This window comes from Nocardia shimofusensis NBRC 100134 (assembly GCF_001613125.1).
Classification (GTDB): Bacteria; Actinomycetota; Actinomycetes; order Mycobacteriales; family Mycobacteriaceae; genus Nocardia; species Nocardia shimofusensis.
Window position 1 is genome coordinate 1 of record NZ_BDBT01000037.1, and the last position, 42,404, is coordinate 42,404.

Genomic DNA, 42,404 nt, shown 5'->3' on the forward strand with positions numbered 1-42,404 from the left:
AAGCTCGAGTGCGCTCGAGGTCAACGCCGTCGCCGTCGGCGGGACAGTGACACCAGCTAAGGCCACCACATCGGGTGGTCGGGCGGAGATCACGACGCCGATCACGAGCCACGACCGAGAGGGCGTGGCGGCAACTGGTCAGGAATCGAGAAGCACCGGGTATCGACCGGCGCATAACGTCATCGGTATGAACATCATCGCAGATCAGGCCACTGTCGAGTCCGTCATTCTGGAGGTCGGCGACCCCGCCGCCGCGCGGGCCTTCTACGACGCCGCGTTCGGTCTGGGCGACAAGGTGCGTGTGCGCGCCACCGACGCGCCGACGACCGGCTTCCGGGGTTTCGTCCTCTCCTTGGTGGTGTCGCAGCCGAGCACCGTAGACAGTCTCGTCGGCACCGCCGTCTCGGCGGGCGCGACGACGCTCAAGCCCGCCAAGAAGAGTTTCTGGGGTTACAGCGCCGTCGTCCAGGCTCCCGACGGCGCCGTCTGGAAGATCGCGACATCGGAGAAGAAGGACACCGGTCCGGCGACGCGCGAGGTCGACAACTTCGTCGTGCTGCTCGGCGTCGACAATGTGAAGGCGACCAAGCAGTTCTACGTCGAGCACGGACTGACGGTGGCGAAGAGCTTCGGCAGCAAGTACGTCGAGTTCGCCTCCGCGCCGTCGTCGATCACGCTCGCGCTCTACGGACGGCGCGCGGCGGCCAAGGAGGCCGGGCTGTCGCCGGAGGGCACCGGATCGCATCGGTTGGTTTTCGGTGGCACCGTGGGATCCTTCACCGATCCGGACGGCTACGCGTGGGAGGACGTCCGGTCGTGAGCAGAACGCCCGCACCCGGACCGCGGGCGATCGTAGACTCGCGTCGCGGCAGTCGCGGCAGTCGCTGCAGTCGCGGCAGTCGCTGCAGTCGCGGCAGTCGCGGCAGTCGCGGCAGTCGCGGCAGTCGCGGCAGTCGCGGTTCGGCGCGTGAGGTCAGCGGCCGCGCCAGACCGGCGAACGCCTCTCCAGGAACGCCCGCGTGCCTTCGCTCGCGTCCGTGCTTGTGAAGACCGCACGCTGCCAATACTCCAGCCGCCCAAGCGCTTTCACCGAGTCGGTGACCGCCAGGCGCACCAGTTCTTTACAGGCCGCCAGTCCGAGCGGGGCGTTTTCTGCGATGCGCAGCGCGTAGTCCAGCGCCGTGTCGAACACCTTCTCGGCAGGCGCCACGGCGTTGACCAGTCCCAGTTCGTAGCCGCGCGTGGCGGTGATCGGCGAGCCGGTGAGCGTCAACTCGAGGGCGATGTTCATCGGGATGCGGGTGCCGAGGGCGGTGCCGCTCCCGCCGGGGAACAGTCCGCGACGGACCTCCGGGAATGCGAAGGTGGCAGTGTCGGCGGCGACGAGGATGTCACCGCCGAGCAGCAGTTCGAAGCCGCCGCCGAGAGCGGGTCCGTTGGCCGCGGCGACGACGGGGATCCGGAGTTCCCCGCGGGACAGGCGCAGGTAGGCGGCGGCCGCCGGGTGGTCTTCGTCGAAGGGCTCACCGGATGTGAAGGCACGCAGATCCATTCCGGAACTGAACGCCTGGTCGCCTGCGCCGGTGAGCAGCAGTGCCCGGATTCCGGGATCGGCTTCGGCGGCCACGGCGGCGGCGCCGATCCCGTGGATCATCGGCACGGTGAGCGCGTTGCGCGCTCGCGGGCGGTTGAGCACGACGATGCTCACCGCCTCGTGCCTGCGGATGAGCAGGTCCGGTTCGCCGGTCATCGGCATCCGATCACCGGGCCGAGGCGGAGCGCCCGCGCGGCACCTGGTTGAACGGCACGTCCTTGTCGTTCGCGTGCTCGCGCGGCATGCCGAGCACCCGTTCGCTGATGACATTGCGCGCCATCTCGGTGCTGCCGCCCGCCAGGCTCCATGCCGCGCGGAACAGGTAGTCGGTGCCGATCTCGGCGGTGTCGACGGCGTCGCCGGGGTGATGGGTCGCGGCGGTCGAGCCGGCGATGCGCACCGCCATATCGGTCTGCAGCCAGGCGTTCTCGGCGGTGAACAGGCGGGTGATCGCACCGGCGGACGGGGGTAACGCGCCCTGGCCGATGGCGGCGGAGACATGGGCGATGAGCTGGTCGCGGACCACGTTCATGGCCCTGGCCTCGCCGATGTCCTCGCGGGTGCGGGGGTCCTGCCAATGCCCGCCCGCTCGGGCCAAGGTCATCAGTCGGTCGACTTCGCCGCCCAGGTGGGGGCGGGCGCCACTGGTGAACGGCGAGGTCCCGCCGAGTGCGGCGCGTTCGTGGAACAGCAAGCGGGAGGCGGCTTCCCAGCCGCCGTCCACCGCGCCGACGACGGCCTCCGCGGACAGGGCGACATCGTCGAAGAACTCTTGGCAGAACTCGGTGGAGCCGGTGACCTGTTTGATCCGCTGGACCGTGACGCCCTCGGCATGCACGGGAACCAGGAACAGGGTCAGACCGCGATGCTTGGGCACGTCCCAGTTCGTCCTGGCCAGGCACAGGCCGTAGTCGGCGGCGTACGCGCCGGAGCTCCAGATCTTGGAGCCGTTGAGAATCCAGCGGTCGCCGTCGCGTTCGGCGCGGGTGGTGAGACCGGCCAGGTCGGAGCCGCCGTTGGGTTCGGAGAGGAACTGCACCATGATGTGCGCGCCGCGCAGCACTTCGGGCAGGTGGGCGAGCTTCTGTTCCTCGGTGCCGATGTCGAGCAGGGTCGCCGCGCAGATCGCCAAGGTGGGGACGTTGAGGATCACCGGCATCTCGTAGGGCAGGGATTCCTCGGTGAAGGCGGCCTGATGGGCAGGCGTGAGGCCGAGGCCGCCGTAGGTTTTCGGAAAGCAGATCCCGGCGAAACCGCCGTCGTGCAGAATACGCTGCAGATGGCGGGCACGGTCCCAGGCTTCTTCGGTGTCGGTTCTGCCCGCGTCGGCGGGGGCGGGCGGGAGGTTCTCGCGGAGCCAGATCCGGGCGCGGGCGCGGAACTCTTCGACGGGCTCGAGGGCGGTGGTCATGGGGGTTGTCCTCCGGGGTGTCGGACGCAGGTCAAGCGGCGGCGCGGTCGATGAGGTCGGTGATGTGACGGCGGTGCTCCTCGGGGGTGCCGTACAGCGCGCGGCCGAGGGTGACCCGGCGCAGAAACAGGTGCAGGTCGTGTTCCCAGGTGACGCCGATGCCGCCGTGCAACTGCACGCAGTCCTGCACGATCACCGGAGTCTTCGCGCCCACATAGGATTTCGCGATGCTCACCGCCTCGGCGGCGCCCGGGGCGGCGGCGTCGATCAGCTCGGCCGCGGCGTAGGTGGTGGCGCGGGAGGCTTCCAGCCAGGTCTTGTTGTCGGCCATCCGGTGCTTGAGGGCCTGATAGGAGGCGAGGGGGCGGCCGAAGGTATAGCGGTCGAGCAGCCAGGCGAGGGTGGCGGTGAGGGCGCGATCGGTGGCGCCGACGCTCTCGGCGGCAGTGAGGACGGCGGCGGTGCGCAGCTGCGTCCGGACGGCGGCCGCCGCCTCGTCGCCGACGTGCACGACGGCGTCTTCGGGCAGCAGGACGTCGTCGAAGCTCACCTGGCCGGTGCGGCGGACGAGATCGAGGGTCCAGCCGGGGGAGACGGTGACCCCGGCGGCGTCGGCGGGGACGAGCAGCTGGACGGGGCCCTCCGCGCCGAGCGCGCTGACCAGAAAGAGATCGGCCTGACCGGCGGCTTCGACGCGATCCTTCACGCCGGTGAGCCGGTAGCCGCCGGGGTGGGGTGCGGCGATGGTTCCGGTCAGCGGCACGTCGGCGGCCGAGCCGCAACCGGTGAGAACGTCGAGTCCCCGCCCCGGTTCGTAGAGCGCCCAGGAGACGATGGCTTCGCCGGACACGATCGCGCCGATGGTCTCCGCGCACCGGTCGGCCGCCGAGGCCAGCCCGGACAGGGCCGCGCTCGTGGTGATGAACGGGCCGGGGGAGCAGGCGGCGCCGAGCTGCTCGGCGACCAGCGTGAGATCGGTCAGCGGGTGGCCGGAAACGCTGCCGCCGCCGAGGGCCTCCGGCGCGAGCGGTGCGGTCCAGCCGAGTTCGGCGGCCCGGCGCCACCACGCGGGATCGAAACCGGCCTCGGTGTCGGCGAGCGCGCGGACGTTCTCGACAGGGACTGTCCCGGCGAGGAACTCGCGGGTGGTGTCGCGGAACAACCGCTGCTCGGAAGTGAGATCGAGGGTCATGGAACAGCCTTCCGGAGTTGACGCGCGGGCGGCGGTGTGGAAATCTCATACTCACAGATGAGAGTCATATTCTCAACTATGAAAGTCTACCGGCCAGAAACCGATAGCCGGGCCGGTGAGCCGGAGAATGTCGAAGGGACCCTCGAGTGGCGAACAACTTTCAGGATCTGGACTTCTTCCTCGGGCAGGAGCTGGTCGCCGATCCATATCCGTACTTCGACTCGTTGCGTGAACAGTGCCCGGTGCAGCGGGAGAACCATCACGACGTAGTGATGGTGACCGGGTACGAGGAAGCCCTCGAGGTCTACAACGACGTCGAGCGGTTCTCCTCGTGCATCTCGGTGACCGGGCCGTTCCCCGGCTTCCCGGTCCCGCTGGCCGGCGTCGACAATGTCGACGAGCTCATCGCCGAGCATCGCGACAAACTGCCGATGAGCGATCAGTTGCCCACCCTCGACCCGCCGACCCACACCGCGCACCGCGCCCTGCTCATGCGACTGATCACCCCGAAGCGGCTCAAGGAGAACGAAGAGGCGATGTGGTCGATCGCCGACCGCGTCCTCGACGACTACCTCGCCGCGGGCAAGGGCGATCTGGTCCGCGACTTCGCCGGACCCTTCACCCTCTACGTGATCGCCGACCTGCTCGGCGTGCCGCCGGAGGACCAGGAGGAGTTCCTGCACGCCCTGCAGCGTGAGCACCGCGCGAACAGCAGCGTGGGCAGCACCGAGGGTGAAGACATGCAGCACAACCCGATCGAATTCCTCTACGGCAAGTTCTCCCGCTACATCGAGGAGCGCCGCCGCGAGCCGCGCGAGGACGTGCTGACCAGCATGGCGGTCGCGACCTTCCCCGACGGTTCGGAGCCGGAGGTGCTCGACGTGGTCCGGGTGGCGGCCAACCTGTTCTCCGCCGGCCAGGAGACCACCGTGCGGCTGCTCGGCTCGGCCTTCCGCAAGCTCGCCGAGGACCCCGAACTGCAGGCCTACCTGCGGGCGGACACCAGCCGGATCCAGAACTTCATCGAGGAGTCGCTGCGCGCGGAAAGCCCGGTGAAGGGAGACTTCCGGTTGGCGAAGGTGGACACCACCGTCGGCGGGGTGCCGGTGGCGCAGGGCAGCGTCCTCATGGTCGTCAACGGCGCCGCCAATCGCGATCCGCGCCGCTTCACCGAGCCATCCGAATTCGACGCGGCGCGCTCGAATGCCCGCTCGCACATCTCGTTCGGCCGCGGCCCGCACACCTGCCCCGGTGCGCCGCTGGCACGGGCCGAAGCCCGCGTCGCCCTCGAACGCTTGCTGGCCCGTACCAGCGACATCCGTATCGACGAGTCGGTGCACGGTCCCGCCGACGCTCGCGACTTCACTTATCTGCCCACGTTCATCCTGCGCGGGCTGACCAAGCTGCACCTGGAATTCGATGTGGTAGAGGAGGCGGGCGCATGAAGGTGACCGTGGACGCGGATCGGTGCCGGGGGCACGGGGTGTGCGTCACCCTGTGCCCGCAGGTCTTCGACATCAACGACGATGGGTATGCCGAGGTGCTCGTGGGGGAGGTTCCCGAGCAGTTGGAGAAGGTGGTGGACGAGGCGATCGGGGCGTGCCCGGAGCGGGCGATCGAAGTGAAGTGAGTCGGATCGATCCACACACTCGGCTGCTCCGGGAATCGGCGGATTCGGGGGAGCTGGGCGCTCTCGCGTTGCTGGAAGCCGGCTACCTGCACAGTCTCTCGCCCCAGGACACCGCCGAGCTCATCGGCGATCCGGCGCACTGGCGTGGCCGCATCGCGCCGACCGCCTACTGCACGCACACCGTCTCGCCGCTGCCGGCCCTCGGCGGCGCGTGGCCGGTGGAGGTCAGCGCCTTCCCGGTCGGTTCCGGCGCCGACCGTGCGGCCGCCGTGGTGCTGGCGATCCGGCTCTCCGACGGCGCCCTCGCCCTGACCCGCCACGGCTTCCTCACCGGCGAGACCGGCAGCCACTGGAGCTGGATCTCTGTGCGCGGCGCCCACGGCATGGCCGAATCACTCCGTGCCGCAGGCGAACAGGCGTGGTCGGTGCGGGTGCGCAAGGAAGGGTGGGCCCAGGCGGACGGGCGGACGTCCGAGGAGATCCGGGTGCCGTCTGCTTACCTCGTTGACGACGAACCGATCGATCGGATGGCCGAGGGAACGGTCGCGGTGCTCGAAGGATTCCGCGCCACCGTGGAACGTGGCGCACCCCCGCTTGTTCCTGTGCGTCCCGCCGTCGCCGCGTCACTGGTCGGCGTGGCGGGTGCGGAATCGCTCGCCCGTGGTTGCGCACCCGTTCCCGTGCCGGACGTGTCCGCTCAGCCGGAGCCGGTCGTGGTGGCCGTGTGCGCTCCCGCGTCGATGGCGGCATCGAGCAGACCCAGGTCCACCCCGAGCTCGGCGGCGAGGGCGCGCGCCACAGCGATGTCCTTGCGGACGAATTCGCCTACCGAGGAGTGGAACTCGGCGACCGACCCCTTGGCGGCGATACCGGCCACGGCTCGTCCGCCACCGCTGGTGTGCGGAAGCGCCGACAACAACGCGTCTTCGGTGACCCCGAGCGCCCCGGCGAGTCGCACGGCCTCGGCGACCAAGCCGATCTGGGCGGTGAACAGGGCGTTGTTGACGAGTTTGACGCGCTGGCCGGAGCCGAGTGGGCCGACGTGGACCAGCGGGTCGCCGTAGGCCGACACGACGGGCCTGGCGAGGGCGACGGCGTGGTCGTCGCCGCCGATCATGACCGTGAGCTCACCTGCGGCGATATTGTGCGGGCCGCCGCTGACGGGTGCGTCGACGATGTGGACCCCGGGGGGTGCGGCGTCGGCGAGGGCGGTCGCGGTACCCGGGCTACCGGTGGTGTGCACGATCAGTACCGCCCCGGATTTCAAGGTGCTCAGCAGCGGGCCGTCGAGGCAGACTTCGCGAACCTGGTCGTCGGTGAAGACACAGACAACGACGGCTTCGGCCTGCCGGGCGACGGTGGCGAGGTCGTCGACGGGGGTCGCGCCGAGGTCGGCGAGGGCCGCGCGGGTCTGCCCGGAGCGGGCGAGGACATCGACGTCGTGGCCCGCCGAGAGCAGTCGGGCGACCATGGGCCGGCCCATCCGGCCCGCGCCGACGAAACCGATACGCATAACTGCTCCTTCGGACGAACGGGCCCGGCCGAGACTGCGACGGGGAGCCGGCGCGTCGGCCCGGACCGGCTCAGCGGGGGTGGTTCATCATGGCGAGGGTGGCGTCGGCGGTGCGCAGCACGACGCCGGGGTCGGTGCCCGCCTTCTCGGCGAGTTCGGCGATCAGGCCGACGTCTTTGCGCAGCAGGGTGCCCGCGTGGGCGGCCAGGCGGTCGAGAGTGCCACCGCCGGAGACCACGCGGCCGAGGGCGAAGCTGTTCGCGGTGCCGTGGCTGATGACCTCACCGAGGCGGTCCGGGCCGATGCCGAGCTGCTCGCCGAGGGCGAGGGTGGCTCGGGAGGTGGCGAGGTTCGCGGTGAACAGCAGGTTGTTCAGCAGCTTGGCGGTCTGGCCCGCGCCGACGTCGCCGAGATGGACGACGGGGTCGGCGTAGCTGTCGAAGACCGGGCGGGCCCGCTCGACCGCTTCGGCGGGACCACCGACCATGACCAGCAGTGTGCCTGCCGCGGCACCCATGCCGCCGCCGCTGACCGGGGCGTCGATGAGCGTGCTGCCCTGGGCCGCGGTGGTTTCCGCGAGTTCGCGGCAGGTGTCGGGGTGCACGGTGGCGTGCACGGCGACGATCGAGCCCGGCGCGAGCCCGGCGAGCACGCCCTCGGGGCCGGACAGGACCTGGCGCACGTCGTCGTCGCCGACCACGCAGAGGCAGACCAGATCGGATCGGGCGGCCAGTTCGGCGGGGGTTTCGGCGAAGTCCGCGCCGGTCCCGGCGAAAGGCTCGAGACTCGCGGGGCGTCGAGCCCACAGAGTGGTCGGGTGACCGGCCTCGATGATGCGCCGCGCCATGGGCCCGCCCTGGCTGCCCAATCCGATGAATCCGACGCGCATCACGACACCTCTCCGGCCTTTTCCGGGGCGGGGGCGGGGGCGGGCTGGGGCCGGTAGAAGGCCGCGAGCAGCGCCGCGGTGCCCAGCACGCCGACGCCGAGGGCGATCGCACCGCCCGCCCAGCTGTCGATCACGATGCCCGCGGCGTGATCCACGGAGAGTTCGCCGGGGCCGGTGAGGCCGAGCGCGAGGCAGGCCACGGCCAGCGTCAGAACGTATTCGTAACCCTCACGGAAGACGAAGAATCCGTTCTTGCGATGTGCGAGGAGGCCGGCCACCAGCATCACCGAGATGATCGCGGCCGCGGCGAAGGGGGTGAGCAGACCCAGGATGAGCAGCGCCCCCGCGCCGATCTCGGTGATCACGCTCAACCACGCCTGCAGGATGCCGTTGCGCAGGCCGAGGCCGGCGAACCAGCGGGCGGTGCCGGGGATCTTGCCGCCGCCGATCCAGTGGTTGACGCCGTGCGCGATCATAATCACGCCGATGACGAGGCGAAGCAGTGCGAGTGCGAGATCAATGGCTTCCATCGTCGGCCCTTCCCGGCCGCGCCACCGCGCTGCCGTCGAATTGTGTCGCCGGACCGGAGAATTCGCCGGTGGCGTCGGCGACCACGCATTCCTCGACGAACGACAGCAGCTTCAGATGGTAGGCAGTCGCGGTGTGTCCCACGCTGATGTTGTGGCCGGTATTGGGCTGGACGTTGAGCACCACCCGCGGCGAGGCGGAGAACAGTGACCCGACCTCGGTGAGTTCGTCCGCGTCGTTGCGCCATACGCGTTCGTGGTCGCCGACGGTGAAACGCACCGGAATCCGCACCTGTCCGGCCAGTCCGGGGAATTCCTGTCCGGCCCAATCCTTCACCGCGACAGCCTCGGTACGGGGGCCGGGCGCGGCGATGCTCGCGCCGCCCACCACCGATTCCGAGTACAGCCGCTTCGGGTGCCACAGCAGTTTGCCGATGCCGTAGGCCGACGGGCGCGGGCCCTTGTCGTCCCACAGCACGTCCTGCGCGACGGGTTGATGCAGCCTGCCGGTGCCGGCGAGTTCCAGTCCCAGGAGTCCGGCGCCACGTTCGTCGGCGGCCATCCGAAGCGCCGATTCGCAACCGGCGGAATGGGCGAGCAGGAAGACGCCCGCACCACGCGGGCGGTCGGCGAGTGTCTGCTCGATCGCCGCGTAGATCAGGTCGATCCGGCGCGGGGCGGGGGCGAGTTCGTCGGCGAACGGAGCCGAGGCGCCGTAGCCGGGACGGTCCAGGGCGAGCACGGTGAAACCGAGTCGTGACGCCGTGCGCATCAGCGACAGCTCCGGGTGGCCGGGGCAGTCGAAATAGGCGGCGCTGGTGGCTCCGCCGTGCAGGGCGACCAGCACGGCGCGCGGGTGCGGTACTTCGGCGAGCAGACCGGAGACCGGGACGCCGTCGACATCGGCGATCACCGGGACCGGGTCGTCGGCGAATCGGGTTCGACCGGCATCGGCCAGATCCGCATCGGTGCGGCCTGTATCGGTGATGCCTGTATCGGTGCGGCCTGTATCGGTGATGCCTGTATCGGAGAGGTCGGAATCGGAGAGTGTCATGGCGAGCCCATCGTGTCGGGACGGTCAGGAAGCGGTGCGCAGCAGCAGTGCGCCGCCCGGGGTGAGACCGCCGCTGGAGACGACCGCGACCCGGGCATCGGCGACCTGCCGCTCACCCGCCGCGCCGCGCAGCTGCGCGACGGCCTCGTGGAGCAGGCCCATGCCGTGCGTGCGGCCGTGGGAGAGCTGCCCGCCGTGGGTGTTGATCGGAATCATTCCGTCGCGGGAGATATTGCGGCCGCCGTCGAGGAAATCCTTGGCCTCGCCGATCTTGCAGAAGCCGAGCGCCTCGATCCAGGACAGGCAGTTGAAGGTGAACCCGTCGTAGAGTTCGGCGACGTCGACGTCCTCGGGGCGCATGGTGGTGCGCGACCACAGGTGCGCGGCGGGGCCGAGAACCTGGGGTTCGTGGGTCAGTGTGCTCTGGTCCCACTCGATGCGCTCGATGATCTGCGTGCCCGCGGCCTCGACGAGGATCGGCGGCCGGGCCAGATCCGCCGCGGCGTCGACGGCGGAGACGATCACCGCGATCGCGCCGTCGCAGGGGACGTCACAGTCGTAGAGCCCGAAGGGAGTGGTGATCGGGCGCGCGTCGAGATAGTCCTGCATGGTCATCGGGTCGCGATAGATCGCGGTCGGATTCGCGGCCGCGTTGGCGCGCTGGTTCAACGCGATCCAGCCGAGCGTCTCGCGGGTGGTGCCGTAGCGGTGGAAGTGCCGTTGCGCGTTCTGGGCCAGGGTGTGTGCGGCCGAGGTCGCGCCGAACGGGTGCATCCAGTTGGTGGTGCGGCCGCCGGAGGGCGTGATGCGCCCGGACTTCGTCATCTCCGCGAACGTCGATTCCCACAGGGTGCGGAAACACAGGACGTGGCGGGCCAATCCGGCCGAGACGGCCAGCATGGCGGCGATGACCGAACCGCCGGGACCGAAGGTCTCGATGCCGCCGTTGTACCAGGTGGGGCGCACGCCGAGGGCCGCTTCGAGTGCGCCGACGCCGCCCTCGCCGAAGCCGCCGAGATTGCCGCCGCCGGGGTAGGACGACAGGCCGTCGATCTCGCTCATCGTCAATCCGGCATCGGCGACAGCGCGTTCGCACGCCTCCACTGTGAGTGCCAACGGCGGAACCATGAGCCTGCGGCCGAGCCGGGACATGCCGATGCCGGTGAGCGCGACATCGTCCTCGAACTTCTTCTGCCGCACCATCGGACGCACGTACTCACCGAAGCGCTCGGGAGCGATCTCGTCGATCGGCAGCGCCGCGGTCTCGGGCTGCTCGGCGGTCGGCCGGAACAGCGGTAGCCAGACGTCGCTTTCCTGCCGGAAGACGACCTCGAGCCGCATTCCCAGCACGAGCGTGCCGGGATCGGCGTCGACGATATTGGTGGTCAACCGGACTCGCGGATCTTCCACCAGCGCCGCCTGCGCGACCACATACGGCGGCGGTAGGCCGGGCAGCGCGAAGCGGTGGTTGACGGTGAAGCCGGCCAGCGTCGCCTCGCCCGAGACCACCCGGACGCCGAGGTCGTGGCCACGGCAGTACCGGCAGATCGGCTGCGGCGGGTGGATCAGCGCATCGCACGAACGGCAGCACTGGACGCGCAACTTTCCGTCGGCACCGGAGGTCCAGAAGAACTCGGTGTCCAGGGACAGCTGCGGCAGCGGCCTGCCGGGCGGTGCCGGGTCCTCGGCACGGGACATCGGGCAACCCCTACTCGGTGATGGTGATGGCGCGTTCGGGGCAGGAGTGCGCGGCCTCACGCGCCTGCTCGCGCTGATCGTCGGGGACATCCTCGCGCACCGGGGTCGAGTGCCCGTCGATATCGCTGAGCTCGAACAACTCGGGGGCGATCATCGCGCACAGGGTGTGACCCTGGCACCGGCTCTGGTCGACATGAACCTTCACATTGGCTCCTCTGCGGGACGGACTTCGGGCGGCGAGGGCCGGGTCAGGTGTTGCGGCCGCCGTTGACGCCGAGGATCTGGCCGGTGATGTAGCCGGCCTCCTCGGAGATCAGGAACGCGCACGCGGCGGCGATGTCCTCGGGCCTGCCGATGCGGCGCACCGGGGTGCGCTGGATGTGGTCCTCGACCGTGCCGCCGAGCTTGCGGGCCTGCTCGGAGCGGCGCAACATCGGGGTGTCGATGAACCCCGGCGGCACCGCGTTGACGGTGATGCCCGACGGGCCGAGCTCCAAGGCAAGCGATTTGGTGAGCCCGTTGACCGCCGACTTGGCCGCCACGTAATGCGACATGAACGGCTGACCGGAGTGCGTGCTCGACGAGGAGATATTGACGATGCGGCCCCACTCCGCGGCCAGCATGTCCGGCAGCACCGCCTGAATGGTGTGGAACACGCCGTCGAGATTGACGTCGATGACCCGTCGCCACTCGGCGTAGTCGATGTTCGCGAAGCGTTTGAAGCCGTCGACTCCGGCGGCGTTGACCAGGACGGTGACCGGGCCGAGCGCGGCGCGTACCGACTCGAGCGCGGCGGCGACCTGGTCGGGGTCGGAGACGTCGGCCTGGAAGGCGAGATCGTCGTCGGCCGGTGGTACGAGATCCACGGTGGCGACGTGGAATCCGTCGCTGCGTAGACGCTGGGCGATGCCGAGTCCGATGCCGGACGCGCCTCCGGTGACCAGTGCGGTTTTCACGGCGGGTGTTCCCCTCTCCGGCCGAAGGCAGCCCGGCCGCGTCGCTCGCAAGAACAATATTTGCGGAATGAGAGAACCGTACTCTCGAACGATTGCAGGATGCAAGAGATGAGGAGGGCGAGGCGGTCGGCGAATCGATGGATTCGGAATTGACGATGCCCGGTACCCTGCGTAAAGGTATCATTCTCCAAAACGGAGAATGTTCTTTCCGAGATGAGGGAGACGGGATGTCGACGCAGGAACAGGCGGCAGCGGTGACACGGCGACTGCTGATCGACGGCAGGAGGGTCGAGACCGGTGACACGCTGGCCTCGCTCAACCCCGCCACCGGCGAGGTGTACGGATACGCGCCGGAAGCCGGTGTCGCCGAGGTCGATTCCGCTGTCGCCGCGGCCCGGCGCGCGTTCGACGCCACGGATTGGCCGCGTGATCACGAACTGCGCGCTCGCTGCCTGCGCCAGCTCTACCAGGCCTTGCGCGATCACGTGGAGGAGCTGCGTGAGCTCACCATCGCCGAGGTCGGCGCGACGCGAATCCTCACCCACGGCAACCAATTGGAGACCCCGTTCGAGATCGTGCGGTACTACGCGGAGTTGCTCGACGGCTACGAGTGGAGCGAGGATCTGGGCCCGGTGGAGATCCGCGGGCAGAAGCATCAGCGGTGGGTGGAGAAGGAAGCCGCGGGCGTGGTCGCGGCGATCTCGGCCTACAACTATCCGCATCAGCTGGCGCTGGCGAAGCTGGCACCGGCGCTGGCGGCCGGCTGCACGGTGGTGCTCAAGGGCGCGCCCGACACCCCGCTGTCGACGCTGGCGCTCGGGGAGATCATCGCCGAGCACACCGATATTCCCGCGGGCGTGGTCAATGTGCTGGCCTCCTCCGACGTGGAGGTCGGCAAGCGGATGACCACCCATCCCGACGTCGACGTCGTGTCGTTCACCGGCTCCACGCCGGTCGGCAAACAGATCATGGCCGCGGCCGGGCAGACACTGAAAAAGGTATTCCTCGAGCTCGGCGGCAAGTCCGCGCTGATCCTGCTCGACGACGCCGACTACCGGACCGCCGCGCAGTTCGCCGCGTTCAGCGTCGTCACCCACGCCGGGCAGGGCTGCGCGCTCACCACCCGGCTGCTGGTGCCGCGCGCCGATCACGACGAGATCGCGCAATTGGTCGCGGCCAACTTCGCGCACGTGTCCTACGGCGATCCGGGCGATCCCAAGACCTACATGGGCCCGCTGATCAGCGAGCGGCAGCGCGACAAGGTCGACGCGCTGGTGCGCCGGGCGGTGGCCGAGGGCGCGACGCTGGTCACCGGTGGCGAGAAGGTCGATCCGGGCTTCTTCTACACCCCGACACTGCTGGCGAATGTCGATCCCGACAGCGAGATCGCGCAGGAAGAGGTCTTCGGGCCGGTGCTGGCGATGATCCCCTACGACGACGTCGACGACGCGGTGCGCATCGCGAACAACTCGATCTACGGCCTCTCCGGCGGGGTGTTCGGCGCCGATGCCGAACGCGCCCGCTCGGTCGCGCGCCGCATCCGCACCGGCACGTTCAGCATCAACGGCGGCAACTACTTCCATCCCGACGCGCCGTTCGGCGGCTACAAGCAGTCCGGCATCGGCCGGGAGATGGGCCGGGCGGGACTCGAGGAGTTCCTGGAGTCCAAGACGCTCGCCGAAGTCGTCGGCTGAGCCGCACCGAAGAGGACAGGAGGCGGCCATGCCGTGCGTGATCTCGATGGGGACCTATCTGCCGTGCTGGGGCAGTGCGCGCAGCCGGGTGCTCGGCGACGACGAGGACGCGGTCACCCTCGCGGTCCAGGCGGGCCGGTCGGCGGTGGCGGCCGGTGAGCCGGTCGAGCGGGTGGTGCTGGTCAGCCGGGATCTGCCGCTGATGGAAAGCAGCAACGCCGCGGTCCTGCTCGCCGGACTGGGGCTGGATCCCGAACTGGAGGTGATCGAACGGCTCGGCGGTGCGCCCGCCGCGCTCGACGCCCTCAGTTCGGCGCGGCCGCGCACCTTGGTGATCGGTGTCGACACCGACCCGGCGGGCGCGGCGGCGGCGTATGTCAGCGAGCACGGTGGGTTGCAGGTGCGGACAGCCGCGCGGGTCACGCGCAGTCTGCCGGTGCGGACTCGCAACGCGGTCGGCGCGGTGCACGACTACGGCGATCCACGGCTGCTGCGCGAACGCGGACTGGTCGCCTCGCTGTCGGCGGCCTGGGTGGACACCCCGGTCGCGGTGGCGGGAGTGGACATGAAACAGGCGGCCGGCTTGTGTCGCGACGATCCGCCGCGGCTGCCCACGCTGGGGGCGAGCGCGGGACTGTTCGCGCTGGCGGCGATGTCGGATTGGGGCGCGGCGGGGCTGCTGGTGGGTGTGGAACAGGCGAACCTGTCCGGAATCTCGGTGGCGCCGGGACCGGTCGACGTGCGTCGCGTCGAACCGCCCGCGCGTCCGCTGCCCGAGGGCGATTTCCTGCCCGCCGCCGATCTGCCGATCTCGCTGGCCGCCTACGACCGCGCCTTCGAGGCCAAGGTCCGCTGGGAGGCGGGCAGGCATGAAGGCCACGAGGAACTGGACTTCCCGCCGCGCTATCGCCTCGCCGAGGACGGCACGCTGAGCACCGGCTACACGCTGGTGCCGCTGCCGCGCACCGGCACCGTGTACACGACGACGACGGTGCGAATCCCGGTGCCCGGCTTGCAGACTCCCTATTCGCTGGTGCTCGTCGAACTCGACGATGTCGGTGTGCGGGCGCTGGCGCGCGTCACCGGCGCCGATCCGGGGACGGTGGGCATCGGCGACCGGGGCCGGATGGTGTTGCGAAGGGTGGCGGTGCGCTCCGGGGTGCCCGACTACGGATACGCGTTCGAACCGGAGACGGAGGCATCATGAGACGTGTGGCAGTCGTCGGCGCGGGGATGACCCCGTTCGCCGAGCATTTCGCCCTGGGGATCAAGGATCTGCTGCCGATGGCGTTCGCCGACTGCGCGGCCTCGGTGGACAAAGGCTTCCGGCTCGCCGATCTGGAAGCCGCCTGGTTCGGCGCGATGGGGACCACCGACGGCTTCCCGGCCGGGGTGCTCGCCGACGCCCTCGGCCTGCCCGAGTTGCCGGTGACCCATATCGAGAACTCCTGTGCGACAGGGAACGACGCGGTGCGCAACGCGCTGTTCGCCATCGCTTCGGGCGCGGTCGACGTGGCCCTGGTGATCGGCGCGGACAAGCTGCGCGAGACCGCGCAGCGCGATCTGCTGGGGGAGTGGGAGTCGCTGAACCGCGACAAGACCTGGGACGTACAGCTGGGGATGTTCGCGCCCGCCGGCTTCGCCCTGCACGTCAACCGCTACCTCTACGAATCCCATGCCACCCGTGAGCATCTCGCGATGGTGGCGGTGAAGAACCATCGGCACGGGGCGCGCAACCCCAAGGCCAGGCTGCGGTTCGAGATCACCCTGGAGCAGGCCGTGTCCGCGCCCGTGGTGGCCGACCCGTTCGGGGTCTACGACTGCGTGCCGCAGAGCGACGGGGCGGCGGCGCTGATCCTGGTGGCCGAGGATGTGGTGGATCGCTACACCGATCGGCCGGTGTGGGTTCGCGGCGTCGGTCTGGGTCTGGATTCGGTCATGTACCAGCACAAGCGGGACATGACGAGTTTTCCCGCGACCGTGCGCGCCGCTCGGCGCGCGTTCGGCATGGCGGGCCTGCGGCCCTCGGACATCGACGTCGCCGAGGTGCACGACTTCTTCACCGGCATCGAGCTGATGAGTTACGAGGATCTGGGCTTCGCCGACAGATTCGAAGCCCGCAAACTGGTCGAGACCGGGGCGACGTCGGTGGGCGGCGCGCTGCCGGTGAACCCGAGCGGCGGACTCAAGAGCAAGGGGCATCCGCCGGGGGCGACCGGGGTGGCGCAGTGCGTGGAACTGTTCGAGCAGTTGCGCGGGCACGCGTGCAACCAGGTGGACGGCGCCCGGGTCGGCCTGGCGCACAATCTCGGTGGGCCGACGGCGGTGGCCGCTGTGACGATTCTGGAAGGCCCGGGACGATGACGCGAGCGAGAATGCCGGTCTGCGCGGGCGAACAGCGCAGAGTGGCCCTGGTGACGGGGGCGGCGCGGGGCATCGGGGCGGCGACGGTACTCGGTCTCGCCTCGCGCGGCTGGTCGGTACTCGCGGTCGACTGCGTCGCCGACGAGCCGGTACTGCGCTACCCGATGGCCAGCCCCGCCGACCTCACCGAAGTCGCCGCGCGCGCGGGCGGACTGGTGAATCGGCGTGGCGCGGTCAGGTCCTTCATCGCCGACGTGCGCGACGCGGACGTGGTGCGCGAAGCGGTGGAGTTCGCTGTCGATACCTGGGGCGGGCTCGACGCCGCCGTGTCGGCGGCCGGGGTCATCGCGGGTGGGATGCCGTTGTGGGAGATGCCGGCCGAACAGGAACGCGCCGTCTTGGATATCTGCCTGGGCGGCGTCTCGAATCTCGCCCGTGCCGCGATTCCCGCCCTGCTCGCGCGCCCGGCCCCTCGGTCGGGCCGCTTCCTGGCCGTGTCTTCCGCCGCGGCCACCGAGGGCGTGCCCATGCTGGCCGCCTATTGCGCGGCCAACGCGGGCATCGTCGGCATGGTGCGGGCGCTGGCCGCCGAACTCGGCGGCACCGGCGTCACGGCGAACGCGGTCGGCCCGGGCGCCACCGCGACCACCATCCTCACCGAAAGTGCCCGCCTCTACCGGGAATCCGGCGGTGACCGTCGCGGGTTGCCGCGCGCGGGCCGAGTGCTCGACCCCGCCGAGGTCGCGTCGGTGCTGGCCTTCCTCGCCGGGCCCGACAGCGGCGCCGTCACCGGCAGCGTGATCGCCGCGGACGGCGGGCCCGGCTCTCCGCTGCGCAGTACGGCCATGGGGTTCGGCTCCGGCGTAGGCGTTTCCGCGTAGACGGCGGGGCTGTTGTCGAACATATGACGTCGAACATATGAGCTCGAACATATGAGCTCGAACATATGACGCGGAGGCTCGCGGTCCCGGTGCGCGGGGTGACAGTGACTTCGGCGGCCTCGGCGTGCTCGCAGTCCGCGAGATGCTCGCTTGTGTGGCAGAAGACCGTGTTCCGCGACCGGCGACGTGGCCGCGGACCGTCACACGGGCAGCTGATCCTTCTGCACCTTGCCGGTGGCATTGAGCGGTAGCCGGTCCAGGAACCGCACCGAGCGCGGCACCTTGAATCCGGCCATCCGTTCCTTGGCCCAGGCCAGGAGATCTTCCTCGCGCACCGGTGTATTCGCGACCACGTACGCTCGCCCGACCTGGCCGAGCCGTTCGTCGGGCACGCCGATGACCGCGACTTGCTCCACTGCCGGATGCTCGAGCAGGAAGCCCTCGATCTCGGCGGGGTAGGCGTTGAAGCCGCCGACGATGAACATGTCCTTCTTGCGGCCGAGAATGCGCAGCCGCCCTTCCGGGTCGAGTTCACCCAGGTCCCCGGTGTGCAGCCAGCCGTCGGGATCGATCGCGGCGGCGGTGGCCTCCGGGTCGTCGAGATAGCCCTGCATGACGCTGTATCCGCGGACCAGGACCTCGCCGTCCTCGGCGATGCGCACCTCGAGTCCGTCGCAGGGGGTGCCGACCGTTGTCGCGATCTGTTCGAAGGTGTCGCCGGGACGGGAGGCCGTGGCGGTGCCCGCCTCGGTGAGACCGTAGCCGGTCATGATCGTTTCGAACGGGAGTTCCTCGCGCACCCGGCGGATCAGCTCCACCGGGATGTCGGCGGCTCCGGTGACCGCTGCCCGCAGGGAGGACAGATCATGCCCCCGGCCTGCCTCGAGCAGCGAGTGATACAGCGTGGGCGGGCCGGGCAGCATGGTGATCTTCTCCTTCGCCACCAGCTCCAGCACCCGGTCCACGTCGAACACCGGCAGCGGCAGGATGGTCGCGCCGCGGATGAGCGAGGCGATCAACCCGGCCCGGTAGCCGAAGGTGTGGAAGAACGGGTTGACGATCAGGTACCGGTCGCCTCGGCGCAGATCGGCCAGATCGCACCACTCGGCGTACATCCGCAGGGACTGCCGGTGGTTCATCATCACGCCCTTGGACCGGCCGGTGGTCCCGGAGGTGAAGATGATGTCGGCGATGTCCTCGCCGGAGACCCTGCGTTCGAAAGGCTCTCCGCTCCACAGGAAATCGGACTTCAGGTCGAAGACCGGCACACCGTCGGGCGCGGAGTAGTCCATCCCGAGGAAGCCCTGCTGAACGAGCACGGCCTTCGCCCGGCTGCGGGTGATGACGTCGGCGGCCTCGGCCGGCTTGAACCGGCTGTTCACCGGCACGAGCACGCCGCCCGCGGTGAGCAGGCCGAAAGCGGCGATGATCCATTCGGCCGAATTCGGCGCCCAGATCGCGACCCGGTCGCCTTTGCCGACCCCGGCCCCGGCGAACGCGCCCGCGGCCCGGCGCACCCGATCGACCAGTTCGACGTAGCTCAGCCGGAGATCCCCGTCCACGACCGCTTCGGCGTCACCGAAGCGGTCGGCGGTGGACAGGACCATCTCCGGGATGGTCTCCCAGCTCACAGTCCGAGCAACCTCGCGAGATTGCCGCCCATGATCAGCGCCTGATCCTCGGGGGACATGTTCTTGATCTCGTTGATGTAGCGGGCCGGCTCGGCCAGGCCCTCCGGGTGCGGGTAGTCCGAACCGAAGAGCACGCGCTCCACGCCGATCAGGTCGGCCAGTGCCTCGAGATCCTCTTCCCAGAACGGGCTGACGTGGATCATCCGCTTGACCGCCTCGACGGGGTCGCCGCCGAAACCTTCCGGCGCCTTCTTGTAGACGTCGGCGAGAGTCTTCAGCAGCGGCGGCAGCCAGGACGCGCCGTTCTCGATGACGGCGATCTTGAGGTTCGGGTGGCGGAACAACGCGCCGTGGCAGACCCAGGAGGCGACCGCGTCCTCGATGGCTCGCCACTCGCTGACCATCCGGAAGGTGTTGGTCTTGAACGGCAGCATCTCCGCGCGGGCGCCCTCCCAATCGGAGGTGTAGCGGGCGTAGCCGCTGTCGGAGGAGTGCATGGTGACCAGCAGGTCGAGCTCGGTGACCCGCTCCCAGAACGGATCGAACTCCGGCAGGGCGAACGAGCGCGAGCCGCCGTAGCCGGGGACCGGGGCCGGGCGCACCAGGATGGCGCGCGCGCCGCGCTCGGCGACCCACTCCAACTCCTCGAGCGCCTTGTCCAGGATGGGCAGGCTGATCACCGGCACCGTGTAGATGCGGTTCTCGTAGTTGAAGCCCCAGGTCTCGTACAGCCATTCGTTGAGGGCGTGCACGACGATGTGGATCATCTCCGGATCGTCACGCATCCGTTCCTCGACCAGGCTGGCCAGGGTGGGGAACATCAGGGTGCGGTGGATCTTGAGCTCGTCCATCAGCTCGAGGCGCGGCCCCGGTTCGCGGAACGCCGGAATCGAGCGCATCGGCTCACCGAAGATCTCGCGCCTGCTCTTGCCCTCGGGGTTGCCGTTCTTGAAGTAGTCCTCCATCGCGCCGGGGCGCGCGACCACGTCGAAGGTCGGGTTGGGGATGTACTCGCTGATCTGGCCGCGGATGGCGATCTTGGTGCGTCCGTTGACCTCGACGTACTGGATGACGCCTTGGTACTGCTTCGGCAGGAACTTCGTCAACGCGTCCTGAGTCTCGTACAGGTGGTTGTCGGCGTCGAAGAGCTGGTAGGGCAAGCCGAAGTCGCTCATGGAATCCTCCTTGTTCGTTTGAGAGAATCGTATTCTCATTCCGGGCTAGCCGCAATGCTCTCGTGGGGGTGAGGGTGATCGGTGACCAAAGACCGCCGGACGGCGAACTTCTGTACTTTCCCGCTGGCGGTGCGTGGGAAGTCGTCGACGACGTGCAGCTGCTCGGGCCATTTCTGCTTGGCCACGCCCGCCTCGGCGAAATGCGCGCGCAGCGTGGACATCTCGGGCGCCGGCGTGCCGGACTGGATGCGGACGACGGCGGCGGTGCGCTCACCGAGCCGTTCGTCGGGCACCGCGACGGCCACCGCCTCGGCCACGCCGGGCAGGCGCAACAGGATCTCCTCGACCTCGAGCGCGCTGATGTTCTCCCCGCCGCGGATGATCAGGTCCGCCTTGCGGTCGGTGATGGTGAGGTAGCCGTCGGAGTCGAGCACGCCGATGTCGCCGGTGTGGTACCAGCCCTCGTCGTCGAAGGCGCGGGCGGTGAGGTCGGGGTCGGTGTAGCCCAGGCACAGATCCGGTCCGCGACTGAGGATTTCGCCGTCGTCGGCCAGCCGGATCTCCACGCCGGGCAGCGGTGCGCCGTCGGTGAACAGGCGCTTGTCCTCGGGGGCGGTGGGGTGCGAACCGGTGATCGACGGGTGCTCGGTGCTGCCGTAGGAGCGGTACACCGTGATGCCCAGGCGCGCCAGCCGGGTGGTCACCGCGGCGGGTACCGCGGCGCCGCCCAGGCCGGCGTAGCGCAGGTAGGGCAGATGGTCGGAGGTGTAGTCCGGATGGTCCAGGAGGCTTGTCATGTAGTAGGACACACCGCCGCCGACGGTGAGGCCGCGGCCGGTCATCAGGGCGAGCACCCGCGCGGGGTCCCAGACGTCGGTCAGGTTGATCGGCAGGCGGTCGAGCACGGGGATCAGGAAGGCGTTGACCATTCCGATGAAGTGGCCGACCGGCGCGGCGGTGAGCTGGTGACCGCGGTCTCGGGGGTACATCCCGGCGAGCTGACGGGTCTCGTGGCCGAGGGTCTGATGGCTGTGCACCACGCCCTTGGGGTCGCTGGTGGTGCCCGAGGTGAACGCGATGAGCGCCGGATGGGCCGGGTCGGTGGGCAGCGTGCCCGGCATCGGCTCCGGCTCGAGCAGTTCCTCGAAGTCCTCGCCGACCATCGCGATCACCGGGACCGCGTCGAGCAGCGCGTCGATGCCGTTGTCGCCGAGCAGTTCGGTGCCGATGAATACGCGCGGTTCGACGGCGCCGAGGATGTAGCCGACCTCCTTGCGGCCGTAGAAGTGCACGATCGGCACCACGGTCGCGCCGAGGAACGCCGAGGCCCAGAAGACCGCGGCCGCTTCCATCCAGTTCGGCAGCTGGAAGGCCACCACGTCGCCGGGGCCGACGCCGCGCTTGCGCAGTCCCGCGGCGAGTCGGCGGGCGATGGTCTCGGCCTCGCGGCACGTGCCGCTCCACGGCCGGATCGCGGAGTGGATGTGGAACTCGGTGTCCGGCGCGGCGGCGAGTTCGCGGGTCAGGAGATCGCCGATGGTCTCCGAGGTCCACCAGCCCTGCTCGTGGTACCTGCGGACCAGCCCGTCCGGGATTGTGCGCATGGAATTCTCCCTTCCTTACGCTTGTCCGAGTCGCAAGTAAGTATATGATTCTCGAGAAGAGAGAATCATATTTTCGCAAGGGAGAACAAGATGGTGGAGCTCGAGGTGGACGGTGGGCTCGCCGTCATCACGATCAACCGGCCGCAGGCGCGCAACGCCATCGCTCCGGAGACGATGGATCAGCTCGAGGACGCGGTCGAGAAGGCGGAGAAGTCCGAGCAGGTCAAGGCGCTGGTGCTCACCGGCGCGGGTGATCGCAGCTTCGTCTCCGGTGGCGATCTCAAAGAGCTGGCCAAGCTGCGCACCGAGGAACAGGCCGCCGAGATGGCCTGGCGCATGCGTGGGGTCTGTGACCGGCTGGCGGGCTTCCCCGGCCCGGTGATCGCCGCGCTGAACGGGCACGCGCTCGGCGGCGGCGCCGAGGTCGCGGTCGCCGCCGACATCCGGATCGCGGCCGCCGACATCCGGATCGGGTTCAATCAGGTGTCGCTGGCGATCATGCCGGCCTGGGGTGGCGCCGAGCGGCTGGGGAAGCTGGTGGGCCGCGGCCGGGCGCTGATGTTGGCGGGGTCGGGAACCGTCCTGGACGCCGCCGAGGCGCAACGGCTCGGCCTGATCGACCGGGTGTTGCCGCGTGGCGAATTCGACCGCGGCTGGCGCGACCTCGCGAAATCGCTGGCCAACGGGCCCGCGGCGGAGATCAAGCGAGTGCTGGCGGGGGTTTCCGAGGGTGCGGCGGTGGCGGCCTTCGCCCGGCTCTGGGTGGCCGACGAGCATTGGGAAGCCGCCGATCGCGTACTCGGGCGGGCACCGGCAGTCAAGTGAGGTACATCACATATGACGAAATTTGAGATGCCCATCACGGATCGGAGAATGACCTTACTGTGTGTTCGGCGGCACCGTCCGGAGCAGGCTCCGTGTCCATGCCCGAGCTCGAGTTCCAGCCCGGACTCACTGTGGGTTCCGGGCCGGGACGGCAGTTCGATTCCGGTTCACCCGTCGCGCGTTTCCCCGTCCACGTGTCGAGGTCACCGATCCAGCCGGATCGGTGACGTGGGTGGCGTCCTGCCGGGGCGCGGTGATGGTGCGGCCGCCACATCTTGCTGTTCGACGAACGGGGATGGAACCCATGGCTGTACGAACCGTCGACCCCTTCACCGCGCGCGTCGCGGGCTTGAATTCGGTGATCCGCTGGCGCGCGCACGCGCGCAGGCATCCGTTGCGCTACCGCGTGGCGGTGGTCGCGCCCCGTCCGATCGATATCGTGCGCTCCGCCGGCGGCTGGGTGTTCGATCGCTCCACCGCGGGCTGGGAGGTGACCGTGCTGGTGCGCGATCACTCCCATGCGCGTGCGCTACAGATCCTCGGCGCCACGGTGCTCGACTTCGAGCGGGCGCTGGAAGTGAACACCCACGACATCTGGCCGCAGACTCTCGCGCTCGATCCGTCGATGTACACGACCGACTCCCGGGTGCGCGAGGGTGTGCTCGGTTGTCTGGCCGGCAGACAGATCGAAGTCGGGGTCTGGGGCGAGTTGCCCGACGAGCTGAAGACATGGGTGTCGCCGATGCCGCACCGGATCAGCGTGGCGGCGCGGGCGTTCAAGGCCTGCGCGCTGCGGGCCGCCGGCTGCGCGGGCGAACCGGTCGCCGCCGAGGAGTGGCTGCAGTTCTCCGACACACCGGCGCCCGGCACGCAGTGGGGGACTCGCTTGGTCGCGGTGCGTTAAGCGCGCCGGGCGGCGACCGGCGGCGGCCGGTCGTCGCCGGAAACAACGGCCGGGCCGGGCGAGGCCCGCCTTTCGTGGGGCTGTGCGGAATGCTCCCGAAACGGCGGGCGAAAATCGTCCGGCGCCGGAGTCGTGGTCTTTCGGATTTCAACTCGGATACGCGATCGCGCGTTCGCCGTACGCCGTCTTCTGTGGAAGTCGGACGAATTCGGTTCTGTGGGGAATCTCCGTGGGTCCGCGACATGTCGGATTGTCCGAAACATTGCGCGGTATGGCGCAATTCTCGGTACCGATCTTCGGAATATTATTTTTGCCGGAGTAATTCCGGAGTAACAGGCTGCGGCACGGCGAGGCAATGCCCTGTGTTCAGCCCGACGGCTGGAAGGGGGTTCTGACGTGCGGTGCGGCTGAGGTGTGCCTGCCGGACGCTGCACATCGTTCTGTCACTTCGGTGGCAGGACTCCGGGACGGTGGAGAACACGCCCCCGGAATTTGGCGACGCCTGGATTCGGTGGCCGGAAATATACTGCTCGAAATTTTCATGCGATATTGACGAATCGATCCGGGGGCCCACACAATGTGGGGGAAGGCGATGTGGCCGGATAGGCCGGCCTCCTGGCGGTGATCGACAGAAAACCATTTCCTCGGTTTATTCCGTCCTGCCCGCGAATACGCCCGAAAACGGGCGAGAAAATGCCCTCGGCGAACGCCGGAGGCCGGATATGAGAGCTGACAACCATGACCCAGCAGGTCGCGACGCGAGAGATCGCGCAGTGGTGGCGCGGATATCTGCGCCGCCACCCCGTGGCCGCGCTGTCGACGGTGGGTGGTCAGTTCGTCCTCGGCGTGCGCGCGGTCCAGTACCTGGTGCTCGATGTGCTGACCGGCCGGTTCGCCTTCGCCGAGTTCATCAGGCAGTCGGCGTTCATGGCCTCGGCCTCGGCACTGCCGACGATCTTCGTGTCGCTGCCGATCGGGGTCACCCTGTCCATCCAGTTCGGCCTGCTGGCCGGGCAGGTGGGGGCGACCTCGCTGGCGGGCGCGGCCAGCGGACTCGCGGTGATCAGGCAGGGCGCTCCGATGGTGGCCGCGCTGTTGATGGCGGCGGCGGTCGGCTCGGCGGTCTGCGCCGACCTGGGCTCGCGCAAGATCCGCGACGAGATCGACGCGCTGGAAGTCATGGGCGTGTCGGTGGTACGCAGGCTGGTGGTGCCGCGCCTGGCCGCGGCGGTACTGGTGGGCGTCTCGCTGACCGGGGTGGTGTGCTTCGTCGGCTTCCTGGCCGGCTACCTGTTCAACGTCTTCGTGCAGAACGGTGCGCCGGGCAGTTTCGTGTCCACCTTCGCCTCCTTCGCCACCGTGGAGGATCTGCTGCTCACCTTGGTGAAGGCCGTGGTGTACGGCTCGATCGTGGCGGTGGTCGCCTGCGAGAAGGGGCTGTCCGCCCAGGGCGGGCCCGCCGGAGTGGCCAACGCGGTGAACTCGACCGTGGTGTCCTCGATCTTGCTGCTGATGGTCGTCAACGTCGTCTTCACCCAGCTGTCGATGATCCTGTTCCCCCGGCAGGGGTTGTGATGGCCGCTCCTTATTACCCGCCGGGCACCAAGCTGCTGCGTTCCGGCGCGGGCCGGGTGGGGGTCACCCTGATGCGGCTCGGGCACATGAGTACTTTCGCCCTGCGCGCGCTGTGTTCGATTCCCTTGGCGCTCAAGCACTATCGCCCGGAGTTCCTGCGGATCCTGGCCGATGTCACGTGGGGAAACGGTTCGCTGGTGGTCGGCGGCGGCACGGCGGGGGTGATCATCGTGCTCGGCGCGGCAGGCGGCGCGATCGTCGGGCTCGAGGGCTACAACGCGCTGCACCTGCTCGGCATGGAACCCACTGTCGGGCTGATCGCCTCGACGGCCTCGACCCGGGAGCTCGCGCCGATCATGGCGGGGCTGGCCTTCGCCTCGCAGGCGGGTTGCCGGTTCACCGCCCAGCTGGGCGCCATGCGGATCTCGGAGGAGATCGAGGCCATGGAGTCGATGGCGATCCGCTCGATCCCGTATCTGGTGAGCACCCGGCTGATGGCCTCGATACTGGCGATCATCCCGCTGTACCTGATGTGCCTGGCGGCGAACTATCTGGCGGTGCAGGCCGTCGTCGGCGTGACCGGCGGACTGTCGGCGGGCACCTACCAGCACTACTTCCAGTTGGTGCTCAACGGACCCGATATCGCGTACTCGCTGATCAAAGCGGTGCTGTTCGTGATCATCACCTCGACGGTGCAGTGCTATTACGGCTTCTACGCCGCGGGTGGACCGCAGGGGGTCGGCATCGCCGCCGGGCGCGCCATGCGCTCGGCGATCTCGCTGATGATCGTCGTCAATCTGCTGCTGACCGTCGCCCTGTGGGGCATCGGCGCGAGCGCTCGGCTCGGGGGGTGAGCATGTCGGTTCTGTTCGAGAAGGACGGCCGCGGGCCTTCGGGTCTCGCGCTGGCGGCGCGCGGGCTGGTGCTGGTGCTGGTGACCGGCGTGGTGGTGTCGGTGCTGCTGATGAAGTCGACCGGCCGTTTCGACGAGAAGGTCGACGTGGTCGCCGTGCTCGACCAGCTCGGCGACGGTCTGCCGCCCCGCTCGGATGTGAAGTTCCGCGGGTTGCTCGTCGGCACGGTCGGACGGGTGACGCCCTCGCGGGACGGCGGACCGGCGCGGGTGGAGCTGGCACTGGAACCGGCGGTCGCGCAGCGCATCCCCGCCACCGTCACCGCGCGGGTGGTGCCCAGCAATGTGTTCGCGGTGTCGTCGGTGCAACTGGTCGACAACGGGCCGGGCCCCGCGCTGACCGAGCACGCCGAGATCACCCAGGACCGCAGCCTGTCGACGGTCCAACTGCAGACCGCGCTCACCGAACTGCGCGAAATCCTCACCGCCGCCACCAGAGTGGGCACCGACGCCACTGTCGGCGCGCTCGCGGCGGTCGCGCGGGCCACCGATCGGCGCGGCGCGGACATCGTCGAGGCGGGTGCGGCGACGGTGCGGATCACCAGGGAACTCGACGCGCTGCTGACCTCCGACGGGGGCGAGCCCACGCTGAGCATGCTGGCCGAGGCGGTGCGCGGCCTCGAACAGTCCGCCCCGGAACTGATCGACGCGCTGCACGCGGCGGTGGTGCCGATGCAGACCTTCGCCCAGCACCAGGCCGCCCTGGTCGATCTGATGGGCGCGGGCGGGAGCACCCTGGACACGGTCGACGGCGCGCTGGAGCGACGCGGCGACCAGATCGACACCATGCTCGGGGAGTTCGGTCCCGTGCTCGACATCTTCGCCGACGGCGCACCGACCTTCGGTCCGATCGTGGCCCGGTTCAACAAGCTGTCCACGCTGTGGTTCTCGGAATTCTACAACGCCGAACATCCGCGCGGTATCGGCAAATTCCAGTTCCGCCTGACCCCGCACACCATGTACACCCGGGCCGACTGTCCGCGCTACGGCGAACTGGCCGGACCGAGTTGCGCGACCGCGCCCACCGAGATCCCCGTCCAGGACCTGCCCGCGACCATGGACCCCGGCGCCTACGCGGCGCCCGAAGGTCTGCCGGCCGCCGCGCTGCCCGCCGAGGTGCGCGAGCTGATCGAGCGCGTGCTCACCGGCGGCGCCAACGGCGCCGAATCGCTGCTCGCGCCGCTGCTGGCCGACGGTCCTTTCCCCACCGGAGGCGACCGATGAGTTACCGCACCCCCCTGATCGGCGTGAGCCTGTTCGTGACCGTCGCCTTCGCGCTGCTGTGGATGACCTTCGTGACGCTGGACCGCCGCATCGACAGTGAAACACGCAGCTACAGCGCGATGTTCAGCGACGTGAGCGGGCTGCGCGCCGGTGACGACGTGCGCATGGCCGGCGTGCGGGTCGGCCGCGTCGACGGCATCGAACTCGTCGGCACGCTGGCCAGGGTGCGCTTCCAGGTCGAGTCCGATCAGAAGCTCTACGGCGACACCCGGGCGTCGATCACCTATCAGAACGTCATCGGCCAGCGCTATCTCGGCCTGGCGAAACTCGACCACGGCGATCCGAGCGAGCTCGCGCCCGGCGCGGAGATCCCGCTCGAGCGCACCGAGCCGTCCTTCGACATCTCGGCGCTGCTCAACGGTTTCGAACCGTTGTTCGCGGGCCTGGACCCGCGGCAGGTCGACAATCTGACCGCCGCCTTGGTCACCGCGCTGCAGGGTGACAATGCCTCGCTCGTTCTGCTGATCGAACAGGTCTCCGCGCTGGCCAAGGCGCTGGCGGGGCCGGACGAGGTGCTGGGCGCGGTCATCACGAATCTGAACCGGGTGGTGGGCCATCTCGCCGGGCAGTCGGGCGAGCTGAGTTCGCTCATCGTCCGGTCCCGGACCATCGTGGAGGGCCTCAGCGCCCACCGCGACGAACTGCTCGGCGCGCTCACCACCGCCTCGGTCACGACCGGCCGGATGGCCGACCTCGTCGACGGTATCGAGCCCGATCTGACCGAGATGCTCTACCGGGAACCGGGTTTCACCCGGCACTTCCAGGAGAACAAGGAGAACTTCGCCTACCTCGGCTTCAATATGCCCGCCCTGTTGAAGGGCCTGGCGCGGGTGAGTCAGGAAGGCGCGTACCTGAATACCTACCTGTGCAACTTCGGCGTGACGGTGCTGCCCGGACTGACCAGCCTCGTGCCGACCATCGTCGGGCTCGCCACTCCGGGTGGGCAGCCCCAGTATTCGCCCGTCTGCAGGTGAGGCCGTGATATCGACACGATCCGCGTGGCGCCGGTTGCGGTCGCGCCCGCTCGAGGACCATCCCCGCCACGTACTCGGTGCGGTGGCGCTGGCGGCGCTGTTCATCGTCATCGCCGGCGCGGTGGGGCTCGGTGCCGCCGATCCCGGCCGCACCCGCTACGAAGCCGAGTTCGCGCAGGCCGCGGGCATCGCGACAGGTGATCTGATCACCGTGGCCGGAGTGCCGGTGGGCGCGGTCGACGGGGTGCGACTGGACGATGATCGGGTGCGGGTCACCCTCGCCGTCGACGACACGGTCCGTCTCGGCGCCGAGTCCGGCGCGGCGATCAAACTGACCACACTGCTGGGCGCCCGCTACGTGGAACTGCGTCCCGCGGGCGCGGGTTCGCTGCCGGACCGGCGGCTCCCGCTGGAGCGCACCGAAGTGCCCTACAACCTGCAGCAGGCGCTGGAGAACGCCACGGTGACCTTCGAGGAGATCGACACCGCGGCCATCGCCACCTCCCTGGACAGCCTCGCCGGACAACTCCAGGGCGTGCCGGCGGTACTGCCCGGTCTGCTGGCGAATATGCGCAGCCTGGCCGCCATCGTCGGCGACCGGCGCGGCGAACTGGGCGAGCTGCTGGCAGGCACCCAACGGTTGACCGAGACGTTCACCCAGCAACGCGCGGATCTCGCGGCGATCATGGGCCAGGGCGGCGAACTGCTGGCCGAGATCCTCGCTCGCGGCGCGGCGATCCAGCGGCTGATGGACGCCACCCGGCGGCTGGCCGACCAGGTCGGCGCCCTGGTGGTCGAGGACCGGCCGCAGATCGACGAACTCCTCGCCGGCCTCGGCGGACTGCTGGCCAGTCTCGCTCACAACGATGAACTGCTGCGCGACGTCCTCCAGATCCTGCCCGTCCCGGTGCGCAACTTCGCCAATGCCTCCGGCACCGCCAACGAGGTCGACTTCACCGCGCCCGCCGGGCCGATGATCGATTCCTGGATGTGCGCCCTGAGTGGTCGCGCGGTCGAGGGCGGGCTCGCCGCCTACCACGAGGACTGCCGATGAACCGTTCCGGTATCGCCTCGCGCCTGAGGATCGCTGTGCGATCGGCGGCTGTGCTGCTGGTCGGCGCCGCCGCCGGCTGTACAGCGCCGGGCGGGTTCGGCGACGACGGCACCACCGTGGTCGCCGAGTTCGACAACGGCGCGGGTCTCTACGTCGGCAACTCGGTCGCCGTGCTCGGGATGGACGTGGGCGAGGTGACGGCCGTCGATCCGAAAGGCGCGCATGTCGAGGTGACCATGCGCATCGACGAGGGCGTGCGGATTCCGGCCGATGCCACCGCGGTCACGCTGTCGACCTCGGTGCTGACCGACCGGCACGTCGAGTTCACCCCCGTCTACCGGGACGGACCGGTGCTGGCCGACGGCGCCCGGTTGGGGGGCGATCGGACCCGGACTCCCGTGGAGTTCGATCGGCTGCTGGGCGCGGCCGAAGGGATGGCCGGCGAACTGTCGGCGGAGACCGCCGGGGACGGGCCGGTCGCGCGTCTGCTGGGCGTCTCGGCCGAGATCGCCGCGCGCAGCGGGCCGGATCTGCGCGAGACCATGACCGAACTGGCCGCGGCGCTGCGCATGAGCGAAAACGGTGGCGCCGAATGGCAGGCCACGGTCACCCGGCTCGCCGACGAATTCGCCGTGCTGGCGGGCTCGGCGGCCGACAACGACCGGATGGTGCGGGATTTCGCCGCGAACACCGGCATGCTCACCGACCTGCTCGCCGACCTGCGGATCGGACAGGGACAGACCGGCGCGCGGATCGAGGAGCTCATGCGCGGCACCGAGGCGCTGCTGGCCGACAATGCTTCAGCGCTGCGCACCACCGTCGCCGACGCGAACACGGTGACCAGGGCGCTGGCCGACTATCGTCGCGAACTGGCCGAATTCCTCGACGTCACTCCGCTGCTGCTCAACAACGCCTACGCCGCGGTCGATTTCGAGTACCGGGGCGTGCGCGTGCACGCGCTGCTGGACAAGGTCTTCTTCGACGGCCAGCTGGTCAAGGAATTCTGCAATGTGCTGGGGTTGCGCCAATTGGGCTGCGCCACCGGCACCTTGCAGGACTTCGGTCCCGACTTCGGGATCACCGACATGCTCACCGCGATGGCGGAGATGCCGCGATGAGGGCGCGCACTCGTCTCGTACGCGCGAGCGCGTTGGCGGTCGCGACGCTGGCGAGCGCCACCGCTTGTTCGGTCGGCCTGGGCGAGCTGCCGTTGCCCGCCCCGGGTGGCGGCGACGGGTACACCCTGCGAGCCGACTTCGCCAATGCGCTGAACCTGCCCGCCAAGGCGAAGGTCCGGTTGCTGGGCGCGGACGTGGGCGAGGTCGCGGACATGGCCGTGCGCGATTACGTCGCGGTGGTGGACCTGCGCATCGACAGCGCGGTGCAGCTGCCGCTGGGGACGCGCGCCGAATTGCGCACCGCCACACCGCTGGGCGATGTGTTCGTCTCGCTGACCCCGCCCGCCGACGTCACCGCCGCGACACCGCTGTTGCGCGACGGCGACCGGCTGGCCAGGGAGCAGACCGCCTCGGCCGCCACCGTCGAAGAGCTGCTGAGCACGGCCGCGCTGCTGGTCAACGGCGGCGCGATCCGCAATCTGGCCACGCTCGTCAACGGTCTGGGCAATGCGGTGGGCGAGCGCGGTGCGGAACTGTCCTCGCTGATCGAGCAGTCCACCCGAGTGGTGCGGACCCTCGCCGCCCGCTCCGACGACATCCGCGCCACCCTCGCGGGCATCGATGCCCTGGCCCGCACGCTCGACGCCCAGCGCGCGGGCATCGACGGCCTGATCGCCGCCGCCGGCCCCGCCCTGGACACCCTGGACGCCCATGCCGCCGAGGCATTGGCGCTGGTCCGCCGGGTGGAGTCGATCAGCTCCCGGCTGGCGCGCCTGCCCGGGCTCGACGGCGAGCAGACGACCGGAATGGTCGCCGACATCAATCGCATCGCGGCCGGACTCTCCGACGCCGCGACCCGGCCCGACGCCAGCCTGGCGGCCTTGAACGCCATGCTCGGCCCGGTCATCTCGGTCACCACCTCCACCTCGGCCAATGTCGACGCCGACTTCCAGGATCTCGCGCTCGGCTACCTGCCCGACCCCAACCATCCCGGCGATCCGGAGAGCAGGCTGCCCGACCTGAGCGACTGGGCCGCCTTCATCGGCACCTTCACCTACACGCTGCTGAAACTGCAGGACAAGATCACCGGGGGTGCGCGATGAGCCCGCGGTCGGTGCCGGAATCGGCGGCGCGCCTGATCGTGACGACCGTGCACGCCGCGCACAGGCGGCGCAATGCGATGTCGACCACGGCGCTGATTCTCGTATTGCTCTGCGGCGTGGCGTATCTGGCCTTCGGCGCGCTCGGCGTCGATCCGACCGCCGCCACCATGCGGGTTCGGGTGCATCTCGCCGACTCCGGCGGGCTGCTGCCCGGGCAGAACGTCGCGCTACGCGGCGTGCCGGTCGGCACGGTGGACACGGTCGAGCTCACCGAGGACGGTCTGGTCGCGGTCGCGGTCATCGACGCCGCGGCGCGGATTCCCGCGGGCGGCACGGCCCGGGTGGCGAGCCTGTCCATGGCGGGCGAGCAGTATCTCGACTTCCGCTCCGACAGCAACGACGGGCCGCACCTGGCCGACGGCGACGAGATCGCCCGTGAGCGCACCAGCACGCCCGCCCCGCTGTGGCGCACCCTGGCCGCGCTGGATTCCACGCTCGATCAGGTCGACCCGGAACAGGTGGCGACCATCGTGGGCGAACTCGGGGTCGGCGCGCAGGGACCGGACAAGCTCGCCGACATCATCGACGGTGGCGTGTTCCTCATCTCCACGCTGGACTCGGTGCTGCCCCAGACCGTCGGCCTGCTGCGCGACAGCCGCGCCGTACTGGCCACGGCGAGCGAACTCCGCTACACCGAATTCGCCGCCGACGCGGACGCCCTTCTCACCGGGATCGCCGCCAAATCCGGCGGCTATGTCGCACTGCTCGGCGCCGCGCCCGGCACCCTGCGCGCGCTGGACGCCGTGCTCGCCGAGAACTCCGCCACCGCCACCGACATGCTCGGCCACCTCGGCGTGACCTCGCAGATGACCTCTACCCGCGTCCCCGCCCTGCGGGAGTTCTTCTTCCCCACCGGCCGGGACGGCTCGACCCTGGACGCGATCGGGGTGGCCTTCCACGACGGCGGCATCTGGGGCCTGGTCAATCTCTATCCCCGTTACGCCTGCGACTACGACCTGCCGCGACGCCCGCCCTCGCTGCCGGACTTCCCCGAGCCCTACCGCTACACCTACTGCCCGAACACCGACCCCTCGGTGCTCATCCGCGGCGCCCGCAACGCGCCACGCCCGCCGGGGGAGGAGATCCCCGAAGGACCACCGCCCGGCGTGTCTCCCGAGTTGCAGACCACCCGCACCCCTATCGGACCGCTGTCGATCCCACTGAACTTCGGCGGCCCGGAACTGCCGCCGCCACCGCCCGCCCCGGCCCGGTGACCGGATCGCCCGCCCGCACTCGACGTCACAGGAGGAAGACCATGAGCCGCAAGACATCTGGATCGTTGCAGGAGCGGGCGTCCGCGGATGCGGCCGCCGACGATGCGGCCGCCGACGATGCCACGGTCGGCGATGCCGCCGAGTCCACCGCTGAATCGACCCCGGGCGAGCCGTCTGGTCCTGCCGCGGATTCGCCCGGAGGCGATTCGGCCGCGGGTGCCGAGGGCTCGCAGAGTGCGGCTGCCGCGCGGAATGCTGTCGGCGCGAAGGTCGCGACCGCTCCTGCCGATGCCGATGCCGGTTCGGCCACCGGCGCATCCGCCGAGCGCGCCGTTGACACCACCGAGGAGAAGGCCGAGGGTGATGCCGCTGCCCGGGCCGAACCCGAGGCGACCGGCGAGGCCGCCCCCGCCGCGCGCGCCGGCGAGGCCGGGCAGCGGGGGCGGCGGGTGCTCGCCGTGGCCCGCCGAGGGCTGGTGCCCGCCCTGTCGGTGCTCGCGATCGCCGCGACGGTGGCCGCGGTGTTCTTCGGCTGGAAGGTGAAGCAGCACAACGATCTCCAAGCCGCGGCCGACGAAGCGCTCGCTGCGGCGCGGGCCTACGCGGTCACGCTCACCAGCGTCGACTCGAACAATCTCGACCGCGATTTCGCCGCCGTGCTGGACGGCTCGACCGGCGAGTTCCGCGACATGTACACCCGCTCCAGCGGTCAGCTGCGCGAGCTGCTGGTGGAGAACAAGGCGACCGGGCAGGGCACCGTGCTCGACGCCGCCGTGAAGTCCGCGGGGGAGACCGAGGTCGAGGTGCTGCTGTTCATCGACCAGACGGTCACCAACACCGCCTCCGCCGATCCCCGGATCGACCGCAGCCGGGTGGTCATGACCATGCAGCTGGTCGACGGGCGGTGGCTGGCCGCCCGCGTGTATCTGCCCTGAATTTTCCGTTTCCGTCTGTTCGTTCCCAGGAGTTGCGCAATGACCGATTTCGATACCGTCGACTACTTCACCGATCCGGCCCTGGTGCCCGACCCGCACCCGTATTTCGATCACCTGCGCGCCAAGTGCCCGGTGACCCAGGAACCCCACCACAAGGTCTACGCGGTGACCGGGTACGAGGAGTCCGTCGAGGTGCTCAAGGACCCGGAGATCTTCTCCTCGGCCATCGCCGTCGGCGGCCCGTTCCCGCCGCTGCCGTTCGAGGTCGAAGGCTCCGACATCACCGGGTTGATCGCCGAGAACCGGCACAAGCTGCCGATGTTCGAGCACATGGTGACCATGGACCCGCCCCAGCACACCTACGCCAGGTCGCTGCTGAACCGGCTGCTCACCCCGGCCCGGTTGAAGGAGAACGAGGACTTCATGTGGCGGCTGGCCGATCGCCAGCTCGACGAGTTCCTCGCCAACGGCCGCTGCGAGTTCCTCACCGAGTACGCCAAGCCGTTCTCGCTGCTGGTCGTCGCCGACATGCTCGGGGTGCCCGAAGAGGACCACGCGGCTTTCCGCGTCGCGCTGGGAGCGGAACGTCCGGGAGCGCGCCCGGGCGCGATGGACGACGACGTCATGTCGACCAATCCGCTGGAATGGCTGGACGAGAAGTTCTCGAACTACATCAGCGAGCGCCGCGTCGATCCTCGCGACGACGTGCTCACCTCGCTGGCGCTGGCGAAGTATCCGGACGGTTCCACCCCCGAGGTCATCGATGTGGTGCGATCGGCGACCTTCCTCTTCGCCGCCGGGCAGGAGACCACCGCGAAGCTGCTCAGCGCCGCACTGCGCATCCTGTCCGACAAGCCGGAGGTCCAGCGGCAGTTGCGCGAGGACCGCACCCGCATCCCGGTCTTCATCGAGGAGACGCTGCGCATGGACGCGCCCGTCAAGAGCGGTTTCCGGTTGGCCACTCGCGCGACGACCGTCGGGGACGTGCCGGTGCCGGTCGGCTCGACGGTCATGTTCTGCCCCGGCGCCGCCAACCGCGATCCGCGCCGGTTCGACAACCCGCACGAGTTCCGGCTCGACCGCCCGAACTTCCGGGAGCACATGGCGTTCGGGCGCGGGGTGCACAGCTGCCCCGGCGGCCCGCTCGCGCGCGTCGAGGGCCGGGTCTCCATCGAGCGGATCCTCGACCGGATGCTCGACATCGGCGTCGACGAACAACGCCATGGACCGGCCGGCGACCGCCGCTACACCTACGAGCCCACCTACATCCTGCGCGGGCTCACCGAACTGCACCTGACGTTCACCCCCAACATCTGATCCCGCCGGGATCATCACGAGAAAAGAGGAAGAGATGACCGGAAGGGTCGAAGGCAAGGTCGCTTTCATCACCGGCGCGGCACGCGGCCAGGGCCGCAGCCACGCGGTGCGATTGGCGCAGGAAGGCGCCGACATCATCGCGATCGATGTCTGCAAGCAACTCGACAACGTGCCGTTCCCGATGTCCACCCCGGCCGATCTGGCCGAGACCGCCGACCTGGTGCGAGCCGAGGGCAGGCGTATCGTCACCGCCGAAGTCGACGTGCGCGACTACGAGGGCATGAAGGCCGCGCTGGACGCGGGCGTCGCGGAACTGGGACGCCTGGACATCGTGGTGGCCAACGCCGGTATCGGCAACGAGGGCGGCGAGCTCACCACCCTGGACGAGACGTTGTGGCAGGACATGATCGATGTCAACCTGGGCGGCGTCTGGAAGAGCGTGAAAGCCGCTGTGCCGCACCTGATCGCACAGAAGAGCGGTTCGATCGTGCTGACCAGCTCGGTCGGCGGGCTCAAGGCCTACCCGAACGTCGGTCACTACGTGGCGGCCAAGCACGGGGTGGTCGGGCTGATGCGCACCTTCGCCGTCGAGCTGGGCCAGCACTCGATCCGGGTGAACTCGGTGCACCCGACGCATGTGAGCACCCCGATGCTGCTCAACGACGGCACCTTCAAGCTGTTCCGCCCGGATCTGGAGAACCCGGGCCCCGACGACATGAAGCCGATCTGCCAGATGTTCCACGTCCTGCCGATTCCGTGGGTGGAACCGGTGGATGTGAGCAACGCGGTGCTGTTCCTGGCCTCGGACGAGTCGCGCTATCTCACCGGCGTGCCCCTGCCGATCGACGCGGGCAGCATGCTCAAGTGATTCGCGGCGCGCGAGCGGCGGAGGTCAGTTCGGTGGGCGCCCGAGTGGACGATTCGCCTCAGCGCAGAAACTTGCCGCCCACCACGACGCCCGCGCCCAGCAGGACCAGCAGCAGGAACGCGATCCAGCCGTTGGTGAGCAACCAGACCACGCCGAGCAACACCGCGACCGGCGCCAGCGCGACCGCGGCGATGAACGGACTCTCCTTGACCGTCTCCAGTGCCGAACGAGCCCGGACGCGGTCGACTTTCTTTCCTGTCATGACCTCAGGGTAGGCGCGGATCGGGCCGGGGGCTCGCGTTCACCCCCGCCCGATGTGCGCTGCGGTCCGTGCAGGGCTAGCCCATCGTCTTCTGACCGTCGATGGCCTCACGCAGAATGTCGGCGTGCCCGCTGTGCTGGGTGGTCTCGGCGATGATGTGCAGCAGCACCTCGCGGGTGGACCAGCTCTCGTTCTCGAACCACGGCGCCTTCGGCAGCGGCCAGGCGCGGTCGAGGTCGACGGTGGCCACGATCTCGTCGGTGCGGGCGGCGACCGCCTCGTACCGGGCCAGGACGTCGGCGAGGGTCTCTCCGGGCAGCATGCGGAACTCGTCGTCGCGCTTCTGGTAGTCGGCCTCGGTCATGTCGTCGAAGTCCTTCATCGCCGAGGTGCCGTCGAGGATGAAGTTCACCCAGCCTTCCTCGCACCCGGCGACATGCTTGATCAGCCCGCCGAGGCACAGTTCGCTGACCGTGCTGCGGGTGCCGGCCTGCTCGTCGGTGAGTCCGTTCACCGTGTGCCGGAGGAAGAAGCGCGCTTTGCCCAGCGCCTTCAGCAGCGCGGCGCGTTCGCCGGTCAGCGCGGTGGAGGAGGTTGCGGTGTCGTTCACGATGTCGCCCTTTCGGAGGTCTTTTCGGTTCGAAACCCAAGGTAGGACCTATTGCGGTCACTTTCTGTCCGCAATTGCGGCCATACTTTCGACCATGGCCGCTACCAGCACCCGGACACTGCGACTGCTGTCCCTCTTACAGACCCACAAGTACTGGCCGGGTGACGAACTCGCCGACCGACTCGGCGTCTCCGCCCGTACGCTACGCCGCGATGTGGACCGGCTGCGCGAACTCGGCTATCCGGTCGAAGCCCAGCGCGGCGTCGACGGCGGCTATCAGCTCGCACCGGGCGCCGCGCTGCCTCCGCTGATGATCGACGACGACGAGGCGGTCGCGCTCGTGGTCGGCATGCAGGCCGCCGTGCACGGCAGTGTGGACGGGATCGCCGAATCCGCGGTTCGGGTGCTGGCCAAAGTGATTCAGGTGATGCCGCCGCGGCTGCGCAAACGGGTCGACGCCCTGCGCGCGATGACGGTCCCGGCGGCGTGGGGACCCGCGGGCGGGACCCCGTTGGATCCGGTGGCGCTCACCGCTGTCGCGCTGGCATGCCGCGACAACGAACGGCTGCGTTTCGACTACACCGCCGCCGACGGCCGCCGCTCCGAACGTCACACCGAACCGCATCGCCTGGTGGCGCTCGGGCGGCGCTGGTATCTGGTGGCCTACGACCTCGATCGGCACGACTGGCGCAGCTTCCGCGTCGACCGGCTCTCCGGGCCGCGCGCCGACGGCTCCCGGTTCCGGACACGCGAGCTGCCCGCCACCGACGCGGCCGAGTTCGTCCGCTCCGGCATGGAGCAGATCGCGCGCCCGTACGCGATCGAAGCAGTGGTCTGCACCTCCGCCGAGCTGGTGCGCGAACGCATCGGCCGGTGGAGCACCGTCGAGGAGATCGACGCGCACAGTTGCCGCGTGCGCATGACCGCCGATTCGCTGGAATGGCCGATCATGGGCCTCGGCATGCTCGACGCCGACTTCGAGGTCGTGGCCCCGCAGGTCCTGCGGGAACGTCTGCGCACGCTGGCCGACAGGTTCGGCCGCGCGTGAGGAACTTTCCGGCCCCGCGCCGGGTTGTACCGGGTGCGCGATCACTCGATCGCGCCGAGTACCCGAAGGCGCGAGGAGGAAATGTGACCGGCACGCGAAGGGCGATCCTGGCCGGCGGATGCTTCTGGGGCATGCAGGACCTGATCCGCAGACAGCCGGGCGTGGTGTCGACCCGCGTCGGCTACACCGGCGGCCGCAACGATCATCCGACCTACCGCAACCATCCCGGCCACGCCGAAGCGGTCGAGATCGAGTACGACCCCCAGCAGACCGACTACCGGGCGCTGCTCGAGTTCTTCTTCCAGATCCACGATCCGACCACCAAGGATCGGCAGGGCAACGACGTCGGCACCAGCTACCGGTCGGCGATCTTCTACCTCGACGACGAGCAGCAGTCGATCGCCCGCGAGACCATCGCGGATGTGGAGGCCTCCGGCCTGTGGCCGGGACCGGTGGTCACCGAGGTCACCCCGGCCGGGGACTTCTGGGACGCCGAGCCCGAGCACCAGGATTACCTGGTGCGCTATCCGAACGGCTACACCTGCCACTACCCGCGGCCGGGCTGGAAGCTGCCCAGGCGTCAGGACACTGCGCGCTCGTAACCGGCAGCGCCGAGCTCCGGGATCAGCCGATCCTGAGTTCGGTGCCGCGCAGCGGGTTGGGCACCGGTGATTTGATCGTCGCGGGCAGGGTCACCGACATCCTGACCCGGGTGCCGGTGTCGGTGTTGTCGATCTCGAGTTCCTCGGTGAGCGCGCGCATCATGTCGATGCCGCGGCCTCTGTTGCCGGGGTCGGCCGACCGGGGCCGCCACACGCCGGTGTCGATCACCTCGATGACGAGCTTCTCCGCGCCCGACTCCGAGCCGGGCTCGTGTCGGGTGTAGGCGTTCAGCTCGACCCGGGGAGACTCACCGCCGTCGCGGTAGGCGTGCTCGACGCTGTTGGTGCACGCCTCGTTGGCGGCCGCCACCAGATCGGAGGCCAGGTCGTGCGGCACGGCGGCGGCCGACAGCCAGCTGCGCAGGGTGCGGCGCAGTCCGGACAGCAGCCCGGCCTCGGCGGGCAGGTTCTGATGCAGGGGAGCGGGCGGCTGGCGGTAGACGACCATCGCGACGTCGTCGTCGTAGCCCGCGTCCGGACTGAGCTCGCGCAGCACCGCATCGGCGACCTCGCGCGGCAGCTTCTCACCCACACCGGCCAGTACCCCGCAGATCCGGGCGAAGCTGTCGTCGATGTCCACGCCCCGCCGCTCGACCAAGCCGTCGGTGAACAACACCAGCGTCGAGCCGGGCGGCAGCGCGGTGGTGGCCTCGGGTCTGCGCGACAGTTCGAACGTCGCCAGCGGCACCGCCCGTCCGCCGTCCAATCGCCTGCCCGGCTCGCCCGCCTCGGCCACGATGAGTGGCATGTGCCCGGCGTTGCTGTACCGCACTACCCCGCGCACCGGATCGAGCACGGCCGCGCACGCCGTCGTGCACATCGCGCCGGGGATGCGCGAGGCCACCGCGTCCAGCTCGGCGAGCAGCTGGGCCGGCCCGGCGCCGCGCAGCAGCAATGCCCGCCCGGCCGTCCGCAGTTGGCCCATCACCACGGCCGCGGACAGGCCACGGCCCACGCAGTCGCCGACGATGATGCCGATCGTGCCGTCGCGCAACGGAACCACGTCGTACCAGTCGCCGCCGATCTCCAGCGGTGGCAGCGCGGGCTCGTAGTGCACGGAGAATCGGGGTGGCAGCTCGATCGGGCCGAGCATGGCGCGCTGCAGGGTCAGCGACGTCGCGCGGGCCTGGTCGAAGTTGCGGGCCCGCTGCACCGCGACACTGAGATGCCCGATCAGCAGCGAGAACAGTGTCCAGTCGGCGCTGTTGATCGCGCGGGGCGTGGCGAAGCGCAGGTACAGCGCGGCATCCCCGGTCTCGCCGAGCGGAGCGAGGATGCCCTCGGAGCTGTCGGCGCCCTCCGGAACGGCCGACAGGCTGCGCGGCGGGCGCTTGCGTGCGCGCTCGAGCAGCCGTCGGGTCGTCGCGTCGCCCGAATCGGCCTCCGGGGCACGGCCGGAATCGGCCTTGTGGGTAGGGCCGGAATCGGCCTTGTGGGTAGGGCCGGAATCGGCCTTGTGGGTACGGCCGGATTCGGCCTCGCGGGTACCGCCGGAGTCGGCCTCGCGGACTTTGCCGGAGATGTAGACCTCCGGTGCGGCATGACGGGTCGGCCACACCATGACCACCGCCGATTCCGCGTCGATCGTGTGGCGCAGCTCGTCCAGGCCGACCGAGAGCACCTCCATCACGCTGGTCGCCGCGCCGACCGCGGTCACCAGCCGGTTGGCGGCCTGATCGCGTTCGTGCGCAGCGTGTTCGGCGGTGACGTCGCGGACGGTGCCGACGTAGATCAGCTCGTTGTTCTCCGGCTTCACCAGCGCGCTGGTGCTGACGGCCAGGTACAGCCGCCGGCCGTCGCGATGGCGGATCGGCAGCACGAACCGCGGGACCTCGGCGCTGAGATGGGGATAGCGCCCGCCCTCGGGCAGCGACCACGGATGCGGCAGGGGATAGGGCACATCCGCCGCGCCGTACCCGGTCAGCGCGCCGAAGGCGGCGTTCACCTCGATGACGGTGCCGTCGGCGGTGGCGACGAAGAAGCCGTCCTGCAGCGACTCCACCAGCGCGGTGCGGAAGGCGTCGCGCCCGGCGAGGTCGTCGGCGCGGGAACGCTGTTGCTCGTAGCGGCGGGTGCCGTCGAGATAGCCGCGGGTCGCGATGTCCAGCGCGGCGAGGGTATGGAGCAGGAACTCCAGCGCGCTCTCGGCGATCTTGGCGTCGGGCGCACCCGCCGCGGCCGCGGCCTTCTCGGCCTCGGTGGCGAGCCGGAAGTGGTGTTCGGTGAGATCGAGCAGGCTGATGCCCTCGACCAGCGCGCGCCTGCCCAGCTCGTAGCCCTCCGAGAGGGTGTCGTGGGTAGGCGAATCCAGGTGCCGCCGTAACGCTTCGGCGTAGGCGTCCAGGAACGCGGGCAACGGGCCGCTCATCGGATCCCGCCACCGATCGTGTCGGCTTCGGCGCTGGTGCGACGGCTGCGCGCGGCGAGGACCAGCGCGTCGTCGGTCTCCCTGACATGCCCGGCGATGATGCCCGCGGTGATGTCGGCGGTGGACTTGGACAAGTCGATCGAATCGCAGGCCGAGGCGAGCACGCCGTCGGTGGACATCAGCAGCAGATCGCCCGCGCGCACCCGAACGGACTGCGGCTTCAGCGTCTGCGGCAGCCGGTAGCCGACGATGCCGCCGGTCAGCAGTGCGGTGGCGCGCACGGTGATGCCGGCCGGACCCGCTGTCAGCACCCGCGATTCGACATTGCCGACACCGAGCCAGTGGATCGCGTCGTCGGCGAACAGCGCCAGCGAGACGGCGGCTCCCCTGGTGTCGGTCATCGCTCGATGACACAGCACCATCAGCAGATCCAGCGGTTCGCCGCGGTTCTCCGACAGCACGCGTGCCGCCCGGTCGGTGGCTTCGGCCGCGCCGCTGCCGTGGCCGAGACCGTCGAGTGCGGCGAGCAGGACGACGCCGTCTCCGGCGTCGAGCACGACGCCGCGGTCGCCGGAGAGGTGCTGGCCCGGCATCGCCCGACCGGCCACTGCCCATTCGACACTGCCGATGAGCCCGTCCTCATGCACCGTTGGGCACCCACTTCCACATCTCCACCAAGGTCCCGCGGCCGGGTGCCGAGTCGATCGTCAGCCGATCCATCAAACGCCGCGCGCCGGGCAGGCCCAGGCCCAGACCGCGACCGGTCGAGAATCCGTCTTCGAGTGCGCGGGAGATGTCGCGGATGCCGGGCCCCTGATCCTCGGCTTGGACCACCAGAGCTTTGCGGCCCTCCCGGTCGCCGACGAGCAGGCGGACCTCGCCGACACCGGCGTAACTGGTGATGTTGCGGGCGATTTCGGAGATGGCGGTCGAGATCATGGTGCGGTCGGTGAGGGAGAAGCCGAGTTCGGCTGCCAATTCCCGTCCGGCTTGCCTTGCGGTCACGATGTCCTCCGACACCTTGACCACGATCACCATGGTCTCAGCGGCCACTGTCACGACCATCTCGCTGGCGCCGTCTGGAGGATTTGCTCTCCAGCCAGGCGAGTCCTTCTTCGAGGTCGAGGGCGGTGTGCATGTCCTCGAAGGTGAGCCCGAGTTGCACCATGGCGAAGGCGACTTCGGGTTGCAGTCCGACGATGACCGTCTCCGCGCCGCGTAACTGGGTCATGTGCGCGATCGTGCGTAGCGAGCGCGCGGCGAAGGAGTCCATCACGTCGATGGCGGTGACGTCGACGATGATGCCGTGCGCCCGGTATTTGCTGACCTGTTTCATCAGGTCGTCCTGCAGGCGCTCGGTATCGGCGTCGGTCAACGCGGACTGGACCGACGCGATCAGGTACGTGCCCTGCTTGAGAATGGGTACCGGCATAGGGGTGGCCCGCTCAGCGCCCGTCCCGTTCGATGGACACCCGGGTGACTTCGTAGCCGAGCAGG

Annotated in this window: 40 protein-coding genes and 1 pseudogene; 22 read left to right on the forward strand and 19 right to left on the reverse strand. The window is 69.6% G+C overall.

The features are described from left to right. Positions 1-187 precede the first annotated feature (187 nt). Positions 188-820: a VOC family protein gene (locus NS3_RS25720; protein WP_067864858.1), complete on the forward strand. Its 633-nt coding sequence runs from the start codon at positions 188-190 to the stop codon at positions 818-820. Between the two features lie 153 nt (positions 821-973). Here the strand turns inward: NS3_RS25720 and NS3_RS25725 are convergent, their stop codons facing one another. Genes NS3_RS25725 through NS3_RS25735 form a run of 3 tightly spaced genes read right to left on the reverse strand, consistent with a single transcriptional unit; the run spans position 974 to position 4,197 of the window. Continuing rightward, the gene (locus tag NS3_RS25725; RefSeq protein ID WP_067864861.1) at positions 974-1,750 is read right to left on the reverse strand and encodes an enoyl-CoA hydratase-related protein; all 777 of its coding nucleotides are present in this window, start codon (positions 1,748-1,750) and stop codon (positions 974-976) included. A gap of 10 nt (positions 1,751-1,760) precedes the next feature. After that, positions 1,761-3,005, reverse strand: a complete 1,245-nt coding sequence (locus NS3_RS25730; RefSeq protein WP_067864864.1) for an acyl-CoA dehydrogenase family protein — start codon at positions 3,003-3,005, stop codon at positions 1,761-1,763. Between the two features lie 31 nt (positions 3,006-3,036). Then, the gene (locus NS3_RS25735) at positions 3,037-4,197 is read right to left on the reverse strand and encodes an acyl-CoA dehydrogenase family protein (protein WP_067864867.1); all 1,161 of its coding nucleotides are present in this window, start codon (positions 4,195-4,197) and stop codon (positions 3,037-3,039) included. Between the two features lie 146 nt (positions 4,198-4,343). On the opposite strand from NS3_RS25735, the gene NS3_RS25740 reads away from it, so the two are divergent. Together NS3_RS25740 and NS3_RS25745 are read left to right on the forward strand one after the other, a co-directional pair. Further along, a complete protein-coding gene (locus NS3_RS25740; RefSeq protein ID WP_067864870.1) occupies positions 4,344-5,642 on the forward strand; it encodes a cytochrome P450 in 1,299 nt (432 codons plus the stop codon). Beyond that, positions 5,639-5,827, forward strand: a complete 189-nt coding sequence (locus NS3_RS25745; protein ID WP_067864872.1) for a ferredoxin — start codon at positions 5,639-5,641, stop codon at positions 5,825-5,827. The genes NS3_RS25740 and NS3_RS25745 overlap by 4 nt, the downstream gene beginning before the upstream one ends. Positions 5,828-6,524: 697 nt before the next feature. Here the strand turns inward: NS3_RS25745 and NS3_RS25755 are convergent. From NS3_RS25755 to NS3_RS25785, 7 genes and pseudogenes are all read right to left on the reverse strand, one after another. Next, positions 6,525-7,343, reverse strand: a pseudogene (locus tag NS3_RS25755) (NAD(P)-dependent oxidoreductase); the annotation flags it as partial. 67 nt (positions 7,344-7,410) lie between these two features. Further along, positions 7,411-8,229 carry an NAD(P)-dependent oxidoreductase gene (locus NS3_RS25760; RefSeq protein WP_067864879.1) on the reverse strand — a complete coding sequence of 273 codons (819 nt, stop codon included), beginning with the start codon at positions 8,227-8,229 and terminating at the stop codon, positions 7,411-7,413. Beyond that, entirely contained in the window at positions 8,229-8,759 is a 531-nt protein-coding gene (locus tag NS3_RS25765) for a DoxX family protein (RefSeq protein ID WP_067864882.1), read from the reverse strand. The genes NS3_RS25760 and NS3_RS25765 overlap by 1 nt, the downstream gene beginning before the upstream one ends. Next, positions 8,746-9,810, reverse strand: a complete 1,065-nt coding sequence (locus tag NS3_RS25770) for an alpha/beta hydrolase (RefSeq protein WP_084495922.1) — start codon at positions 9,808-9,810, stop codon at positions 8,746-8,748. The genes NS3_RS25765 and NS3_RS25770 overlap by 14 nt, the downstream gene beginning before the upstream one ends. A gap of 24 nt (positions 9,811-9,834) precedes the next feature. Next, a complete protein-coding gene (locus tag NS3_RS25775; RefSeq protein WP_067864884.1) occupies positions 9,835-11,508 on the reverse strand; it encodes a thiolase C-terminal domain-containing protein in 1,674 nt (557 codons plus the stop codon). A 10-nt stretch (positions 11,509-11,518) separates the two neighbouring features. Next, complete coding sequence (locus NS3_RS25780; RefSeq protein WP_067864887.1) at positions 11,519-11,713, reverse strand: ferredoxin; 195 nt, start codon at positions 11,711-11,713, stop codon at positions 11,519-11,521. Positions 11,714-11,756: 43 nt separating this feature from the next. Beyond that, on the reverse strand, positions 11,757-12,464 hold the full coding sequence (locus tag NS3_RS25785) for an SDR family NAD(P)-dependent oxidoreductase (protein WP_067864890.1): 708 nt from the start codon (positions 12,462-12,464) through the stop codon (positions 11,757-11,759). Positions 12,465-12,691: 227 nt separating this feature from the next. Here NS3_RS25785 and NS3_RS25790 point away from each other — a divergent pair, with 227 nt between their 5' ends. The 4 genes from NS3_RS25790 to NS3_RS25805 are packed head-to-tail and all read left to right on the forward strand — an operon-like array spanning position 12,692 to position 17,403. Further along, positions 12,692-14,158 carry an aldehyde dehydrogenase family protein gene (locus NS3_RS25790; protein ID WP_067864893.1) on the forward strand — a complete coding sequence of 489 codons (1,467 nt, stop codon included), beginning with the start codon at positions 12,692-12,694 and terminating at the stop codon, positions 14,156-14,158. A gap of 28 nt (positions 14,159-14,186) precedes the next feature. Beyond that, complete coding sequence (locus NS3_RS25795) at positions 14,187-15,365, forward strand: OB-fold domain-containing protein (protein WP_067864896.1); 1,179 nt, start codon at positions 14,187-14,189, stop codon at positions 15,363-15,365. After that, a complete protein-coding gene (locus NS3_RS25800) occupies positions 15,362-16,522 on the forward strand; it encodes a thiolase C-terminal domain-containing protein (protein WP_067864897.1) in 1,161 nt (386 codons plus the stop codon). Before NS3_RS25795 ends, NS3_RS25800 begins: the two co-directional genes overlap by 4 nt. Continuing rightward, positions 16,519-17,403: a mycofactocin-coupled SDR family oxidoreductase gene (locus tag NS3_RS25805; protein ID WP_084495923.1), complete on the forward strand. Its 885-nt coding sequence runs from the start codon at positions 16,519-16,521 to the stop codon at positions 17,401-17,403. Before NS3_RS25800 ends, NS3_RS25805 begins: the two co-directional genes overlap by 4 nt. Before the next feature lie 200 nt (positions 17,404-17,603). Here the strand turns inward: NS3_RS25805 and NS3_RS25810 are convergent, their stop codons facing one another. The 3 genes from NS3_RS25810 to NS3_RS25820 are packed head-to-tail and all read right to left on the reverse strand — an operon-like array spanning position 17,604 to position 21,813. Then, a complete protein-coding gene (locus NS3_RS25810) occupies positions 17,604-19,034 on the reverse strand; it encodes a FadD3 family acyl-CoA ligase (RefSeq protein ID WP_084495924.1) in 1,431 nt (476 codons plus the stop codon). Beyond that, the gene (locus NS3_RS25815) at positions 19,031-20,209 is read right to left on the reverse strand and encodes an amidohydrolase family protein (protein WP_067864901.1); all 1,179 of its coding nucleotides are present in this window, start codon (positions 20,207-20,209) and stop codon (positions 19,031-19,033) included. The genes NS3_RS25810 and NS3_RS25815 overlap by 4 nt, the downstream gene beginning before the upstream one ends. Before the next feature lie 35 nt (positions 20,210-20,244). Then, positions 20,245-21,813: an AMP-binding protein gene (locus NS3_RS25820; RefSeq protein WP_067864903.1), complete on the reverse strand. Its 1,569-nt coding sequence runs from the start codon at positions 21,811-21,813 to the stop codon at positions 20,245-20,247. A gap of 90 nt (positions 21,814-21,903) precedes the next feature. On the opposite strand from NS3_RS25820, the gene NS3_RS25825 reads away from it, so the two are divergent. From NS3_RS25825 to NS3_RS25885, 13 genes are all read left to right on the forward strand, one after another. Next, on the forward strand, positions 21,904-22,638 hold the full coding sequence (locus NS3_RS25825) for an enoyl-CoA hydratase/isomerase family protein (RefSeq protein WP_067864916.1): 735 nt from the start codon (positions 21,904-21,906) through the stop codon (positions 22,636-22,638). Positions 22,639-22,942: 304 nt separating this feature from the next. Then, positions 22,943-23,542 carry a hypothetical protein gene (locus NS3_RS25830; RefSeq protein ID WP_174550521.1) on the forward strand — a complete coding sequence of 200 codons (600 nt, stop codon included), beginning with the start codon at positions 22,943-22,945 and terminating at the stop codon, positions 23,540-23,542. A 738-nt stretch (positions 23,543-24,280) separates the two neighbouring features. Continuing rightward, complete coding sequence (locus NS3_RS25835; RefSeq protein WP_067864918.1) at positions 24,281-25,117, forward strand: MlaE family ABC transporter permease; 837 nt, start codon at positions 24,281-24,283, stop codon at positions 25,115-25,117. Further along, positions 25,117-25,971: an ABC transporter permease gene (locus tag NS3_RS25840; protein WP_067864920.1), complete on the forward strand. Its 855-nt coding sequence runs from the start codon at positions 25,117-25,119 to the stop codon at positions 25,969-25,971. The genes NS3_RS25835 and NS3_RS25840 overlap by 1 nt, the downstream gene beginning before the upstream one ends. Positions 25,972-25,973: 2 nt before the next feature. Continuing rightward, on the forward strand, positions 25,974-27,254 hold the full coding sequence (locus NS3_RS25845; protein ID WP_067864927.1) for an MlaD family protein: 1,281 nt from the start codon (positions 25,974-25,976) through the stop codon (positions 27,252-27,254). Then, positions 27,251-28,288 carry an MlaD family protein gene (locus tag NS3_RS25850; protein ID WP_067864928.1) on the forward strand — a complete coding sequence of 346 codons (1,038 nt, stop codon included), beginning with the start codon at positions 27,251-27,253 and terminating at the stop codon, positions 28,286-28,288. The genes NS3_RS25845 and NS3_RS25850 overlap by 4 nt, the downstream gene beginning before the upstream one ends. Before the next feature lie 4 nt (positions 28,289-28,292). After that, positions 28,293-29,342, forward strand: a complete 1,050-nt coding sequence (locus tag NS3_RS25855) for an MCE family protein (RefSeq protein WP_245649814.1) — start codon at positions 28,293-28,295, stop codon at positions 29,340-29,342. A gap of 35 nt (positions 29,343-29,377) precedes the next feature. Further along, a complete protein-coding gene (locus NS3_RS25860) occupies positions 29,378-30,460 on the forward strand; it encodes an MCE family protein (RefSeq protein WP_245649815.1) in 1,083 nt (360 codons plus the stop codon). Then, positions 30,457-31,563, forward strand: a complete 1,107-nt coding sequence (locus NS3_RS25865; protein WP_067864930.1) for an MlaD family protein — start codon at positions 30,457-30,459, stop codon at positions 31,561-31,563. The genes NS3_RS25860 and NS3_RS25865 overlap by 4 nt, the downstream gene beginning before the upstream one ends. After that, complete coding sequence (locus tag NS3_RS25870; protein WP_067864931.1) at positions 31,560-32,837, forward strand: MlaD family protein; 1,278 nt, start codon at positions 31,560-31,562, stop codon at positions 32,835-32,837. The genes NS3_RS25865 and NS3_RS25870 overlap by 4 nt, the downstream gene beginning before the upstream one ends. A 41-nt stretch (positions 32,838-32,878) precedes the next feature. Beyond that, entirely contained in the window at positions 32,879-33,772 is an 894-nt protein-coding gene (locus tag NS3_RS25875; RefSeq protein ID WP_174550522.1) for an Rv1363c family protein, read from the forward strand. A 39-nt stretch (positions 33,773-33,811) separates the two neighbouring features. Next, the gene (locus NS3_RS25880; protein WP_067864933.1) at positions 33,812-35,089 is read left to right on the forward strand and encodes a cytochrome P450; all 1,278 of its coding nucleotides are present in this window, start codon (positions 33,812-33,814) and stop codon (positions 35,087-35,089) included. Between the two features lie 34 nt (positions 35,090-35,123). Further along, on the forward strand, positions 35,124-35,957 hold the full coding sequence (locus NS3_RS25885; RefSeq protein WP_067864935.1) for a mycofactocin-coupled SDR family oxidoreductase: 834 nt from the start codon (positions 35,124-35,126) through the stop codon (positions 35,955-35,957). A gap of 58 nt (positions 35,958-36,015) precedes the next feature. Here NS3_RS25885 and NS3_RS25890 read toward each other — a convergent pair whose 3' ends face one another. Next, the gene (locus tag NS3_RS25890; protein WP_067864937.1) at positions 36,016-36,219 is read right to left on the reverse strand and encodes a hypothetical protein; all 204 of its coding nucleotides are present in this window, start codon (positions 36,217-36,219) and stop codon (positions 36,016-36,018) included. Between the two features lie 76 nt (positions 36,220-36,295). Further along, on the reverse strand, positions 36,296-36,832 hold the full coding sequence (locus NS3_RS25895; RefSeq protein ID WP_157101543.1) for a DinB family protein: 537 nt from the start codon (positions 36,830-36,832) through the stop codon (positions 36,296-36,298). A gap of 91 nt (positions 36,833-36,923) precedes the next feature. Between NS3_RS25895 and NS3_RS25900 the strand changes: the two genes are divergently transcribed. Continuing rightward, positions 36,924-37,877 carry a helix-turn-helix transcriptional regulator gene (locus NS3_RS25900; RefSeq protein ID WP_067864943.1) on the forward strand — a complete coding sequence of 318 codons (954 nt, stop codon included), beginning with the start codon at positions 36,924-36,926 and terminating at the stop codon, positions 37,875-37,877. 83 nt (positions 37,878-37,960) lie between these two features. Further along, a complete protein-coding gene (gene msrA, locus NS3_RS25905; RefSeq protein ID WP_067864946.1) occupies positions 37,961-38,479 on the forward strand; it encodes a peptide-methionine (S)-S-oxide reductase MsrA in 519 nt (172 codons plus the stop codon). A gap of 22 nt (positions 38,480-38,501) precedes the next feature. Here the strand turns inward: msrA and NS3_RS25910 are convergent, their stop codons facing one another. From NS3_RS25910 to NS3_RS25925, 4 genes are read right to left on the reverse strand one after another with little or no spacing between them, the layout of a single operon-like run. Then, on the reverse strand, positions 38,502-40,907 hold the full coding sequence (locus NS3_RS25910; RefSeq protein ID WP_067864949.1) for a SpoIIE family protein phosphatase: 2,406 nt from the start codon (positions 40,905-40,907) through the stop codon (positions 38,502-38,504). Further along, positions 40,904-41,554 carry a PP2C family serine/threonine-protein phosphatase gene (locus NS3_RS25915; RefSeq protein WP_067864952.1) on the reverse strand — a complete coding sequence of 217 codons (651 nt, stop codon included), beginning with the start codon at positions 41,552-41,554 and terminating at the stop codon, positions 40,904-40,906. The genes NS3_RS25910 and NS3_RS25915 overlap by 4 nt, the downstream gene beginning before the upstream one ends. Continuing rightward, the gene (locus tag NS3_RS25920; RefSeq protein WP_245649816.1) at positions 41,547-41,972 is read right to left on the reverse strand and encodes an ATP-binding protein; all 426 of its coding nucleotides are present in this window, start codon (positions 41,970-41,972) and stop codon (positions 41,547-41,549) included. Before NS3_RS25920 ends, NS3_RS25915 begins: the two co-directional genes overlap by 8 nt. Next, on the reverse strand, positions 41,950-42,339 hold the full coding sequence (locus NS3_RS25925) for an STAS domain-containing protein (RefSeq protein ID WP_040796867.1): 390 nt from the start codon (positions 42,337-42,339) through the stop codon (positions 41,950-41,952). The genes NS3_RS25920 and NS3_RS25925 overlap by 23 nt, the downstream gene beginning before the upstream one ends. Positions 42,340-42,404 lie beyond the last annotated feature (65 nt).

Excerpts from the sequence above, each read along its gene's own strand:
- NS3_RS25720 (WP_067864858.1), top strand. The coding sequence starts at position 188 with ATGAACATCATCGCAGATCAGGCCACTGTCGAGTCCGTCATTCTGGAG.
- NS3_RS25725 (WP_067864861.1), bottom strand. The coding sequence starts at position 1,750 with ATGACCGGCGAACCGGACCTGCTCATCCGCAGGCACGAGGCGGTGAGC.
- NS3_RS25730 (WP_067864864.1), bottom strand. The coding sequence starts at position 3,005 with ATGACCACCGCCCTCGAGCCCGTCGAAGAGTTCCGCGCCCGCGCCCGG.
- NS3_RS25735 (WP_067864867.1), bottom strand. The coding sequence starts at position 4,197 with ATGACCCTCGATCTCACTTCCGAGCAGCGGTTGTTCCGCGACACCACC.
- NS3_RS25745 (WP_067864872.1), top strand. The coding sequence starts at position 5,639 with ATGAAGGTGACCGTGGACGCGGATCGGTGCCGGGGGCACGGGGTGTGC.
- NS3_RS25760 (WP_067864879.1), bottom strand. The coding sequence starts at position 8,229 with ATGCGCGTCGGATTCATCGGATTGGGCAGCCAGGGCGGGCCCATGGCG.
- NS3_RS25765 (WP_067864882.1), bottom strand. The coding sequence starts at position 8,759 with ATGGAAGCCATTGATCTCGCACTCGCACTGCTTCGCCTCGTCATCGGC.
- NS3_RS25770 (WP_084495922.1), bottom strand. The coding sequence starts at position 9,810 with ATGACACTCTCCGATTCCGACCTCTCCGATACAGGCATCACCGATACA.
- NS3_RS25775 (WP_067864884.1), bottom strand. The coding sequence starts at position 11,508 with ATGTCCCGTGCCGAGGACCCGGCACCGCCCGGCAGGCCGCTGCCGCAG.
- NS3_RS25790 (WP_067864893.1), top strand. The coding sequence starts at position 12,692 with ATGTCGACGCAGGAACAGGCGGCAGCGGTGACACGGCGACTGCTGATC.
- NS3_RS25795 (WP_067864896.1), top strand. The coding sequence starts at position 14,187 with ATGCCGTGCGTGATCTCGATGGGGACCTATCTGCCGTGCTGGGGCAGT.
- NS3_RS25800 (WP_067864897.1), top strand. The coding sequence starts at position 15,362 with ATGAGACGTGTGGCAGTCGTCGGCGCGGGGATGACCCCGTTCGCCGAG.
- NS3_RS25805 (WP_084495923.1), top strand. The coding sequence starts at position 16,519 with ATGACGCGAGCGAGAATGCCGGTCTGCGCGGGCGAACAGCGCAGAGTG.
- NS3_RS25815 (WP_067864901.1), bottom strand. The coding sequence starts at position 20,209 with ATGAGCGACTTCGGCTTGCCCTACCAGCTCTTCGACGCCGACAACCAC.
- NS3_RS25820 (WP_067864903.1), bottom strand. The coding sequence starts at position 21,813 with ATGCGCACAATCCCGGACGGGCTGGTCCGCAGGTACCACGAGCAGGGC.
- NS3_RS25825 (WP_067864916.1), top strand. The coding sequence starts at position 21,904 with ATGGTGGAGCTCGAGGTGGACGGTGGGCTCGCCGTCATCACGATCAAC.
- NS3_RS25830 (WP_174550521.1), top strand. The coding sequence starts at position 22,943 with ATGGCTGTACGAACCGTCGACCCCTTCACCGCGCGCGTCGCGGGCTTG.
- NS3_RS25835 (WP_067864918.1), top strand. The coding sequence starts at position 24,281 with ATGACCCAGCAGGTCGCGACGCGAGAGATCGCGCAGTGGTGGCGCGGA.
- NS3_RS25840 (WP_067864920.1), top strand. The coding sequence starts at position 25,117 with ATGGCCGCTCCTTATTACCCGCCGGGCACCAAGCTGCTGCGTTCCGGC.
- NS3_RS25845 (WP_067864927.1), top strand. The coding sequence starts at position 25,974 with ATGTCGGTTCTGTTCGAGAAGGACGGCCGCGGGCCTTCGGGTCTCGCG.
- NS3_RS25850 (WP_067864928.1), top strand. The coding sequence starts at position 27,251 with ATGAGTTACCGCACCCCCCTGATCGGCGTGAGCCTGTTCGTGACCGTC.
- NS3_RS25865 (WP_067864930.1), top strand. The coding sequence starts at position 30,457 with ATGAGGGCGCGCACTCGTCTCGTACGCGCGAGCGCGTTGGCGGTCGCG.
- NS3_RS25870 (WP_067864931.1), top strand. The coding sequence starts at position 31,560 with ATGAGCCCGCGGTCGGTGCCGGAATCGGCGGCGCGCCTGATCGTGACG.
- NS3_RS25875 (WP_174550522.1), top strand. The coding sequence starts at position 32,879 with ATGAGCCGCAAGACATCTGGATCGTTGCAGGAGCGGGCGTCCGCGGAT.
- NS3_RS25880 (WP_067864933.1), top strand. The coding sequence starts at position 33,812 with ATGACCGATTTCGATACCGTCGACTACTTCACCGATCCGGCCCTGGTG.
- NS3_RS25885 (WP_067864935.1), top strand. The coding sequence starts at position 35,124 with ATGACCGGAAGGGTCGAAGGCAAGGTCGCTTTCATCACCGGCGCGGCA.
- NS3_RS25890 (WP_067864937.1), bottom strand. The coding sequence starts at position 36,219 with ATGACAGGAAAGAAAGTCGACCGCGTCCGGGCTCGTTCGGCACTGGAG.
- NS3_RS25900 (WP_067864943.1), top strand. The coding sequence starts at position 36,924 with ATGGCCGCTACCAGCACCCGGACACTGCGACTGCTGTCCCTCTTACAG.
- NS3_RS25910 (WP_067864949.1), bottom strand. The coding sequence starts at position 40,907 with ATGAGCGGCCCGTTGCCCGCGTTCCTGGACGCCTACGCCGAAGCGTTA.
- NS3_RS25920 (WP_245649816.1), bottom strand. The coding sequence starts at position 41,972 with ATGGTCGTGACAGTGGCCGCTGAGACCATGGTGATCGTGGTCAAGGTG.
- NS3_RS25925 (WP_040796867.1), bottom strand. The coding sequence starts at position 42,339 with ATGCCGGTACCCATTCTCAAGCAGGGCACGTACCTGATCGCGTCGGTC.